The organism is Dietzia sp. Die43, assembly GCF_024519835.1.
Lineage (GTDB): Bacteria > Actinomycetota > Actinomycetes > Mycobacteriales > Mycobacteriaceae > Dietzia > Dietzia kunjamensis.
This window is the reverse complement of sequence record NZ_JALJRF010000013.1, coordinates 1-57,671: the sequence shown is the minus strand read 5'-3', so window position 1 is coordinate 57,671 and position 57,671 is coordinate 1. Positions and strand designations below refer to the sequence as shown.

General features: G+C 71.6%; 44 protein-coding genes, 1 tRNA gene and 1 pseudogene (1 of these 46 running past the window's edge). 21 read left to right on the top strand and 25 right to left on the bottom strand.

Annotated features, from left to right (window positions below):
• On the bottom strand, nucleotides 1–2,889 hold the 5' portion of the coding sequence (locus NR111_RS12250; protein WP_256820918.1) for a DEAD/DEAH box helicase. 543 nt of this gene lie to the left of the window's left edge; the window shows 2,889 of its 3,432 coding nt (coding positions 1–2,889); the start codon lies at nucleotides 2,887–2,889; its stop codon lies off the left edge, out of view.
• Nucleotides 2,890–3,055: 166 nt separating this feature from the next.
• On the opposite strand from NR111_RS12250, the gene NR111_RS12245 reads away from it, so the two are divergent.
• Both NR111_RS12245 and NR111_RS12240 read left to right on the top strand, forming a co-directional pair.
• Nucleotides 3,056–3,418, top strand: coding sequence for a metalloregulator ArsR/SmtB family transcription factor (locus tag NR111_RS12245; RefSeq protein ID WP_256820917.1), 363 nt, complete (start codon nucleotides 3,056–3,058; stop codon nucleotides 3,416–3,418).
• Between the two features lie 39 nt (nucleotides 3,419–3,457).
• Nucleotides 3,458–4,441, top strand: coding sequence for an SRPBCC family protein (locus tag NR111_RS12240; protein WP_256820916.1), 984 nt, complete (start codon nucleotides 3,458–3,460; stop codon nucleotides 4,439–4,441).
• Nucleotides 4,442–4,493: 52 nt separating this feature from the next.
• Here the strand turns inward: NR111_RS12240 and NR111_RS12235 are convergent, their stop codons facing one another.
• Nucleotides 4,494–5,567, bottom strand: coding sequence for a DUF368 domain-containing protein (locus tag NR111_RS12235; protein WP_253002508.1), 1,074 nt, complete (start codon nucleotides 5,565–5,567; stop codon nucleotides 4,494–4,496).
• Between the two features lie 132 nt (nucleotides 5,568–5,699).
• Between NR111_RS12235 and NR111_RS12230 the strand changes: the two genes are divergently transcribed.
• Nucleotides 5,700–6,395, top strand: coding sequence for a hypothetical protein (locus NR111_RS12230; RefSeq protein WP_096906707.1), 696 nt, complete (start codon nucleotides 5,700–5,702; stop codon nucleotides 6,393–6,395).
• A gap of 159 nt (nucleotides 6,396–6,554) precedes the next feature.
• Nucleotides 6,555–7,859 (top strand): FAD-binding oxidoreductase, encoded by a 1,305-nt coding sequence (locus tag NR111_RS12225; RefSeq protein WP_256820915.1) that lies wholly within the window; start codon nucleotides 6,555–6,557, stop codon nucleotides 7,857–7,859.
• A gap of 121 nt (nucleotides 7,860–7,980) precedes the next feature.
• Here the strand turns inward: NR111_RS12225 and NR111_RS12220 are convergent, their stop codons facing one another.
• The 8 genes from NR111_RS12220 to gdhA form a co-directional block, all read right to left on the bottom strand.
• Nucleotides 7,981–9,102, bottom strand: a complete 1,122-nt coding sequence (locus NR111_RS12220) for a hypothetical protein (protein WP_256820914.1) — start codon at nucleotides 9,100–9,102, stop codon at nucleotides 7,981–7,983.
• On the bottom strand, nucleotides 9,099–9,953 hold the full coding sequence (locus NR111_RS12215; protein ID WP_256820913.1) for a nitrilase-related carbon-nitrogen hydrolase: 855 nt from the start codon (nucleotides 9,951–9,953) through the stop codon (nucleotides 9,099–9,101). The genes NR111_RS12220 and NR111_RS12215 overlap by 4 nt, the downstream gene beginning before the upstream one ends.
• A gap of 108 nt (nucleotides 9,954–10,061) precedes the next feature.
• On the bottom strand, nucleotides 10,062–12,710 hold the full coding sequence (locus NR111_RS12210; RefSeq protein ID WP_256820912.1) for an AMP-binding protein: 2,649 nt from the start codon (nucleotides 12,708–12,710) through the stop codon (nucleotides 10,062–10,064).
• 54 nt (nucleotides 12,711–12,764) lie between these two features.
• Nucleotides 12,765–13,202 carry a heat shock protein transcriptional repressor HspR gene (locus NR111_RS12205; RefSeq protein WP_120286434.1) on the bottom strand — a complete coding sequence of 146 codons (438 nt, stop codon included), beginning with the start codon at nucleotides 13,200–13,202 and terminating at the stop codon, nucleotides 12,765–12,767.
• The gene (gene dnaJ / locus NR111_RS12200) at nucleotides 13,199–14,380 is read right to left on the bottom strand and encodes a molecular chaperone DnaJ (protein ID WP_120286435.1); all 1,182 of its coding nucleotides are present in this window, start codon (nucleotides 14,378–14,380) and stop codon (nucleotides 13,199–13,201) included. The genes NR111_RS12205 and dnaJ overlap by 4 nt, the downstream gene beginning before the upstream one ends.
• A 160-nt stretch (nucleotides 14,381–14,540) precedes the next feature.
• Nucleotides 14,541–15,158, bottom strand: coding sequence for a nucleotide exchange factor GrpE (gene grpE, locus NR111_RS12195; RefSeq protein WP_253002514.1), 618 nt, complete (start codon nucleotides 15,156–15,158; stop codon nucleotides 14,541–14,543).
• Nucleotides 15,155–17,008, bottom strand: coding sequence for a molecular chaperone DnaK (dnaK, locus tag NR111_RS12190; RefSeq protein WP_256820911.1), 1,854 nt, complete (start codon nucleotides 17,006–17,008; stop codon nucleotides 15,155–15,157). Before dnaK ends, grpE begins: the two co-directional genes overlap by 4 nt.
• Nucleotides 17,009–17,353: 345 nt before the next feature.
• A complete protein-coding gene (gdhA, locus tag NR111_RS12185) occupies nucleotides 17,354–18,700 on the bottom strand; it encodes an NADP-specific glutamate dehydrogenase (RefSeq protein WP_256820910.1) in 1,347 nt (448 codons plus the stop codon).
• A 239-nt stretch (nucleotides 18,701–18,939) separates the two neighbouring features.
• Here gdhA and NR111_RS12180 point away from each other — a divergent pair, with 239 nt between their 5' ends.
• Both NR111_RS12180 and NR111_RS12175 read left to right on the top strand, forming a co-directional pair.
• Nucleotides 18,940–20,568 (top strand): S1 family peptidase, encoded by a 1,629-nt coding sequence (locus NR111_RS12180; protein ID WP_256820909.1) that lies wholly within the window; start codon nucleotides 18,940–18,942, stop codon nucleotides 20,566–20,568.
• A 174-nt stretch (nucleotides 20,569–20,742) separates the two neighbouring features.
• The gene (locus NR111_RS12175; RefSeq protein ID WP_256820908.1) at nucleotides 20,743–23,982 is read left to right on the top strand and encodes a (Fe-S)-binding protein; all 3,240 of its coding nucleotides are present in this window, start codon (nucleotides 20,743–20,745) and stop codon (nucleotides 23,980–23,982) included.
• Between the two features lie 81 nt (nucleotides 23,983–24,063).
• On the opposite strand, the gene NR111_RS12170 is transcribed toward NR111_RS12175, so the two are convergent.
• Nucleotides 24,064–25,908: an NAD(P)/FAD-dependent oxidoreductase gene (locus NR111_RS12170; protein WP_256820907.1), complete on the bottom strand. Its 1,845-nt coding sequence runs from the start codon at nucleotides 25,906–25,908 to the stop codon at nucleotides 24,064–24,066.
• 68 nt (nucleotides 25,909–25,976) lie between these two features.
• Between NR111_RS12170 and NR111_RS12165 the strand changes: the two genes are divergently transcribed.
• Nucleotides 25,977–27,059 carry a helix-turn-helix domain-containing protein gene (locus NR111_RS12165; protein ID WP_206472962.1) on the top strand — a complete coding sequence of 361 codons (1,083 nt, stop codon included), beginning with the start codon at nucleotides 25,977–25,979 and terminating at the stop codon, nucleotides 27,057–27,059.
• Between the two features lie 66 nt (nucleotides 27,060–27,125).
• Entirely contained in the window at nucleotides 27,126–28,379 is a 1,254-nt protein-coding gene (locus tag NR111_RS12160; RefSeq protein ID WP_163376283.1) for a pyridoxal phosphate-dependent aminotransferase, read from the top strand.
• Between the two features lie 22 nt (nucleotides 28,380–28,401).
• Here the strand turns inward: NR111_RS12160 and NR111_RS12155 are convergent, their stop codons facing one another.
• The 4 genes from NR111_RS12155 to NR111_RS12140 all read right to left on the bottom strand — a co-directional run bounded on the left by NR111_RS12155 (nucleotide 28,402) and on the right by NR111_RS12140 (nucleotide 32,264).
• A complete protein-coding gene (locus NR111_RS12155) occupies nucleotides 28,402–29,817 on the bottom strand; it encodes a UDP-glucose/GDP-mannose dehydrogenase family protein (RefSeq protein ID WP_256820906.1) in 1,416 nt (471 codons plus the stop codon).
• A 95-nt stretch (nucleotides 29,818–29,912) separates the two neighbouring features.
• A complete protein-coding gene (dcd, locus tag NR111_RS12150) occupies nucleotides 29,913–30,476 on the bottom strand; it encodes a dCTP deaminase (RefSeq protein ID WP_067719486.1) in 564 nt (187 codons plus the stop codon).
• Nucleotides 30,457–31,245: a hypothetical protein gene (locus tag NR111_RS12145; RefSeq protein ID WP_154829729.1), complete on the bottom strand. Its 789-nt coding sequence runs from the start codon at nucleotides 31,243–31,245 to the stop codon at nucleotides 30,457–30,459. Before NR111_RS12145 ends, dcd begins: the two co-directional genes overlap by 20 nt.
• 170 nt (nucleotides 31,246–31,415) lie before the next feature.
• Nucleotides 31,416–32,264, bottom strand: coding sequence for a hypothetical protein (locus tag NR111_RS12140; protein WP_256820905.1), 849 nt, complete (start codon nucleotides 32,262–32,264; stop codon nucleotides 31,416–31,418).
• Nucleotides 32,265–32,481: 217 nt separating this feature from the next.
• On the opposite strand from NR111_RS12140, the gene NR111_RS12135 reads away from it, so the two are divergent.
• Nucleotides 32,482–32,736: a hypothetical protein gene (locus NR111_RS12135; RefSeq protein WP_256820904.1), complete on the top strand. Its 255-nt coding sequence runs from the start codon at nucleotides 32,482–32,484 to the stop codon at nucleotides 32,734–32,736.
• 61 nt (nucleotides 32,737–32,797) lie between these two features.
• Nucleotides 32,798–32,868 (top strand) — tRNA-Gly (locus NR111_RS12130).
• Between the two features lie 53 nt (nucleotides 32,869–32,921).
• On the opposite strand, the gene NR111_RS12125 is transcribed toward NR111_RS12130, so the two are convergent.
• Nucleotides 32,922–33,938 (bottom strand): methyl-accepting chemotaxis protein, encoded by a 1,017-nt coding sequence (locus NR111_RS12125; protein WP_256820903.1) that lies wholly within the window; start codon nucleotides 33,936–33,938, stop codon nucleotides 32,922–32,924.
• Between the two features lie 103 nt (nucleotides 33,939–34,041).
• On the opposite strand from NR111_RS12125, the gene ppsA reads away from it, so the two are divergent.
• Both ppsA and NR111_RS12115 read left to right on the top strand, forming a co-directional pair.
• On the top strand, nucleotides 34,042–36,345 hold the full coding sequence (gene ppsA, locus NR111_RS12120) for a phosphoenolpyruvate synthase (protein WP_256820902.1): 2,304 nt from the start codon (nucleotides 34,042–34,044) through the stop codon (nucleotides 36,343–36,345).
• A gap of 188 nt (nucleotides 36,346–36,533) precedes the next feature.
• A complete protein-coding gene (locus NR111_RS12115; protein ID WP_120286447.1) occupies nucleotides 36,534–38,372 on the top strand; it encodes an acyl-CoA dehydrogenase in 1,839 nt (612 codons plus the stop codon).
• 179 nt (nucleotides 38,373–38,551) lie between these two features.
• On the opposite strand, the gene NR111_RS18725 is transcribed toward NR111_RS12115, so the two are convergent.
• Together NR111_RS18725 and NR111_RS12105 are read right to left on the bottom strand one after the other, a co-directional pair.
• Entirely contained in the window at nucleotides 38,552–40,492 is a 1,941-nt protein-coding gene (locus tag NR111_RS18725) for a VanW family protein (protein WP_120286448.1), read from the bottom strand.
• 195 nt (nucleotides 40,493–40,687) lie between these two features.
• Nucleotides 40,688–42,001, bottom strand: a complete 1,314-nt coding sequence (locus tag NR111_RS12105) for an acetyl-CoA C-acetyltransferase (RefSeq protein ID WP_256820901.1) — start codon at nucleotides 41,999–42,001, stop codon at nucleotides 40,688–40,690.
• 123 nt (nucleotides 42,002–42,124) lie between these two features.
• Between NR111_RS12105 and NR111_RS12100 the strand changes: the two genes are divergently transcribed.
• From NR111_RS12100 to NR111_RS12080, 5 genes are all read left to right on the top strand, one after another.
• The gene (locus tag NR111_RS12100; protein WP_069389503.1) at nucleotides 42,125–43,474 is read left to right on the top strand and encodes a 3-oxoacyl-ACP reductase; all 1,350 of its coding nucleotides are present in this window, start codon (nucleotides 42,125–42,127) and stop codon (nucleotides 43,472–43,474) included.
• A 6-nt stretch (nucleotides 43,475–43,480) separates the two neighbouring features.
• The gene (locus NR111_RS12095; protein WP_132062406.1) at nucleotides 43,481–44,386 is read left to right on the top strand and encodes a MaoC/PaaZ C-terminal domain-containing protein; all 906 of its coding nucleotides are present in this window, start codon (nucleotides 43,481–43,483) and stop codon (nucleotides 44,384–44,386) included.
• A 251-nt stretch (nucleotides 44,387–44,637) separates the two neighbouring features.
• Nucleotides 44,638–45,882 carry a PQQ-dependent sugar dehydrogenase gene (locus NR111_RS12090; RefSeq protein ID WP_256820900.1) on the top strand — a complete coding sequence of 415 codons (1,245 nt, stop codon included), beginning with the start codon at nucleotides 44,638–44,640 and terminating at the stop codon, nucleotides 45,880–45,882.
• A 112-nt stretch (nucleotides 45,883–45,994) separates the two neighbouring features.
• Nucleotides 45,995–47,140 (top strand): PQQ-dependent sugar dehydrogenase, encoded by a 1,146-nt coding sequence (locus NR111_RS12085; RefSeq protein WP_256820899.1) that lies wholly within the window; start codon nucleotides 45,995–45,997, stop codon nucleotides 47,138–47,140.
• Complete coding sequence (locus tag NR111_RS12080; protein ID WP_256820898.1) at nucleotides 47,049–47,252, top strand: PQQ-dependent sugar dehydrogenase; 204 nt, start codon at nucleotides 47,049–47,051, stop codon at nucleotides 47,250–47,252. The genes NR111_RS12085 and NR111_RS12080 overlap by 92 nt, the downstream gene beginning before the upstream one ends.
• Nucleotides 47,253–47,257: 5 nt before the next feature.
• On the opposite strand, the gene NR111_RS12075 is transcribed toward NR111_RS12080, so the two are convergent.
• Nucleotides 47,258–48,064: a fructosamine kinase family protein gene (locus NR111_RS12075; RefSeq protein ID WP_253695730.1), complete on the bottom strand. Its 807-nt coding sequence runs from the start codon at nucleotides 48,062–48,064 to the stop codon at nucleotides 47,258–47,260.
• Complete coding sequence (locus NR111_RS12070; RefSeq protein WP_256820897.1) at nucleotides 48,057–49,346, bottom strand: MFS transporter; 1,290 nt, start codon at nucleotides 49,344–49,346, stop codon at nucleotides 48,057–48,059. Before NR111_RS12070 ends, NR111_RS12075 begins: the two co-directional genes overlap by 8 nt.
• A 78-nt stretch (nucleotides 49,347–49,424) precedes the next feature.
• Between NR111_RS12070 and NR111_RS18720 the strand changes: the two genes are divergently transcribed.
• The 4 genes from NR111_RS18720 (at nucleotide 49,425) to NR111_RS12050 (ending at nucleotide 53,828) form a co-directional block, all read left to right on the top strand.
• Nucleotides 49,425–50,366, top strand: coding sequence for an SRPBCC domain-containing protein (locus NR111_RS18720; RefSeq protein WP_256820896.1), 942 nt, complete (start codon nucleotides 49,425–49,427; stop codon nucleotides 50,364–50,366).
• Between the two features lie 160 nt (nucleotides 50,367–50,526).
• Nucleotides 50,527–51,579 carry a beta-ketoacyl-ACP synthase III gene (locus NR111_RS12060; protein ID WP_256820895.1) on the top strand — a complete coding sequence of 351 codons (1,053 nt, stop codon included), beginning with the start codon at nucleotides 50,527–50,529 and terminating at the stop codon, nucleotides 51,577–51,579.
• A 93-nt stretch (nucleotides 51,580–51,672) separates the two neighbouring features.
• Nucleotides 51,673–52,758, top strand: coding sequence for an SGNH/GDSL hydrolase family protein (locus NR111_RS12055; protein WP_256820894.1), 1,086 nt, complete (start codon nucleotides 51,673–51,675; stop codon nucleotides 52,756–52,758).
• An 80-nt stretch (nucleotides 52,759–52,838) separates the two neighbouring features.
• Nucleotides 52,839–53,828, top strand: coding sequence for an SGNH/GDSL hydrolase family protein (locus tag NR111_RS12050; protein ID WP_256820893.1), 990 nt, complete (start codon nucleotides 52,839–52,841; stop codon nucleotides 53,826–53,828).
• 205 nt (nucleotides 53,829–54,033) lie between these two features.
• Here NR111_RS12050 and NR111_RS12045 read toward each other — a convergent pair whose 3' ends face one another.
• The 5 genes and pseudogenes from NR111_RS12045 to NR111_RS12025 form a co-directional block, all read right to left on the bottom strand.
• Nucleotides 54,034–55,320, bottom strand: a complete 1,287-nt coding sequence (locus tag NR111_RS12045) for a Dyp-type peroxidase (protein WP_256820892.1) — start codon at nucleotides 55,318–55,320, stop codon at nucleotides 54,034–54,036.
• Entirely contained in the window at nucleotides 55,313–55,876 is a 564-nt protein-coding gene (locus tag NR111_RS12040) for a copper chaperone PCu(A)C (protein ID WP_256820891.1), read from the bottom strand. The genes NR111_RS12045 and NR111_RS12040 overlap by 8 nt, the downstream gene beginning before the upstream one ends.
• Before the next feature lie 71 nt (nucleotides 55,877–55,947).
• On the bottom strand, nucleotides 55,948–56,583 hold the full coding sequence (locus NR111_RS12035; protein ID WP_256820890.1) for a hypothetical protein: 636 nt from the start codon (nucleotides 56,581–56,583) through the stop codon (nucleotides 55,948–55,950).
• Nucleotides 56,584–56,616: 33 nt separating this feature from the next.
• Nucleotides 56,617–57,111, bottom strand: coding sequence for an NUDIX domain-containing protein (locus NR111_RS12030; RefSeq protein ID WP_256820889.1), 495 nt, complete (start codon nucleotides 57,109–57,111; stop codon nucleotides 56,617–56,619).
• A 120-nt stretch (nucleotides 57,112–57,231) separates the two neighbouring features.
• Nucleotides 57,232–57,671: pseudogene (locus NR111_RS12025) on the bottom strand (hypothetical protein); the annotation flags it as partial.

Below are 57,671 nucleotides of genomic sequence, written 5' to 3'. Positions count from 1 at the left end.
CAGGCAGAGACGCCTGAGCACGGTCAGCCCGGCGAGGATGCTGATCCGGTTGGCCTCGAAGTCGTCGAGCAGCGCCAGCAGGGACGCGCGTTGCCGCGCCAGTTCCCGCTCATAGAGCCGGCGGTGCGTGGCCGAGAGTTCGATCTCCATCACCGCATCGGTACGCGGGGGCAGCTCGCCGGCCACGAGCTCCTTGCGTCGCCGGAGAAGGAAGGGTCGGAGTCGCCGCCGCAGCCGGTCCAGTGCGGCCGTGTCACCGTTCTTCTCGATGGGCGTGCGGTACTGGGCACGGAAGTCCTTGGCGTCGGGCAGGACACCGCGGCACGACAGCGCCGCGACCGCCCACAGTTCGGTGAGGTTGTTCTCCATCGGTGTGCCGGTCACCGCCAGCAGGAAGTCGGCGCGCAGCCCGGCCAGCGCGGCGAAGAGCTTGGAGGTGGGGTTCTTGGCCTGCTGGGCCTCGTCGAGGATCACCCCGGCCCAGTCGACACCCGTGTAGGACTCGGCGTCCAGCCGCAGGACCGTCGCCGAGGTCACCACGATGTCGTGCGCACCGGCGTCCTCGGCGACCGTGGTGGCGGACTTGGCCTCGGTCGCCGACCGCCGCGCCACGCGCAGCGAGGGCACGAACCGGCGGGCCTCGGCCTCCCAGTTGGGGACGACCGACGACGGTGCCACCACCAGGAACGGGCCGGGCGCCCCGGCGCCGGCCCCGGCGCCCGGCGCGTCGCTTTTCGGCCCGGTCTCCCCGGCGCCGGCCGTCTCGTGGGCATGGGCGATGAGCGCGAGCGCCTGCACGGTCTTGCCGAGGCCCATGTCGTCGGCGAGGATGCCGCCGATCCGGTGGCGCCACAGCATGGCCAGCCAGTCCAACCCGTGCTGCTGATAGGGCCGCAGGTCGGCGTCGAGCATGGCTGGGACGGGCACGGGTGCGGGCGTGTCGGAGGCCAGTTCGAGTAGCGCCTTGGCGCGGCCCGAGGGCGGGGCCAGGTCGTCGGCCAACTCGGCGAGGTCGGCGAGGAGACCCGCCTGCCCGAGGCCGATCCGCACGCCCGTGGAGTCCGGCTCCCTGCCCACACGGTCGGCGGAGGCCGCCATCGCCTCGTCGAGCAGCACGCGCAGCTCCCCGAATCGCTCGAGGTCCACGGGGACCAGCAGACCGTCGGCGGTGATGAACTCCTCCTGGCCGGTGACCACAGCCCGGAACACCTCCGCGAACGGGACGGGACGGCCCTCCACCGTCACCGAGACCGTCAGGCCCAGCCAGTCGATGCCGGACCTGTCGTCCTCGGTGGCCACGTGGATCCGCGGCCCCTCGCTCGCACGGCGGATTTGCGGCACGCCCTCGAGGACCGTCACGCGGACGCCGTCGAGGGCGCCGAGCTGCTCGATCCCGTCGGTGAGCAGCAGGCCGGCGTCGCGGCCGGCGATCCGGACCGGGCCGTCCGCGATCGTCCAGGCCCAGCCCGCTTCCGCGACGGCCGCCGCCAGCACCACCGCATCGAGGTCCGACGGGTCACCGCCGCGTGAGGCGACCACATCCGCCGTCAGGGGGCGGCGGCGCTCGGCCTCGGTGCCGTCGGACATGCGCATCACGTCGACGCGGTACCACTGCAGGACCAACTCCAGGCCCTGCCCGGCAGCGGACCCGGCAGCAGACCCGGCACCCGAGCCGCCGCGTGCACCGGCTCCCGCTCCCGCTCCCGCGAGGGGGCGGATCGTCAGTTCGAGCTCGACGCGGTCCCACTCGGGCAGTTCGAGCCGCCCGACGCGGTCGACCACCGGGAACCGGTCGGCGAGGTCGGGCAGGAAGTCGGCGCAGAACTCCGCGACGGCTTCGTCCGGGACGCTGAGCGCCCGCCAGTCGCGCAGTCGCCGGGCCACGCCGGGGTCGAGCCGCCCGACCGGGGAGAGCTCCAGCACCCGGCCCCGGACCAGCGCGACCATGTCCCCGTGCTCCCCCACGAGGGCGCCGGGCAGGGGGCGGTCGACCTCCTCGTCGTCGTCGGATAGAGGCCGGGTGCCGTCCGGTCCCGGTTCCACCTCGGCCGCGGCGACCAGCACCAGCTCCGAACCGTCGGGGCTCCACGCGGTCAATCCCACACGGCGGGGCGGCCCGGGCACGACCTCGCGCAGGCCGTCACCGGGCACGATCTCGATCTCCGCCTCGGCCGCGGTCGCGATGAGCGGCCACAGCGCGGGGACCTCGGCGTCGCACAGGTCCAGCCTCACGCGTGCCTGCCGGTGGCTGCGGGCGAGGGCGTCCACGGCGCGCAGCCACCCGGCCTGCGCGATCGACAGCGCGCCGTCCCAGCCGTAGCGGAGGCGGTCCCACTCGACCCCGGCCGACTTCCACCGTCCGCCGCTGCCGGGGACGACGATCCGGGCCTTGAGGCGGTTGCCCAATCCGGGACGTAGGCCGCCCGGGCCGTCGTCCGGCGCCAGTTCGTCCGGGACCACCGAAAGTTGCAGTCCCACCACCGGGGCCTCGGGTTGCCACCGCGGGGTGTCGAGCGCGCGCAGGGAGTCCTCGGCCTGCCGTCGCCAGGCGGGGATCGACTCGTCCTGGCTCGCCTGCTCGCTGACGAACAGCATGAGGGCGGCGGCGTGTTTGCAGTTCAGCCCGACGGGGCACGAGCACATGCTGCGCAGCGGGCGGCTGGACCCGTCCGCGGCCGGCACGGTGAGGTGAACGGCCGTGGAGTACCAGCGCCCGCTGCCCGCGGCGCCGCTGCCCTTGATGTTCGCGGTGAGCCGGTGGGTGGCGGCGTCGTACGCCACGTCGCGGATCCGCGTCGCGTTGGCGTAGCCGCGGGCGCGCCCCAGCGCCGCCGAGCCCACGAAGGACTCGACGTCGGACTCGGGAACCCGGACGGTCGATGTCAGCACGCCGCCAGGCTAGAGGACGGCGACGACGAGGTACCCGGACACCGGAGTCGGTGAGCCCACCGCTGTGGAGGCGGAACGGGCTGTGGAGAACCGGATGCCGAGAACCGGATGGAGGTTCGAAACCGACTCTTGACCGGCCTCGCCCACCCGCCTATCGTGATACCACATGGTTTCATATCGGGCACTCGAGGTGGACCCCGGCGGTCCGGACTACAGCGACGACGAGGTGGACCGGATCTTCCGGGCCCTGGCCGACGCGACCAGGCGGGACATCCTCCGGCGCACCCTGGCCGGCGAATCCACCGTCTCCGAGCTCGCGGACCGCTACGACATGTCGTTCGCTGCCGTCCGCAAACACGTCAACGTACTGGAGGAGGCAGGACTGATCACCGGCCATCGGATCGGCCGAGAACGCAGGATCCGGGGAGACCTCCGGGCGATCCGGGGAGCCCAGCGGCTCCTCGACGCCTACGCGGACATCTGGCGAGCACGCGTCGGCAGACTCGACGCCCTCCTCGCCGAGGACTGACCCGTCACCGCAGGAGACACACGAGGAAAGAGGCAGGCCATGCCTGTGATATCGGTAGACAGAGACCTCGACCGGCTGACCCTGACCATCACCGCGGAGTTCCCGGTGCCGGTCCGTCGGCTGTGGGACGCGTACGTCGATCCGCGCCAGCTCGAGAAGTTCTGGGGGCCGCCCACGTGGCCGGCCACCTTCACCCGGCACGACGTGTTCCCCGGCGGCCGGTCGGACTACTACATGACCGGCCCGGACGGGAGCCGCGCGTGCGGGTACTGGGAGTACCTGTCGGTGGACGAGTGCCGGTCGTTCGAGGTGCTCGACGGATTCAGCCACGACGACGGCCGGCCTAACACCGACCTGCCCACCATGCGGGCGGTGTTCACGTTCGGCGAGACGGACACCGGCTCCCGCCTCGAGACCACCACCTACTTCACCAGCCTGGCCGAGCTCGAGCAGCTCATCGAGATGGGCATGGAGGAAGGGACCCGCGAGGCGATGGGCCAGATCGAGGCCGTGGTCACCGACGACTCCACCTTCGCCGCCGACACCGGCACGCAGTCGCAACTCCTCGACGAGCGGACCGTGCGCGTCACCCGGATCCTGCACGGCACGCCCCGGCAGGTCTGGGACGCCCACCACGAGCCGGAGCTGCTGAACCGGTGGTTCCACGGACCCGACGGCTGGGCGCTGGTCGACTGCCGGGTCGCCCCGGCGCCCGGCGAGACCACCCGCTTCGAGTGGGCCCCCGACGACGGGGTCGAGGGCGAGGCGTTCGCCCTCACCGGGCAGCTCCTGGAGACCGACCCACCCCACCGGGAGGTCTTCACCGAGACGATGGAGGGCGTCGACGCACCGCCGACGCGCAACGAGCAGACCCTCACGGCCGTCGAGGACGGGAGCCTCATGACGCTCGTCATCACCTACGACAGCGCCGACCTGCGCGAGACGATCCTCGGCACCGGCATGGTCGACGGGATGGAGGCCGGCTACCGCCGGCTGGAGGCGGAGGTGCTGACCAGCCCCTGACCACGGCTGCGCAGATCACGGCCGCGCCGCCCGCCGCCCGACCGGCTATGGCCTACCCGCGGTCCTCGAGTGCGGAGGTCCGCGGGTCGGGGTCGGTGGTGGCGGTCTTGTCCGCGAACACCCGCTCGACGGCCAGCACGATCAGCACCACGACGATGCCGGCGGCCACGGCGGCCAGGACCGTCGGCCAGTTTGCGCCGGGGGCCAGGACCTCGGCCTCCTCGGTCTGCCACGGCCACAGCGCGCGCAGTGACCCCAGCATGAGCCCGGCCATGGCCACCAGGGTGGGCTTGCGGAAGTCCTCGAGCAGGCGGTCGAGGACCTTGACGAAGAGGGAGATCCCGACGAGCGCGCCCAGGGCGAACACGCCGAGGTAGGCGAAGTTCCGGTCGTCGACGGCACCGAGGGTCGGGGCGTAGAGCCCCATCGCCAGCAACAGGTAGGACCCCGAGACGCCGGGCAGGACCAGGGCGCAGATCGCCACCGCCGCCGCGACGAACACCAGCAGGTAGGAGGGGTCACTGATCGAGCCGCTCGGCAGCCCGGACAGGACGAACGCGAACGCGGCACCGAGGACGAAGATCAGGCCCAGCACCCAGTTGCGCCCACCCGGGGTGGACCGCGCCATCCCCAGCGGCACGGCGATGCTGGCGGCGACCATGCCGAGGAACAGCCCGCGGGCGATCTCGGGACTGCCCTCGACGAAGCCCTTGAGCACACCGGCCATGGTGAAGACCATGACGAGCATGCCCAGCGCCAGCGGCAGCAGCAGCCACCAGTCGACGTGCCGGAACGCCGCGCGGGTGCGGGCCCGACGCTCCGGCCCGAGGGCGGCCGAGCGCAGGCCGTCCACGACGTGCGCCCCGGAGTCCAACAGGCGCGGATAGACGCCGGTCACCAGCGCCACCGTTCCGCCGGAGACGCCGGGCACGAGCTCGGCCATCCCGATGAGCGCGCCGCGGACGACGTTGCCGGCCATCCCCAACGGTCCGGGCCGGACCGGCACCGGCGTGCCGGGGTCGAGATCGGCGTCGTCGACCGGGTCGTGGACGGACCGGACCGGATCGTGGACGGACCCGGCCGGGCCGTGGGGGTCGCGGGAGGGCCTCGACGAATCGGCAGTCATCGTTACAGCTTCCCCGAACCACGCCCCTCGATCCAAGCGACGCACCCGGAGCGCGGGGGGATGACTAGGCTCGACAGTCCAGCGGCACGTCATCCGGCGACGTGCCCCCGGGCCGGCGTGGGAGGTCGGGACATGCCGATGCACTACCCCCCGCTGCCCGACGGCACCTACCGGTACGGCGACCCGCCGCAGCCGTTGCCCTCCCCCGTCCCCGGGCCGGATCCGAGCTCTCCTGCCCCTGATCCGGGCTCCGCGTACCCGCCCCCGGCCCCCGATGGCCGCCCCGGCGACGGCCCACCGCCCGCCTGGGCCCCCGCGGAGGGCCGCCCTCCCGGCACCGCGGCGGCCGCGGCGATCATCGGGGTGGCGGCCCTCGTCGTCGTCGTGGTCCTGGGCGTGGTCTTCCTCGGCCCCGGATCCGACCCCGGCCGCGGTACCGACCCGTCGCGCGGCCCCTTCCCGCAGGTCCTCCCCCCGGCCGAGCGGGCACCGGGGTCCGGATCGTTCACGGTCGACGGCACGTTCACCGTCGTCTCGACCCCCGCGGAACCGGTCTCCGGCGACCGCACCGGCTGCGACCTGCCCATCACCCTGTCCGACATCGGCGAGGGCACCACCATCACGCTCATCGACAGCGGCGCCGCGCAGATCGGCACCGCCATGCTCGTCTACTCCGGCGGCGACCTGTCCTCGTGCACCTTCACCTTCGAGTTCCCCGACGTCCCCGCCGGCGGCTCGTTCTACATGGTCGAGCTGCCCGGCCGCGGCCAGCTGACCTACACCGAGGGCGAACTGCGCGCGGGCGTCGACATCACCCTCGGTCGGTGAACAGCCCAGGTCGGTGAGCAGCGAGGTCGGTGAGCAGCGCCGGGCGGGGAGGGCGCCAAGCGCGAAGGCGGGCCGGGGTCGCGCGCACTCCCGGCGGGGGTGCCGGGCGCGCGGATAGGGTGGGGACAGCGACGACGACGAGACGGGAGGCGTGCAACGGTGAGCAACGGCCCCGGACCGGACCATGGTGACGAACCGTTCCGCGCCTCCGAGGTGGAGCGCCTCGTGGAGGGCATCGACCTCGACCCGTTCCTCGGTACGCCTGTCGACCCGTTGGCCGAGCCGCTCGAGCAGCCGGTGCCCGTCGAGGCGCAGACCCCGCCGCTGCTGGTCCTGAGGGACCTGTTGGTCGACGAGCGGTTCCCGGAGCTGTTCGCCCGGGCGCTGCGCGCGGCCGACCCCGACTTCCGTGAACTGTTCCCCCGCGACGCCACGCCGGTACTCCGGGACTTCGCGCGGGCGATGCGGTGGGCGTTCGAGACCACCGAGTACGCGCGCGGCGACCGTGCCAAGGTCGATGAGGTCGTCGAGTTCGCCCGCCACCTGGGCGCCGATCACCGCAAACTCGAACTGACGCCCGGGCATCACCGGCGCTTCGGGGAAGCCCTGGCCCACACCCTGCGGCACCTCGCCGGACGCGCCTGGGACGACCGGCTGGAGACCACCCTGGGCACCGCCTACCGGGTGCTCTCGACCGCGCTGCAACAGGGCGCCGCCGTCGACGAGGGCCCCGCGCGCGTCGGCGCGACCGTGGTGGAGATCCTGCGACCCACCCGGGACGTCGTGGTGGTGCGGCTCATCAGCGACGTGATGGTCGACTACCACCCGGGGCAGTACCTCAGCGTGCTCACGCCCTACGCGCCCGGCGTGTGGCGGCGGCTCAGCCCGTCGATCCCGTCCAACCCGGCCGGGCAGATCGAGTTCCACGTCCGCGACGTGCCCGGCGGCGCGCTCAGCGGCTCACTGGTCCGCAGCGTCGGCGTCGGTGACCGTTGGGTGCTCGCCCGTCCCCTGGGGATGCTCGAGGTCGACCGGTCCGAGCCGACCCGGGACGTGCTCATGATCGCCGGCGGCACCGGGATCGCGCCCCTGCGGTGCCTGCTGCTGGACATGATGCGCCACGCCGACAACCCGCGCGTCCACCTGTTCTACGGGGCCCGCTTCCCCGGCGATCTCTACGACCTGCCGACGTTGGTCGACCTCGCCGCCACCGCCCCGTGGTTGACGATCCAGCCCGTCGCCGAGGAGGACGAGGACCCCTGGTGGGCCGGTCCGCGGCAGGACCTGCCCCGCACGCTGCACCGTCGGCAGACCGGGACCCTGGTCCGGGCGGTCACGCAGTGGGGGTCGTGGGCCGACCGGCAGGTCATCGTCTCGGGCTCACCCGAGATGCTGCGCGCGACGGTGCGCGGGCTGGTCGCGGCGGGCACCCCGCGGGAGAACATCAGCTTCGACCGCCCCTGACAATCCCGCCGCGCGGCGCAGCCACCCACGTCGCCATCCAGAAGACAGTTCCGCACACGACGCCCGAGAGCGGGTGTGCGGAACTGTCTTGTCGATGCGGGAAAGCGCCGCGGCGGCCGGATCAGCGCGCCGCCGCGACGGTGTCGGCGTCCTCGCCGGCGCCGGGCGCGCCCTCGTCGGGGTCGTCGGTCGTGTCACCGCCGTAGCCGGCTGCGGTACCGCCGTCCGCGCCGCCCCCACCCTCGTCGTCGTCGCCGGCCTGGGGCTCACCCGCTGGCGGGACGGGGGTCTCGGTGCTGGTCTGCGGAGTGGAGGTGGTCGCCCCCGTCGTGGTGGTGGGACTGGTCTGCGAGGTGGTGGTGCTGGTGGGCGCCTCGCACGGCTGGAACACGCGGCGGAACCGGTCGGGGACGCCCAGCTGCTCGAGTTGCTCGCGGCACACGTCCGAGGTGGGCTCGGCCAGGAACTCCCAGTCGTCGTCGCGCCACGAGAGCAGCTCGATCTCCCCGTCGTCGCGGGTGACCAGCAGGAACCGCTCGTCGCATTCCCGCACGGTCGTGCCGCTGCCCAGCTCATCGGCCACGAAACCCGGGCTACAGCGTTCGGCCGGACTCGGCGGGCCGGTCGTCGTGGGCTGCGTCGTCGGCGGCGTGGTCCGGGTGGTCTGCGAGGTGGTGGTCTGCGTCGTCGTGGTGGGGATGGCGACCGGGTCCTCGTCGCCGCCGGTCGCGGAGACCAGCCACACCACCAGCGCCGCCACCAATGCGACCGCGAGCAGGATGGCGGCGATCATCCACGGCGTGGACCCGCCGTCACCGCCACCGTCGTCCCAGGCGTCGCCGTCGTCCGGAGGCGGGACGTCCCCAGGAGGCGGCACGTCCCCGGCGGCGTGGCCGGGGTCGGGGACGCCCGCGGCGGTCGGATAGCCGGACGTGCCGGGACCAACCCCGGACACCCCGGCCCCGGCGGCCGCGCCGAACGCCCCGGCGCCGCCGGCCGCGCCGGCAGCCCCACCCGCGGCCGCGGCTCCGCCGTCCTCCGGGTACTGCGACCACGCCGTGCTGCCCTCCCCCGAGCCGACCGGCGGGAGGTGCTCGGTCGGCGGGTCGGTGGGCGGGAGTTGCTGCGTCGGCGGGTCGGCACCCGGCTCGACGGCCGGATTCGGCTCGGTGACAGCGTCGTCGCCCGGGCGCTCGGAATCAGCGGGGCCCTCGCCCCGGTCCGGGCCGTGCGGCCCGGTCACCGCGGGACCTCCCCGCCGGAGCGCTCCGTGACCCGTCCGTTGGCGAGCACCGGGATCACCTTCCGGATACCGGTGACCTCGTCGTCGTCGACATCCACCACCAGTAGCTCCGATCCGGCGCCCGCCTCGGCGCGCACGGTCCCGTCCGGGCCGACGAGCATCGAGTGACCGACGCCGGTGGGGGCGCCGGGCTTGACCTCCATGCCCTCCACCTCGGGATCGGCCTGCCCGACGGCGAACAGGAACGTGGTCGAGTCGAGCGCGCGGGCGCGGGCGAGCAACCGCCACTGGTCGACCTTCCCCTCGCCCGCACCCCACGAGGCGCTGCACAGGGTGATCCGGGCGCCGGCGGTGGCGAGCGCCGTGTACTGGCCCGGGAAGCGGATGTCGTAGCAGACACTCAAACCCACGCCCACGCCGTCGACCGTCACCACGTACGTGGCGTCGCCCGGCTCGACGGTGTCGGACTCGGCGAACCCGAACGCGTCGAACAGGTGGATCTTGTCGTAGCCCAGGTGGAGGTCGCGGTCCGGCCCGCCGCCGGCGTCGCCGGCCGGGCCGGTCACCAGGAGGGTGTTGCGGACGCGACCGCCCTGCCCGGGCGTGAACATGCCTACGACGACGAGAACACCGTGCTCACGAGCCGATTCAGCCACCGAGGTCGCCCACGGGCCGTCGAGGGGTTCGGCGATCTCGTCCAGCCGGCCCGCACCGAACGCCCGCATGGTGGCCTCGGGGAACACCACGATCCGGGCCCCCTGCGCGGCGGCCTCGGCGACCGACTCGCGGACCAGCCGAAGGTTGTCCTGCGGGTCGCGTCCGGTCAGGATCTGGGCGGCGGCGATGCGCACGGGTCGTCCTCCTCGTCGGCAGGGGTCGGCTACGGGGTCTCGGGTACGGGGTTTCGGCCACGGGATGACCGGGCGGCCGACCGATCCTGGTCGTTCGTCTCCCCGACGCTACCCGCGTGCGGGGTCGGCGTCCCCGCCCCGGGCGGGGACCCGTCGCGCGATCCCGACACCGCGCTCCCACAGCCACCACACGCACACCCCCACCGCGAGCGAGGCGACCCACGAGAGCCACGGGTGGCCCGCGTCCCGGATCGGCGGATAGACGAGGAAGTGGGTGAGGTAGATGAAGAGCGAGGCCGCCGCGAGGGGGGTCACCACCCGGACCACCGGCCGGGGCAGCCGGACGACGGGGATCCAGATCAGGGCGAGGATCCCGGCCACGATCACCACCTCCCGCCCGGGGTCGCCGAACCAGCCCGGCACGCACACGAGCGCGACCGCGGAGCAGGCGAGCCGCGCCCACATCGCGGTGAGCGCTGCCCGGTGCCCGCCCGATCCGCCCGGCCCGCCCGGTCCGGACCCCCCGGGTTCGGCCCGCGCCACGGCCCAGCCGAGCGCGAACAGCCACAGCACCGCCGGCGCCGAGTACCACACCAGGGGCCCGCCGCCGAGATCGATGACCGCGTAGCGCACGAGCAGTCCGAGCCCCACCAGCGTGGCGGGCAGCGCGAACGGCCACCGCCTGTCGAGCCTGCTGACCGCGGGAATAGCCATGAGCGCGGCCACGCCGAGAAGCAGGTAGACCGTCGCCTCGACGAACCACATCTGCCACGGGTTCCACCACCGGTCGTCGGACCAGGAGCGGGGACCCAGGAAGTGGGTGGCCAGCAGCGGCGAGTACCAGTGGTAGCGACTGGTCAGGGGGGTAACGAGCAGCAGCCACACCACGGCGGGGACCGCGATCCTCCCGACCGTCGTGAGCACGCCCCGGGCCCGCTCGCGGGCGCTGGCGGAGTGCAGCCGGAAGCGGGCCAGGGAGTAGCCGGTCAGAGCCACCAGGACGTGGGCGCCGCCGTAAACCGCGAACGCCCGGGTGTGCCCGCCCACGATCGTGAGGATGAACAGGGCGCGCAGCACCACCGAGGTGTCGACGCGGGCCCACGCCCGCCAGGGGGTCCAGCGGGAGGCCGCCGGGGGACGCGGTCCGGCAGCGCGGGTGTCGAGCTCCCCCAGTGGGCGCAGGTGCCAGTCGCGGGGTAGGCCGGGCACCCGCTCCTCGAGCCGGGTCGAGAGCACCACGTAGGTCAGGGAGTCCCCGCCGAGGTCGACGAACGTGGCGTCCGGCGGGCAGGAGTCCAGGCCGAGCGCATGGGCCACGAGCGTACTGGGCGCGTCGGCGCCCGCCCCGGCGCCCGTCCGCGCGCGGTCGGCGACGAGTGCACGGAGTGCGGCCTGGTCGACCTTGCCGGCGGGAGTGCGGGGAGGGTCGACGACGACGACCTGCTCGACCGCCGAGGTGGGCAGTCCCGAGGCCGTCGCGGCGGCGGTGGCGAGGGCCTGCGAGCGCTCGCGGGTGACCACGACCAACCGGTCGGGCTCCCCGACGCACCAGGCGTCGAACCCGCCGTCCGCCAGGGTCGATTCCACCCGACCCAGGTCGATCCGGTGTCCGAAGATCTTGGTCTCGCGCCCCATCCGCCCGACGATCTCCACGAGGCCGTCGTCGGCGATGCGGGCGAGGTCCCCGGTCCGCAGCTCGTCCAGTTCGGGCCCGCGGGCGAGGTCGGCCGAGGTGCGGGCGTACCCCATCATCACGTTGGGGCCGCGGTACACCAGTTCACCGGGGGCGTCGGGATCGGTTCCCCGCGGACGGTCGACGCGGAAGGAGCCGCCGGGGATCGCGATCCCGATGGCCCCCGCACGGGTCCGCGCGAGGTGAGGGGGGAGGTACGCCATACGCGCGGTCGCCTCGGTCTGGCCGTACATCACGACCAGTTCTGCCCCGCGTGCTTCCAGGTGCGCGGCCAGGCGACGCACCGCCTCCGGCGCGAGGCGCCCGCCCGCCTGGGTGAGGTAGCGCAGGCGGGTGAGGCGGTCCAGCCGGTCGAGACCGACGCGCTCGAGGAGTTCGACCGTGTGCGGGACGGCGGCGAACGTCGTCACCTGCCCGGCCTCCGCCCGGTCCCAGAACGCCGGTGCGGAGACGGAGTCGGAGTTGAGCACCACGGACGCGCCGGCCAGCAGGTGACTGTGCAGGACGGACAGGCCGTAGCAGTAGTGCGGCGGCAGGGTGGTGATCGCCCGGTCCCCCGGCACGATGCCCAGGTAGTCCACGATCGACCGCGCGTTGGCCAGCACCGCCCGCCGGGACTGCCGGACGAGCTTGGGTGCGCCCGTGGACCCGGAGGTGCTCAGGAGCAGTGCGAGGTCGGGATGCAGGTCGTGCCGCGGCGGCGCCGTGAGCACCCCGGCCGGGAGGGGTCGGCCGTCCCCCGCGACAACGTCGGGGTGCCACGCCGCGAGGAGGTTGTCGGTGGCCGCGCCGTCCGGCGGCAGGAGGAGCGCGACGTGGCCGGCGGAGTGGGCGGCGAGATAGTCCACGAGGAACTCGATGGTGTTCGTTGCCACCAGGCCGATCAGGCGACGACCGGTCGTCACGGGCGGGTATTCGGCGGCGCGCTCGGCGCTCATCCGGGAGAGCGCGGAGTAGGTGTACTCCGCCTCGTCGGTCACCACGGCGACCGCGGTGCCGCGCCCGGCGGACTCGTCGAACAGGCCGGGCGGAGCCTGCCCCTGATGCGTACGTGCGACGGTCACGCGCCGAACTATATTAGGTGAGGCTTCGCTATGAAAGTCGGGCGGATCCGGTCATCAGCCGTCGCGGCGGCCCGTCTCCCGCTGGTGACGGGGCCGCCACACGACCACCGACGTCGAGCGGGGCACGTGGACGAGTTCACCGCCCGCCCGGCCGGAGGACCCAGAACGGCGACGAAGTTCGGCGACCTCCTCGACCAGTTCTGACACGCGGCTGCGCAGGGCGTCGACCTGATTGGTCAGCTCGATTATCCGCTTGATGCCGGCGAGGTTGACGCCCTCCTCCTGGCTGAGGCGCTGGACCTCGCGGAGCAGTGCCACGTCCCGCAGCGAGTAGCGTCGCCCACCGCCGCTGGTGCGCTCGGGGGTGACGATCCCGAGGCGGTCGTAGGTTCGCAGGGTCTGGGCGTGCAGCCCGGACAGTTCGGCGGCCACCGAGATCACCAGGACGCTGTCGTCGGGCCCCAGCTCCCCGACGTCCCGCCGGGGGCTCATGCCGACCCGGCCCAGCCCGACCGCGGATCGAAGCCGGCGGCGCGCAACGCGTCGTCATAGGCGGCGAGCTCGGCTTCGGCCATCCCGGCGGGGGGCGTGGCCACCCGGAGGGTGACCTTGAGGTCACCGGTTCCGGACTTGCGTGCGATACCCCGGCCACGCACCCGAAGGATCTGTCCGTCGCGGGAGCCGGCGGGGATCTTGACGGTCACCCGCCCGGTGAGCGTGGGTACCGACACCTGGGCGCCGCGGACCAACTCCGGGTAGGACACCGGCAGGTCGACGAGCAGGTCGGCCCCGTCGCGGTCGAACACCTGGTCCTTCTGAACGGTGACCGTCACGTACAGGTCGCCCGACGGTGCCCCGCGGAAGCCCGCCTCACCCTGCCCGGAGAGCCGGATGCGCTGGCCGTCGGAGACGCCGGCCGGGACCTTGACGTTGATGGTGCGGGTGCGGTCCGTGACGCCGCTGCCCGCGCACTCGGTGCACGGGTCATCGATCTTGGACCCGGTGCCGCCGCAGTCGGTGCAGGGCTCGGCGAAGCCGAAGGCCCCCTGGGTGCGCTGGGTGACGCCCGCACCATGGCAGGTGCCGCACACCTTGGGGCTGGTCCCCGGCTTCGCGCCACTGCCGTGGCAGATCAGACACGGCGAGGCGGAGGAGAGTTTGATCTGGACCGTCTCGCCGAGGGCGGCCTCACGGAAGGACAGGGTCAGGGCGGTCTCGACGTCCTGGCCGCCCCGCGGGCGCTGTGCCCGGCCGCGGCCGGCCCCGCCGCCACCCGGGCGGGCCTGGTTGAACAGGCCGCCGAACAGGTCCGAGAATCCCCCGGCGCCGCCGGCGGGCCCGCCGCCACCGAAGAGGTCGTTGATGTCGAAGTCACCGCCGGAGGCGGTGTACCGGCCCCCGCCGCCCGGGGCGAAGCCGCTGAACCCGCCGGAGGTGACCTGGTCGCGGAAGGCGTCGTACTCCTTGCGCCGGGCGGGATCGCCGATGACGTCGTTGGCCTCGCTGATCCGCTTGAACTTGTCCTCCGCGGCCGCGTTGCCCGGGTTGGAGTCCGGGTGGTTCTCCCGCGCTAGCTTGCGGTAGGCCTTGCGGATCTCGTCCTGGGTGGCGGACTTGGAGACGCCCAGTTCGGCGTAGTAGTCCTTCTCGACCCATTCGCGCTGACTCACCAGACGCCTCCCTTCTTCTTGTTGCAGTTCTTCTTCTTATTGCAGTGTTCGGGTCTACGAATTCTCTCAGTTCCCCGGCACATCCGGGGTGGGTCGGCGTGCGGGTGCGTCCCGAGATCATCGGGACGCCCCCGCACGCCGGGGTGATGAGCCGGTGGGCTCAGCGGACGCTGACCATCGCCGTCCGCAGGGTCCGCTCACCGTGGCGGTAGCCTTTGCGCAGGACCGTCCCCAGCACGGGCTCGGATCCCTCGGATTCGTCCTGCACGGCCTCGTGGAGGGCCGGGTCGAACGGATCGCCCTCGTTGCCGAAGGACTCGACACCCTGGGATGCCAGTAGCGCGCGGACCTTGTCGGCGAAGACCTTGAGCGGCCCCTCGGCGAGGTCGCCGTGCGCCTCGGCCCGGTCGAGGTCGTCGACGATACCCAGCAGCTCGGTGAGGACCGAGCCCTTGGCGGTGTCGATGATCGATTGGCGGTCACGTTCGACGCGGCGCCGGTAGTTGGCGAACTCCGCCGACACCCGCTGCAGGTCCGCGGTCCGCTCGTCGAGCTGCGCCTGCAGCGCGGCGGCCGGATCGTCCGCGGGAACGTCCCCGGTCGGGGCGCCCCCCGCGTCAGCGGCATCGGCTGCGGTGCCGTCGGCGTCGCTGTCGGTCGACGGCGGGGCGTCGTCGACGATCTCGGCCTCGACCGCCTCGGCGGCCTGCTCGGCCTCGTCGTCAGCGCCGGCCCACGCCGCCTTCTCGGAGGCGTCGGTCTGCTCGGGGCGGGTCACTTGGACTCACCCTTCGACTCGTCCTCGTCAACCACCTCGGCATCGACCACGTCGTCGTCGGCCGAGCCCGCACCCGACGCGTCGCCGGCCTCGGCACCCTCGGCCGCGGAGGCCTCGTAGATGGCCTGGCCGACGGCCTGCGCCTCGGTGTTGACCTTCTCGACCGCGGACTTGATGGCGTCGACGTCCGAGCCCTCGAGGGCGGTCTTGGCGTCGGCGATCGCGGCCTGGAGCGACTCCTTCTTGTCGGCCGGGATCTTGTCCTCGTTCTCCGAGACGAACTTCTCCGTCTGGTAGATCGTGGACTCGGCCTGGTTGCGGGCGTCCGCCTCCTCGCGACGCTTGTGGTCCTCGGCGGCGTGCTCCTCGGCGTCCTTGATCATCTGGTCGATCTCCTCCTTGGACAGGCCGGAGCCGTCCTGGATGATGATCGTGTTCTCCTTGCCGGTGCCCTTGTCCTTGGCGGTCACGTGGACGATGCCGTTGGCGTCGATGTCAAAGGTGACCTCGATCTGCGGCACGCCACGCGGCGCGGGGGCGATACCGGCGAGCTCGAACGAACCGAGCAGCTTGTTCTGCGCCGCCATCTCGCGCTCGCCCTGGAAGACCTGGATCTGCACGGACGGCTGGTTGTCGTCGGCGGTCGTGAAGGTCTCCGAACGCTTGGTCGGGATCGTGGTGTTGCGCTCGATGAGCTTGGTCATCACGCCACCCTTGGTCTCGATGCCCAGCGACAGCGGGGTCACGTCGAGCAGCAGGACGTCCTTGACCTCACCGCGGAGCACGCCGGCCTGCAGCGCGGCACCCACGGCCACGACCTCGTCCGGGTTGACGCCCTTGTTGGGCTCCTTGCCGCCGGTGAGCTCCTTGACCAGGTCGGTCACGGCGGGCATACGGGTCGAACCGCCGACCAGCACGACGTGGTCGATGGAGCCGACCGAGATGCCGGCGTCCTTGATCACGGCCTGGAACGGGTTGCGGCAGCGATCGAGCAGGTCCTGCGTGATCTTCTGGAACTCGGCGCGCGAGAGCGTCTCGTCCAGGAAGAGCGGGTTCTTGTCCGCGTCGACGGTGATGTACGGGAGGTTGATCGAGGTGGACTGCCCGCTGGACAGCTCGATCTTGGCCTTCTCCGCCGCCTCGCGCAGGCGCTGCAGGGCCATCTTGTCCTTGGTCAGGTCGATGCCGTTCTGCGCCTTGAACTTGTCGACGAGCCAGTTGACGATCCGCTGGTCCCAGTCGTCGCCACCGAGGTGGTTGTCACCGGAGGTCGCGCGGACCTCCACGACGCCGTCGCCGATGTCGAGGAGGGAGACGTCGAAGGTGCCGCCACCGAGGTCGAAGACCAGGATGGTCTGCTCCTTGTCGCCCTTGTCGAGGCCGTAGGCCAGGGCGGCCGCGGTGGGCTCGTTGACGATGCGCAGGACGTTGAGGCCCGCGATCTGACCGGCGTCCTTGGTGGCCTGACGCTGGGCGTCGTTGAAGTAGGCCGGAACGGTGATGACGGCGTCGGTGACGTCCTCACCGAGGTAGGACTCGGCGTCGCGCTTGAGCTTCTGCAGCGTGCGGGCGCTGATCTCCTGCGGCGTGTAGGTCTTGTCGTCGATCGAGTCCGACTTCCAGTCCGTGCCGATGTGGCGCTTGACCGAGCGGATGGTGCGGTCGACGTTGGTGACCGCCTGGTTCTTCGCCGGCTGGCCGACGAGGACCTCGCCGTTCTTGGCGAACGCGACGACCGACGGGGTCGTGCGCGCGCCCTCGGCGTTGGCGATGACCGTGGCGTCGCCGCCCTCGAGGACCGCGACGGCCGAGTTGGTGGTGCCGAGGTCGATGCCTACTGCACGTCCCATGATGTTCTCCTTCTACTGACGTGTACGGGTTCTCTCTAAGCGGACCCGGCTCAAGGCTCGGATCGATGGCTCCACCCTGCCTGCCGGTGGTCTGCCGCGTCAACCTGAGTTGAGCCTGTCCCGCTGAGGTTTGTCGCCCCGTATAACCCCCGCCCTGCCGGATCCATTCCGGCGGTGGCGCAACTCACACTATTCATTGAGCCCAGCGGGCTCAACAACGAGAAGAGCGCCCCGGCCACCGCCTCTCGGCGGTGCGGCTCGGAGCGCTCTTCGCATGGGAAGGGGAAGGTGCGGGAAGGAGAAGAAGGTACGACGACGACGAGGTCCGCCGTCACCCGGATCAGATCAGATGACACCCTGCGCGAGCATGGCGTCGGCGACCTTGCGGAACGCGGCGATGTTCGCCCCGGCCACCAGGTCACCCGGGGCGCCGTACTCCTCGGCGGTCGCCGCCGCGGTGGCGTGGATGGAGGTCATGATGCGGTCGAGCTCGGAGTCCACCCGCTCGAAGTCCCACAGCAGCCGACCGGCGTTCTGCCGCATCTCGAGACCGCTGGTGGCCACGCCGCCGGCGTTGGCGGCCTTGGCGGGCCCGAAGAGGATGCCGGCCCGGTGGATGACCTCCACCGCCTGCTCCGTGCACGGCATGTTGGCGCCCTCGGCGATCACGCGGCACCCGTTCTTGGCGAGCGTGCGCGCCTCCTCGGCGTCGAGCTCGTTCTGGGTGGCACAGGGCAGCGCGATGTCGCACTCCACGTCCCACACGGAACCGGTCTCCCGGTAGGTGCAGTTGCCCCGCTCCCGCGCGTAGGCCGACAGCCGTTCGCGGCGGACCTCCTTGACGTCCAGGAGCAGGTCCAGGTCGAGACCGTCCTCGTCGTGGACGTAACCCTGACTGTCCGAGCAGGCCACGACGGTCGCGCCGAGCTGGGCCGCCTTCTTGGCCGCGTAGATCGCGACGTTGCCGGAGCCGGAGACGACCACCCGGGAGCCCTCGAGGCTGTACTCGGTGTCGCGGAGCATCTCGCGGACGAAGTAGACGAGCCCGTAGCCGGTCGCCTCGGTGCGAGCCCACGAGCCGCCGTACCCGACGCCCTTGCCCGTGATGACGCCCGCCTCGTTGCGGCCGGTCACCTTCCGGTACTGGCCGTACAGGTACCCGATCTCGCGCCCGCCCACGCCGATGTCACCGGCCGGGACGTCGAGGTCGGCACCGATGTGGTGCGCGAGCTCGGACATGAAGGACTGGCAGAAGCGCATCACTTCCGCGTCGCTGCGGCCGTGCGGGTCGAAGTCCGAGCCGCCCTTGCCGCCGCCCAGGCCGAGGCCGGTGAGGGCGTTCTTGAAGACCTGCTCGAACCCGAGGAACTTCAACGTGTCCTCGTCCACGGACTTGTGGAAACGCAATCCGCCCTTGTACGGGCCGAGATCGGAGCTGAACTGCACACGGAAGCCCCGGTTGACCTGGACCGCACCGGCGTCGTCGACCCACGGCACCCGGAAGGACACCACGCGCTCGGGCTCGATGATCCGCTTGAGGATCCCGCCCTCGACATATTCCGGGTGCTGCTTGACCACGGGTGCGAGTGACTCCAGCACCTCGTGCACGGCCTGCCGGAAGAGGTGCTGTCCGGGATTGCGTCGCACCACGGTGTCAAGGGCGTCGTGCAGTGCGGCGTCAGCGTCGGACATGGGACCTCCGGGTAATGAGTCTTTGGTGATGACGCGTACGTCGTTGCCGAAGAGGCAGCCTAGCGGCAGGGCCCCCGATTCTCCGACTCAGCTGCGTCACATGAATCGACGACCGAATCCCACTAATCACACGTGTCACACTGGACTCACTAATCACATCTCCGTAATCTGAGCCGCGACACACCGAGCCACTGCCGGTCGACGCGCCGTCGCCCAGCCGTGCATTCCGGAAGGCCATCATGCGTATCACCTCGAAGTTCGCCGCCGTCGCCGCCGCCGCGGCGCTGGTGGTCACCGCGACCCCTGCCGGCGCGGCCCCCTCCCCCACACCCGGGAGCCCGGCTCCGTCCGCCTCCCGCCCCGCCGTCGCCCAGCCCCTGCCGGCGTTGGCCGACGCGCTCGGCCCGGAGCTGACCTCACTCGTCGAGGCACTGCGACGTGATCTCGGACTCACTCCCGAGCAGTTCCTCGCCCAGGCCGGCATCGGAGAACGTCTGGCCGAGGCCCGTCCCCGGTGGGAGCAGCAGTTCCGTCAGTCGTTCGGCGGCGTCTGGCTGGACGAGGAGGGCACCGGCCTGGTCGGCGTGGTGGCCGGCGCCGCCGGAGACGAACTGCGCGACGAGGCCACCCGGTCCGGGTTCACGGTCAAGGACGTGGCGCTGACCACGAGCGAACTCGAGGCTCGCGAGCGCCAGGTCATCAAGATCATCGAGGGCACCCCCGAGGACATGCAGGACCTCGTCACCGACGTCCGCGTCGATCCGACCCGCAACGCGGTCGTCGTCACGACCCGCGGGGGCGAGGCCGCGCAGCTCGGGAACCTCGACGCCCGCCTGCGGGACCTCGCCGAGATCGACATGATCGAGGCCCCCGACCCGGCGTTCGACACGGCCCCGTTCGGCAGCGAGGGGGGAACCGGGTCCGACGGCGGCCCGACCGTCGACGGCATCGAACCGGCCACCACCCGCGCGGACGACCCGGACGGGACCGGCGCGGCGCCCGGGAGCGGCGGCGACTCCGGCTCGCTCGGCAGCCTGGCCCTGCTCAATGACGCCGGCCTCGTCCCCGAGGGCCCCATGCGCACGGTCATCGACCTCCTCGCCGGCCTGACCCCCGGCACCGGGTCGATCATCGACGGGATGATGGCCCAGACCATGGTCGACCCCGGCACCCCCGTGCCCGAGGACCAGCCGCGCGCCATCGAATCGGTCCCCGCTCCGGCGGGGCCCGTCACGGGCGGTACCGCGTACCAGGTGGGCGTCCCGGGAGGAATCCTCGAGTGCTCGACCGGGTTCAACGGTGAACTGGACGGCAAGCCCGTCGTCATCACCGCCGCGCACTGCGCCGGCGCCGACGGCACCCGCGCCGCCCTCGCCGACGGCGAGGAGTTCGGCACCATGACCCGCAGCGAGCGGGAGGGCATCGACACCGCCCTCATCGCGGTCGACGACGACGTGGCGGACCGGTTCCGTTCCAATCTGGTGGGAGACGGGCCGGACAGCACCCAGGAGATCATCGGCACCGCGGACCCGGTCGTCGGACAGAAGGCCTGCAAGACCGGATTCCGGACCGGCTTCTCCTGCGGGACGATCTCGCAGGTCGGCGCCACGATCGACGTGGCGGGCACGCGCACCATCTCGAACGCCTTCACCGTGGACCTGTGCGCCCTGCCCGGCGACAGCGGCGGCGTCGTCTTCTCCGGCGACCGGGCCCTGGGCATCTCGAGCGCGTCCAACGTCGCGGACTCCGTCACCTGCGCCGACGCCGACGCCGTGGCCCGGACGGCCGGGTTCACCCCGCGCCTGTCCGCCGTCCCGATCGCCGACGTCCTCGCCGCACACCCCGGGCTGACGCTCCGGACCAACTGACCCTCCCCTTCCACGCGGGCCCCGCCTGCGAGTGGAGCCTGCTCCGGTAAGGGCAGCCTCAACTCGGCAGACGGGGCCCGCGTGGCTTACCTTTGACCTCGACACAGTCGACGGGCGCCCACAGGGTCCTATGAGTGCTCGTGCGTCGAGAAGTGCGACGAAAGGCCGCGAACCATGTCAGGCGTGACCATCACACTCGGGACGATCGGCGTCCTGCTCAGTCTGTTCTGTTGGGCATCCTTCATAGGCGGCGTCACGCGCATGGTGCGCAGCCTGTTCCTGGGACAGAAGGACGGATTCGACCGGCTGCGGCCGATCCTGCCCCGTTTGAAGAACGTCATCGTCGAGGTGGGCGCCCACACCCGGATGGCCCGCAAACGGTCGGTGGGCTTCTTCCACTGGTTCGTCATGGTGGGCTTTTTGCTCGGCTCGATCGTCTGGTTCGAGGCCTACATCCAGACGTTCAACCCCCGCGGTGGCTGGCCCTGGCTGTCCGACCAGGCCTGGTACCACGCCGTCGACGAGTTCCTGGGCCTGGGCACCGTCATCGGCATCACCGTGCTGATCATCATCCGTCAGATCAACCAGCGTCGCGGCCTCAACCGCTTCGTCGGCTCGGACCGCAAGGCCGCCTACTTCGTCGAGACCGTCGTGCTCCTCGAGGGCCTGGGCATGATCTTCGTCAAGGCCGGCAAGCTCTCGCTGCAGGCCGCCGACGGGTACGACTTCCACTGGTCCACCGACTGGGTCACCGGCCCGCTGTCGACGATCCTGCCGGCCAACGAACTCATGGTCTCGGTCTTCGCGCTGATCAAGCTGCTCACCGGCATGATCTGGCTGTACGTCGTGGGCCGCAACATCACGTGGGGCGTCGCCTGGCACCGCTTCTCCGCGTTCTTCAACATCTACTTCAAGCGCGAGGCCGACGGCCGCACCGCGCTCGGCCCGCTCAAGCCGATGACCATGGACGGCGTCCCGCTGACCATGGAGAAGGTCGAGGAGCTCACCGAGGCCGACGAGGACTTCGAGCCCAAGCTGGGCGCCGGAGCCATCGAGGACTTCTCGTGGAAGGGCTGGCTGGACTTCTCCACCTGCACCGAGTGCGGCCGCTGCCAGGAGCAGTGCCCCGCCTGGAACACCGGCAAGCCGCTGAGCCCCAAGCTCATGATCATGTCCCTGCGCGACCACGGCGCCGCGAAGGCGCCGTACCTGCTCGCCGGGGGGCAGACCACGATGGGCGAGGAGACCGGACTGGTCGACGCCGACGGCAACCCCGACGAGGCCAGGCTCGCCAAGATCCCGGAGGCGGCCCGCCTCGAGGCCCAGCGTCCTCTCGTCGGTCACACCACCGCGGACCTCTCCGACGACCCGATGGCCGCCGGCATCATCGACCCCGAGGCCCTGTGGTCCTGCACCACGTGTGGCGCCTGCGTCGAGCAGTGCCCGGTGGACATCGAGCACGTCGACCACTTCATCGACATGCGCCGCTACCAGGTCCTCATCGAGTCCGAGTTCCCGACCGAGCTCGCGGGCCTGTTCAAGAACCTCGAGAACAAGGGCAACCCCTGGGGCCAGAACAACTCCGGTCGCGACGAGTGGATGAACTCCCTCGACTTCGAGATCCCCGTGATCGGCAAGGACATCGAGGACTTCGCCGACACCGAGTACCTGTTCTGGGTGGGCTGTGCCGGCGCCTTCGAGGACCGTGCCAAGAAGACCACCCAGGCCGTGGCCTCGCTGCTGCACACCGCCGGAGTGAAGTTCGCGGTGCTGGGTCAGGGCGAGACCTGTACCGGCGACTCGGCCCGCCGCGCGGGCAACGAGTTCCTGTTCCAGATGCTCGCCCAGCAGAACATCGAGGTCATGAACGACGCGTTCGACGGCGTGCCCGCCGCGCAGCGCAAGGTCGTCGTGACGTGTGCCCACTGCCTCAATGCGCTGAAGAACGAGTACGGCGACTTCGGCGGCGACTACCAGGTGGTCCACCACACGCAGCTGCTCAACCGTCTGGTGCGCGAGAAGCGCCTCGTGCCGGTGGCCCCGATCGACGGTGGCGTCACCTACCACGACCCGTGCTACCTCGGCCGCCACAACCAGGTCTACGAGGCCCCGCGTGAGCTCATGGACGGCTCGGGCGTGACCCTCACGGAGATGCCCCGTCACGGGCAGCGGTCCATGTGCTGTGGCGCCGGTGGCGCGCGCATGTGGATGGAGGAGACGGTCGGCAAGCGCATCAACATCGACCGTGTCGACGAGGCCCTGTCGACCAAGGCCACGAAGATCGCGACGGGCTGCCCGTTCTGTCGCGTGATGCTCTCGGACGGGGCCACCGCCCAGACCGACGGCACCGAGCAGGAGGGCCAGGTCGAGGTCGTGGACGTCGCCCAGCTGCTCCTGGAGTCCGTCTCCCGTGACGGCGGCCTGCCCGAGCCTCGCGAGGCCGCGTGGCTGGAGCAGCCCACGCGCGAGAAGACCAAGGCGGAGAAGGAGGCCGAGCAGGCCGAGCGCGACGCCGCCGAGGCGGAGTCCGCCACGGCCGCCGCACCCGCCGCCCCGGCCGAGGCCGCGCCGGACAACGCCGTCGTCGACGAGGGCGAGGGCGCGGAGGTCGCCGCCGCCGGAACCGGTGGCGCCGCCAGCGCCGCCGAGGCCGGCCCGTCGGCCGCCGATTCGACGGGCGCTCCCAAGTCGGGTGGCCTCAAGCTCGGTGGCGGCGGAAAGGCCCCCGGCGGCCCCAAGGCCCCGGGTGCGCCGAAGGCCCCCGGCGCTCCGAAGGCCCCCGGCGCCGCCGGGACCGGCGAGTCCGCCACCGAGGCCCAGTCCGCGGTGAAGGACGCCGAGCGCACGGAGGAGACCCGCGAGGCCGCGCAGGGCTCCGCTCCGGCCACCACCGGCGCTCCCAAGCCGAGCGCCGGCGCGCCGAAGTCCGGCGGGCTCACCCTGGGTGGCGGGGCCAAGGCTCCGGGCGGGGCCAAGGCTCCGGGCGGGGCGAAGGCTCCGGGCACGGCCACGGCTGCGGCGTCCGAGCCGTCCGCGGGCGAGTCCGCCGCCGCGCAGACCGAGACCGCCGATGCCGGGTCCGGCACGGACACCGCCCCGGCCGCGCCCGCGAAGCCGGCCGTCGGCCTGGGCCTCAAGGGTGCAGCGAAGGCACCCGGCGCGCCCAAGGCACCCGGCGCTCCGAAGGCACCCGGCGCTCCGAAGGCACCGGCCGCCGCCCCGGCGACCGAGGCCCCGGAGAAGGCCGAACCCGCCGACTCCGCTACCCAGGCTGAGACGGCCGAGGCTGAGTCACCTGCGACCGAGTCAACTGCGGCAGAGTCGACGTCGACCGACTCCCCGGCGAAGCCCGCATCGAACGGGGCGATCCCCCGTTCGAAGAAGTCGGGAGGGTACGGCCTCTCCCTGGGCTGACGCCCACCGGACGCCACCGCGGCCCGTGATCAGGACTCCTGATCACGGGCCGCGGTCGTTTCATCTCCGTACTCGCCACCGTCAACAGGTGTGGTGAGCCTCCTGCAGCTTGTAGACGGGCGTCGGAATACCCTCCATCCGGGCCTTGAGCTGCAGCGCGAGATACCTCGAGTAGTGGCGGGACTGATGCAGGTTGCCCCCGTGGATCCACAGTTGCTCGACGTTGGTCGGCTTCCACATGTTGCGCAGCTCGCCCTCCCACGGTCCCGGGTCGCGCGTCGTGTCCGACCCGTAGCCCCACACCTTCCCCACCCGGTCGGCGACCTCCTGGGACACCAGGTCCACGAGCCACTGGTTCATCGACCCGTACCCGGTGGCGTACACGATGATGTCCGCCGGAAGCACCCGGCTGCCGTCGAGCTCGACGCCGTCGGGCAGGATGCGTGACACTTGGCCACTCTCGAGCGCGACCTCGCCGTCGATCAACAGCTGACTCGCACCGACGTCGATGTAGTAACCCGACCCGCGCCTGAGGTACTTGAGGAACAGACCGGAACCGTCCTCCCCGAAGTCGAGGTCGAATCCCACCTCGCGCAACTGGTGGTAGAACTCCGCGTCCTTCTCCGCCATCTGCTCGTAGACCGGGATCTGCGCCCCCGGGAGCAGTCGGTAGGGCCATGAGGCGAAGAGCATGTCCGCCTTCTCCGTGGTGACACCGGCGTCGAGAGCCTCTTCCGAGTAGAGGGGGCCCAGCGCGAGGGACATCAGGGATTCACTGCGGGAGATGTGCGTGGATGAGCGCTGCACCATCGTGACGTGCGCACCGTGATCCCACAGAGCCGCGCAGATGTCGTGAGCCGAGTTGTTCGACCCGATCACCACGGCCCGTTTGCCCGCGACGTCGCCCTCGCCCGTGAACTCGGACGAGTGCCACTGCCGGCCGGCGAAGTCCTCCGAGCCCTCGAACCGCGGGATGTTCGGGTACCCCGACACCCCGAGCGCGAACACGAGTTGGGTCGGGCGCAGCACGACCTTCTCGCCGCGGCGGTCGACCTCGACACGCCACGTCCCCGAGTCCTCGTCGAAGTCCGCCTTGAGACACTCCGTCCCGGACCAGTAGTCGAGGTCCATGATGGCGGTGTAGTGCTCGAGCCAGTCACCGACTTTGTCCTTCGCGGGGAACACCGGCCAGTCTTCGGGGAAAGGGATGTACGGCAGGTGGTCGTACCAGACCGGGTCGTGGAGATGGAGCGACTTGTAGCGCTTGCGCCATGAGTCACCCGCGCGTTCGTTCTTCTCGATGACGATGGTGGGTACCCCGAGGCGCTTGAGACGAGCGGCGAGCCCGATACCGCCCTGGCCTCCGCCGATGATGACGGCGTAGGGCTGCTCGGTGTACCCGAGGGTCTCCTGGCGCTCGATCTTCTGCTCGAGCCAGGTCTTCCGGCCCCGGGTGATGACGTGGTCGACACCCTGGTCGCGACTGTGGCGCTTCTTCTCCTCGTGGCCCTTGAGTTCCTGCAGGGTCGTCAGAAGAGTCCAAGCCCGCCCGTCCCTCAGTCGGAGGTGGCCCCACCCGCGGCCCGTGGCCGTCTCGAAACGCACCCACGCCTCCACCACCCCGTCGCTGTCGGTGGCGGGTTCGTCGAGGGCCCACCCGGACGGTTCGACGGCTGCGAGCTGGCGGCTCAGCATGTCGCGGATCTGGTCGCGGCCCTCGAGTGTTCTGAGGTTCCAGGTGAAGGCGACGAAGTCGCGCCAGTACCCGTCGGCGTCGAACAGGTCGGCCGCCCGGCCCGGGTCCCCCGATCGCAGGGCCTCGTCGAAGGCAGCCAACCACCGTTCGACCACTTTGTCCGGCTGAACGCGGTCGACCTCCGGACCCCCGGGGCTGCGGTCTGCCGGTGCCTGCTGAGTCTCGGTCATGTCCACTCCTCCACTTCCTGTAGCTTCTGGGATGACGTAGATCACACTTTCTTCCCAAGGGGGTGGCAATGTCGTTGCACGCGACGTTGCGGTTCTCCGACCCGGGGGCGTTCGCGGCGCAGTCGATCAGGGCGCACGAGTCCGCCCTGGCCGGTGGGCTCCCCCCCGATCTGGACTCACGGCTCCTGCGCGCATGGAGGCGCAGCGGGGAGGCCGGCGTCTCCCCCGACCAGGAACTCCCGGCGAGCGTGCTGTCCGGCGACGAACTCGTGACCGCTCGAGCGGACACCCCGCTGCGTCACATCGCGGACGACGTCGTCTCCTCACTGGCGGACACCTCCGCGGCCGGGCGACACGTGGTCGTCATCTCCGATGTCCGTGGTCGGGTGCTCTGGCGATCGGGCAGTGCGCAGGTGCTCCGTCGGGCGGACTCGATCGCGTTCGCCGAGGGGGCCGACTGGTCCGAGCGGGGTATCGGCGCCAACGGGATCTCGATGGCACTGGACGCAGGGACGCTCGCGCACGCCACGGCGGGGGAGCACTTCGTGCGCGCCCACCACGGGTGGACGTGTACGGCGAGTCCCATCAGGGACCCCCACGGACGGGTCCTCGGTGTCCTCGACGTCTCGCATCCCCTCCGGTTCTCGTGCGCCGAGACCGTCTCGCTGGTCCGGTGCGGTGTCCGGCTCGCCGAGACGCTGTTGACCGCCCGGGGCACCGCGACCCCCGCCGTCGCCCCCGGGCCGGATGCCCCCGGCCCGCACGACCCACATCCCGAACCCGACGGGACGCGCTCCCCCGTGACCTCGATCCGTCTTCTCGGGTGGAAGCCGGCGGTGGTCCGTGCCGACGGGACCTCCGTCGCCCTGACCCCGAGGCGGGCAGAACTCCTCGCGCTCCTGGCCTCGCGGGAGGCGTGGTCAGCGCGCGCCCTGTCCGAGGCCCTCTATGACGACGGGTCCGCCACGACCACGGTGAGGGGCGAGGTCCGGAGACTTCGCCAGGCCACCGGTCTGAGCATCGGATCGCAGCCCTACTGTCTGGCGGCGCACGAGCGGCAGTGTGTGGACTACTTGTCCGTCGAGCATCCTGATGACCTCCTGCCGGACTCGGAAATCCCGGCGATCGTCGACCTGCGGTACGGGATCTGACCCCGCACCCCTCCCGGCCGGTCCGTGACACCGGACACGCGGACCGAGGTGGCACAATCGCAAGGTATGACGCCTGAGACCACGGGACGAACGCTCCACCAGCTGCGCACGCTCGACCAGTCCTCCAAGCTCAAGGACGTCCTCTACGAGATCCGCGGGCCGGTACTGGCCAGGGCCAATCAGCTCGAGGCCGAGGGTCACCGCATCCTCAAGCTGAACATCGGCAACCCCGCGCCGTTCGGGTTCGAGGCGCCGGACGTGATCATGCGGGACATGATCGCCGCGCTCCCCCACGCGCAGGGTTACTCCGAGTCCAAGGGAATCTTGTCGGCCCGGCGGGCGATCTTCACCCGCTACGAGCTCGTCCCGGACTTCCCCCGTCTCAGCGTCGACGACATCTACCTGGGCAACGGCGTCTCCGAGCTCATCACCATGACCATGCAGGCGCTGCTCGACGATGGCGACGAGGTCCTCATCCCGGCACCCGACTACCCGCTGTGGACGGCCATGACGTCGCTAGCGGGCGGCAAGCCCGTCCACTACCTCGCGGACGAGGACGACGACTGGAATCCGTCGTTGGAGGACATCGCCTCCAAGATCACGCCGCGCACCAAGGCAATCGTGGTGATCAACCCCAACAACCCGACCGGGGCGGTCTACTCGCGCGAGGTCCTGCAGGGGATCGTCGACCTCGCCCGCGAGCACAGCCTGCTCATCCTGGCGGACGAGATCTACGACCGGATCGTCTACGACGAGGCCGAGCACACCTCCATCGCCACCCTCGCGCACGACCTGCTCGTGCTGACCTTCAACGGGTTGTCCAAGACGTACCGGGTGGCCGGGTACCGGGCCGGCTGGGTGGCCATCACCGGGCCCAAGGCGCATGCGGCCGGGTTCCTCGAGGGGCTCGAACTCCTCGCGTCCACCCGACTGTGCCCGAACGTCCCGGCGCAGCACGCCATCCAGGTGGCTCTCGGCGGCTACCAGTCCATCAACGAGCTCATCGAGCCCGGCGGCCGGCTGCACGAGCAGCGAGGCATCGCGTGGGAGAAGCTCAACACGATCCCGGGCGTGAGCTGCGTCAAGCCCATGGGTGCGCTGTACGCCTTCCCCAAGCTGGACCCGAACGTCCACGAGATCCACGACGATCGGCTGTTCGCCCTCGACCTGCTCGAGCAGGAGCGGATCCTCATCACCCAGGGCACGGGCTTCAACTGGCCGGACCCCGACCACTTCCGGGTGGTCACCCTGCCCGCCTCCCGCGATCTGGGCGTGGCGATCGAGCGGATCGGCAACTTCCTGGCCTCGTACCGGCAGTAGCCCGGGGCCGCGTCGGCCGGTGTCAGGTCGGCCAGTGCCAGGTCGACGGGTGTCCGGAGCGCATCGACGGGACGACGCCCGTGCGGCGGGTGGCGCCCTCCACCGGCACCCCGCGTCCGAGGGCGCGGTAGGTCCAGCCGGCGGCGCGCCAGCGGTCGGCGGGCATGCAGTTGCGACCGTCCAACACGACCCGGCCTCGCGCCACCCCGGTGACCGCGGCCGGGTCCAGCTCGACGAACTCCGGCCACTCGGTGGCCACCAGCACCACGTCGGCGCCCTCACAGGCGGCCAGCGCCGATTCGGCGTACGTCAGCGTGGGAAACAGGGCGCGGGCGTTGTCCAGGGCCTGCGGGTCGTACACCACGGTGCTCGCGCCCTTGAGCGAGAGCATCCCCGCCACGTTCAGCGCCGGCGAGTCCCGTACGTCGTCGGAGTTCGGCTTGAACGCCGCCCCCAGCACCGCGACGGTCTTGCCGATGACCGTGCCCCCGCACGCCTCGACGGCCAGGTCCACCATCCGCTCGCGCCGGCGCATGTTGATCGAGTCGACCTCCCGCAGGAACGTCATCGCCTCGTCCGCCCCCAGCTCGCCCGCACGGGCCATGAAGGCGCGGATGTCCTTGGGCAGACAGCCGCCGCCGAAGCCCAGGCCGGCGTTGAGGAAACGCCGCCCGATCCGCTTGTCCATGCCGATCGCATCGGCGAGCACCGTCACATCGGCGCCGGCGGCCTCACACACCTCCGACACCGCGTTGATGAAGCTGATCTTGGTCGCCAGGAAGGCGTTCGCGCTGACCTTGACCAGCTCGGCCGTCGCCAGGTCCGTCACGATCACCGGACACGGATCGGCCTCCAGGATCGGCGCGTACGCCTGGGACACCAGCTCCCGCGCGAGCCCCAGTGCCGACTCACCGCCGGCCAGGCCGATCACGATCCGATCCGGCGTCAGGGTGTCCTTGACCGCGAACCCCTCGCGCAGGAACTCCGGGTTCCACAGCACCTCGACCCGCACCCCGTCCGGGGCGCGGGAGTCGGCGATCTGTTGCAGCCGCGCGGCCGTGCCCACCGGCACCGTCGACTTGCCCACCAGCGCCGCATCCGCGGACAGCAGGGGCGTCAGTCGCGCCACGACGTCCTCCACGTGCGAGGTGTCGGCGGCGAACTCACCCTTGCGCTGCGGGGTCCCGACCCCGATGAAGTGCAGGTCGGCGAAGGCGGCCGCCTCGGCGTAGTCGGTGGTGAACCGCAACCGCCCCGACTCCACGTGCCGCAGCAGGATCTCCGGCAGCCCCGGCTCGTAGAACGGCACCTCGCCCCGGCGCAGCCGCTCGATCTTGGCCTCGTCGACGTCCACCCCCAGCACCTCGTGGCCCAGCTCGGCCATGCAGGCGGCGTGGGTCGCACCGAGATACCCGGTCCCGAACACGGTCATACGCATGGCGCTGTTCTACCCCGTCGACGCGGCGCGGTGGGAACGGGCTGGTGAACGGAGGGCGAGCAGTGCGCGCCGGATGGCCGCCGCCGTCCGCCGGGTCACCGGAAGTTCAGGTACGCCTTGGAGGCGGTGGGGCCGCGCTGGCCCTGGTACTTCGAGCCCACGGAGGCACTGCCGTACGGGGTCTCGGCGGGACTGGAGAGCCGGAACAGGCACAGCTGGCCGATCTTCATCCCGGGCCACAGCGTGATGGGCAGGTTCGCCACGTTCGACAGCTCGAGGGTGATGTGGCCGTCGAACCCGGGGTCGATGAAGCCGGCGGTGGAGTGCGTGAGCAGCCCGAGTCGACCGAGCGACGACTTGCCCTCGAGCCGGCCGGCCAGGTCGTCGGGCAGGCGGAGTCGCTCGAGGGTGGCCCCCAGGACGAACTCGCCGGGGTGCAGGACGAACGGGTCCCCCTCGGCGGGCTCGACCAGTTCGGTGAGCTCGTCCTGCTGCTGCGCGGGGTCGATGTGGGTGTAGCGCGAGTTGTTGAAGACCCGGAACATCCGGTCGAGCCGGACGTCGATGCTCGACGGCTGGATCAGCGCGGGGTCGAGGGGGTCGATGCCCAGCCGCCCGTCGGCGAGCTCGGTACGGAGGTCACGGTCGGAGAGCAGCACGGTCCTGAGGGTACCGCGCGCCCCCGGCGAGCAACCGGAGCTGGGTCCCCAGCTCGGTGACGTCCGTGCAGGCCTCGGCGAACGGCAGCCGTTCGCGCCGCGCGCGGCCCTCGCGGTCCGTCAGCTCGAGGTCGACGCCGGCGCGGTCGATGCCGATCAGGAGGGGGCGCTCGGCGGGCAGGCACCGGCAGACACGCAGGGCCAGCCGCGGCACCACCTGGCAGCGCGGATCGTTGAGGTGGTCGAGCCAGTGCCCCTCGAGGTCTGTGAAGGGGTCGGGCCCGGAGGTGGCGAGGTCGTCGAGGGCGATGTCGGTGACGCCGGAGTCATCGGTGAGCAGGATCCGCTCCGTCCGGAGCCGGACGAGCGCCGACTCGGATCCGACCCCGAGCAGGGCCGAGTCGGGCAGGTCTCGCGCGATGCGGGTGGCGGCGTGGCGTTGGGCGCGCGTGTCGATCTGTTCGACCAGTCCGTCGACGACGACGAGGCGGCGACACCGGCCCCGGGCTGCCCCGCCGAGGATCTCGTCGAGCACCTCGAGACGGGCGTGCACTCCCCCGGACGGGATCGCCGCGGCGTCGGCCGTCGGGAGGACGAGGCTGAGGTCGGCCGTTCCGGAAGTCCGGTGCGCGAGCGCGACCGCGGGAGTGGCGTTCACGCGGGAGCCGGCGGTGGGAGCGGGGAGACTCAGCGTGGCCCTCGCGCAGCGCCGCAGTGCCGAGCTCGCCCGTTCGGCCGGCTCGGGAACCGGTCCCACCAGTGATCGCATGCCTTCGCCCTCTCGTCATCGCGGTCCCGGCCTTTTCCGTTCCGGCGCCTCAGGGGTAGTGGCGCCGGAACGGAAAACACCGGAGCGGGGACGTGACTACCCGCAGCGATTAACTTAGGTAAGGCTTACCTGTAAAGGCAAGGGCTTTCAGGAAATTCTTGTGGAACAGCTCACCGCGACAGCGCGGCGAGTTGGGCGAGGACGTCGTCGGAATCGGCGCAGACCTGCGCGAACGGGAGCCTGACGAGCTCGCCGAACCCGCCCCCGGTCGATCCGATCACGAGGTCGACCCCATACCGGTCGATCGCCACGATGCGCGGATCCGTGCCCGCGATCTGCCGCCCGGCACGCAACGCGAGACGGGAGGCGAGCCCGGTGTCGGCGGCGAGACGGTGCAGCCAGACCTGCTCGTCGACGCCGATCGGGTCGACCGCCGCGGCGGCGAGGGACGCCCGGGGCACCACGTGGACGCCGTCCGCGGTGAGGTAGGTGATCTCGAGCGGCTGCAGCTCGCTCAGGCGGAGCGACCCGCCCTCCGAGTTCGGGCCCGTCCCGCCCCCGTCGGCGGTGACCAACCTGCGCCGACGCGCCGGGGACGAGGCCGTCACGATCCCGGAGAGGGTGACAACTCCCCGGGCGACCGCGCAGTCGTCGTCGTCGCCCCCGGCAGCGCGCCCCCCACCGCCGACTCCTCCGCGTCCCGCACCACACGACGCGGGGCGGCCGTCGAGAGCGAACGACGGGCGCGGCGCGGAACCCCGGCACCGACCGGTACACACCGTGTCGACGATCTCGACGGTGGCGGTGGCTCCGGCGGCCGCGACCCGGTCGACGTCACCGGCCTCACGCGACATGCCTCCCACGTCGACCACCAGGACGATCACTCCGTCGTCCCGGACGCGCGCCGAGCGCAGCGGCCGCCTGAGGATCCCGGCCTCGATGGTTCCGGCCGCACCGCGGGCGAGCACCGTCCGCACCCGTTCGGCGATCGGCCGCTCCATGGCCTCGTGCACGTCCACCACGCACCTCCTGCAGGGCTGAGCCCGCGGACCGGCCACCCGGTCGCACAAATCGGACTGTCCTCCAGTTCAGCGCATGACACGCCCGTTTCGTTCCCGAACCAGCCCTCGAAACCACGTGAGACCTGCCACATCCCGACGCTCCCGCGGCCCGGCGACCCCCCGAGAGCATTCGGCGGATATGCGCCGCCCCCCGCTGACGTGGTGAAATGGGCCCATGGACGAGATCAGGGACGAGCCCTCGAAGTACTTCTGGCGCTGGACCCAGTGGTCGTGGGTGTGTGTCGGCGTCGCCGTACTCATCGTGCTGATGGGGATCACCGGCGGCGGGTCGGTCACACCGTGGATCATCGGCGCGATCGCGGTGGCGGTGATCGGTGGCGTGGCGTTCGGGTTCGTCCCCCGCGCGTCGCTCAACCAGCCCAAGCGGCCGATGACCACGAGCGCCAAGCGCAAGTCCGCCCGGAAGTGACCCCACCGCGCCTGCGGCCACCGGGGCTCGTGCTAACCTGAAGCCGCCTCCAGCAGGCACTGCCGATGTAGTTCAATGGTAGAACTTCTGCTTCCCAAGCAGACAGCGCGGGTTCGATTCCCGTCATCGGCTCCGCAAGACGAGAGGCCTTCCCAGATCGGGAGGGCCTCTCGTCATTCAGGAGATCACTCGGTCTTGCCGTTGTCCCCGCCGCGGCGGCGCAGGAGTTGGAATCCGGGGATGCCGGCGACCGCCTCGAGGCACTGTTGCGCCACCTCGAGGATCTGGTGGACCTCGGGCGCGACGGTGTCCAGGGAGGCCAGGACCGGCATGACATCGTTCTCGAGGGTGTCTCCCAGCGCCGGCAGATGGTCGATGAACTGGATGACCGCCTTGATCTCGTCCGGGTCGACCGACTCGAGGACGTCGTCGGCGATCGGCTCGAGCAGCCGGATCGTCTTGTCCGCCCACGCCAGGACCTCGGTCATCCGGGTCGCGACGACCCGGGCGGTTTCCGCATCCAGGTCGGCGTCCACGAGCAGTGCCTCGACGACCGGCCTGACCTGAGCGAAGGTGGAGTCCGCGAAGTCGACGAGCGGGACGACCCGTTCGATGAGCCCGCCGGCGTCGAGGACCAGATCGTCGGCGGTGTCCACCGTCGTCCGGACTCGAGCCACCACGCTCTCGGCGGAATCGATGGTGCCGTCCACGCGCCGCACCACGCCCTCGGCGGAATCGACGGTGCCGTCCACGCGCCGCACCACGCCCTCGGCGGAATCGACGGTGCCGCCCACGCGCCGCACCACGCCCTCTGCGGAATCGACGGTGCCGCCCACGCGCCGCACCACGCCCTCGGCCGAGTCGACGGTCGAGCCCACCCGGCCCACGATCCCCTCGGCGGCGGAGACCGTGTCGGCGACCTCGTCGACGACCCTGTTGGCCCTCGCCACCGTGGTGCGGACACCGTCGACCGTGTCGACGGCGGTGGCCACGATCCCGTCGATCTGGCGCACGGTGCGACTGACCTCGTCGAGCAGGTCCTGGATCCGGACGACCACGTCCTCCACGTCCGCGAGCAGCACGAGCACCCGGGCGGGCAGCATGAGCAACTCCCTGGCCATTCGCAGCTCCCACTCCACGACACGGAACGCCGTTCCCACCACGGAGGAGGCAGAGGGAACACGGAGCTGGATGTCGGCCATGCGCTGATTGTGCCTGAACCGCCCAACCCGGGCAGCCGGTCCGCTCACCATGGAGGCAGCAACGGTTCCGACCGGTCGGGCCGCGATCTCGAAGGAGCGAACGATGGACGCACGATGGGTCGCCGATTTCGCCGAGCTGAGGCTGGCGGACGCACCGGAGTACGGCGGGAAGTCCGCCAATCTCGGGGAGATGACGGGCGCGGGGTTCCCCGTGCCGCCGGGATTCTCGGTCGGCCAGTCGGCCTACCTCGCCGCGATGGAGACGGCCGGTGTCCGGTCGCGCCTCTACGACGGCCGGGTCCCTGCCGACGGGATGAGCGAGACGGAGCTGATGTCCCTCGCGGCGGAGTTCAGCGGCACCGTCGCCGGGGTCGAGATGCCGCCGCGACTGCGCGAGGACATCGTGGCGCACTACCGGTCGCTGGGGTCGGACGTCCCCGTGGCGGTGCGTAGTTCCGCGCCCGCGGAGGACGCCGGTGACACCTCCTTCGCGGGGATCCACGAGTCGTACACGGACGTCGTCGGCGAGGAGGCCGTGCTCAAGGCGGTTCAGGACTGCTGGTGCTCGTTGTGGACGCCGCGCGCCATGACCTACCGGGCGGTGTCGGGGTACGACGACGAACCGTCGATCGCGGTGGTGGTGCAGAAGATGGTCCGTTCCGACACGTCGGGCGTGGCCTTCACCGCCGACCCCCGCACCTCCCAGGTCGACCGCGTGGTGATCGAGGCGGCGTTCGGACTCGGCGAGGTGGTGGTGGGCGGCAAGGTCGAACCCGACACGTACGTCGTGTCCAAGGCAGATCTGAACCTCCTCACCGTGCACGTGGGCCGGAAGGTCGCCCGGATCGTCGCGGGCCGCACGGTCGACGGGCTCGTCCCCGTCCCGGAGGCCGAGCAGTTGGACCGGGTGCTCGACGACGACCAGGTGCGCCGGGTCGCCCGCCTGGCCGTGATGTCCGAGCAGCACTACGGCGTGCCACAGGACACCGAGTTCGCCTTCGAGGACGGTGAGCTGTACATCGTGCAGACCCGCCCGATCACCACGCTGGACGCCGAGGCGGGGCGTGCGGGCGATCCCGTCGGCGCGGGGGGCGAGGTGGAACCGATCGTCTCCGGACTCGGCGCCGGGCCCGGCACGGCGATCGGGACAGCGCGCGTCCTCACCGAACTGGCGGACGGGGTGAACCTGGCCGCCGGCGAGATCCTGGTGGCCACGATGACCGACCCCGACTGGCTGCCGATCCTCCAGCGCGCCGCCGCGATCGTCACCGACGAGGGGGGCGTGACCTGTCACGCCGCCATCGTGGGGCGCGAACTGGGGCGTCCCGTGATCGTGGGCACGCGGTCGGCGACCGCCGACATCGCCGACGGGCAGACCATCACCGTCGACGGCACCGCCGGCGTCGTCTACCCGGGAGAGGTCCGCGCGGCCACGGCACCGCAGGCTCCCGCCGATGCCGGTGCGGCTCCCGAGGTGCGCACACGCGAGGTCACCGCCACAGCCGTCTACGTCAACCTCGCGACGCCCGACGCAGCGGCGCGAGTCGCGGCCATGGATGTCGACGGCGTCGGCCTGCTGCGGGCGGAGTTCCTCATCACCAGCGCTCTGCAGGGGTTGCACCCGCGCCGGCTCATCGCGGAGGGCAGGACGGAAGAGTACGTGGAGCGGATGGCCTCGGGGATCAGCACCATCGCCGCCGCCTTCGATCCGAGGCCCGTGGTGTACCGCGCCACCGACCTGCGGTCCAACGAGTTCCGGGGGCTGCTCGGAGGGGAGGTGGAGGCCGAGGAGCGCAATCCGATGATCGGCTACCGGGGCTGCTTCCGCTACACCCGGGAACCTGACCTGTTCCGGTTGGAACTGGACGCGCTCGAGCGGGTGCGGCGGCGGCACCGGAACCTGCACCTGATGATCCCGTTCGTCCGGACCGGGTGGGAACTGCGTGCCTGTCTGGACATCATCGACGCCCATCCGATCGGTCGGGACACGGGGCTCAAGCGCTGGATAATGGCCGAGGTGCCCTCGGTGGTGCACTGGATCCCCGAGTACGCCGCCATGGGCATCGACGGCGTATCGATCGGTTCCAACGATCTCACCCAGTTGACGTTGGGGGTCGACCGCGACTCGGAGGTGTGTGCGGACCTGTTCGACTCGATGGACCCGGCGGTGCTCGCGTTCATCGACCAGATCATCGACCGCTGCCACGAGTCCGGCCTCACCGTGTCCCTGTGCGGACAGGCGGCGTCGACCGATCCCCGGATGGCCGAGCACCTCGTCCGGAAGGGGGTCACGTCGGTCTCCGTCACGCCGGACTACGCAGAGGTGACCCGGCGGACCGTCGCCCGGGCCGAGCGGACGATCCTGCTTGACGCCGCCCGGGCCGCCGCCCGTCCCGGGCGTGACTGACCGCGCGGCGCGCCCTCGCAGGTCCGCGCCGAAATCAGAGTCTTCCCTCACCTTGGACTGTTTGCTGACAACGCACTAGCATCAGTTTTGTTACCGGCGAGTAGGTTCCGGCGTACCAGTGGTTACGTGCACCGACTCCTCGGGCGCGACACAGTCATGACACCGCACTCCGAACGGAGAAGACCGTAATGGGTCACTACAAGAGCAACGTCCGCGACCTCGAGTTCAACATGTTCGAGGTCCTGCGTATGAACGAGGCACTCGACGCCGGCGAGTTCGGCGACATGGACACCGAGACCGCCAAGGGCATCCTCTCCGAGGTCGCGACCCTGACCGAGGGCCCTGTCGCGGAGTCCTTCGCCTCCGCCGACCGCAACCCGCCGGTGTTCGACCCCGAGACCCACTCGGTCTCCATCCCGGAGGACTTCAAGAAGTCCTTCAAGGCCTGGTACGACGCCGGCTACTGGTCGATGGGACTGCCGGAGGAGCTCGGCGGGATGCCGGCCCCCCGCGCGATGGTGTGGGCCACCGGCGAGATGATGCTCGGGGCCAACCCGGCGGCGTTCATGTACGGCGCCGGCCCCGCCTTCGCCGCCGTCCTCTACGAGAACGGCACCGAGGAGCAGAAGCAGTGGGCCGCCACCTGCGTCGAGCGCGGCTGGGGAGCGACCATGGTCCTCACCGAGCCCGACGCCGGCTCCGATGTCGGTTCCGGCCGCACGAAGGCGATCAAGCAGGACGACGGCTCCTGGCACATCGAGGGCGTCAAGCGCTTCATCACCTCGGCCGACTCCGACGACATGTTCGAGAACATCTTCCACCTGGTCCTGGCGCGCCCCGAGGGCGCCGGCCCCGGCACCAAGGGCCTGTCGCTGTTCTTCGTGCCGAAGTTCCACTTCGACTTCGAGAAGAACGAGATGGGCGAGCGCAACGGGGTGTTCGTCACCGGCGTCGAGCACAAGATGGGCCTCAAGGTCTCCACGACCTGCGAACTGACCTTCGGCGGTCACGGCGTGCCCGCCAAGGGCTGGATGGTCGGAGGCGACGAGCTCAACCAGGGCATCCGTCAGATGTTCGATGTCATCGAGCACGCGCGCATGATGGTCGGCACCAAGGCCATCTCCACCCTGTCGACCGGCTACCTCAACGCGCTCGAATTCGCCAAGGAGCGTGTCCAGGGCGGCGACATGACCGAGATGGCCGACAAGACCGCCCCGCGCGTCACCATCACCCACCACCCGGACGTGCGGCGTGCGCTGATCCGCCAGAAGGCGTTCGCCGAGGGTCTGCGCGCGGTGTACATGTACACGGCGGCCCACCAGGACGTCGAGACCGCCGCGCGCGTCTCCGGCGCCGACGGCGAGCTGGCCCATCGGGTCAACGATCTGCTGCTGCCGATCGTCAAGGGCGTCGGTTCCGAGCGCGCCTACGAGCTGCTCACCGAGTCGCTTCAGACGTTCGGCGGGTCGGGCTTCCTGCAGGACTACCCGATCGAGCAGTACATCCGCGACGCCAAGATCGACTCCCTCTACGAGGGCACCACCGCGATCCAGGCACAGGACTTCTTCTTCCGCAAGATCGCCCGTGACCGCGGCACCGCCGTGGGCCACGTGTCGGCGCAGATCAAGCAGTTCCTGGACAGCGACGCGTGCGGCGGCCGACTGGCGGCCGAGCGGGAGCTGCTCGCGACCGCTCTCGCGGACGTCGAGGCCATGATCGGCACGTGCTTCGATCACCTCATGGGTTCGCAGGACGACCCCAAGCGCCTGTACACGGTCGGGTTCGCCTCGGTGCGCGTCCTCATGGCGTTCGGTGACCTCATGATGGGCTGGCGTCTCCTGGTCGGCGCAGAGGTCGCCCTCGGCGCGCTGGACGGGGCGTCCGACGACGACAAGGACTTCTACAACGGCAAGATCGCCGCCGCCCGGTGGTTCGCCAAGAACGAGCTGCCCCTGATCAGCGCCACCCGCGCGATCGTCGCAGACCTCGACAACGAGCTGATGGAGCTGGACGAGTCCGCGTTCTGATCCGCACCTCACGGGCCTGACGAGGCCCGCCCGTCGATCCGCCGCCCCTGCCCGGGCGGCGGATCGACTCGTTTCGCCGGACGCGGGCGGCCCACCCCCACGAATCGGCTACCCGGATTCCGGATCCGCTATGCCTATGGGAGTAGCGGATCCGGAATCCGGGTAGCGGATTCGGCGCTCTAGTTGCCGGGTACGCCGGGAATGCGGAACTCCGGTAGGCCCGGGATCCGGATCGGGTCACCGGGTCCGGGGAGCGGGGGCGGCGGTGGTGGCGGCGACGAGGTGGGATCGTCGTCCTCCGGAGTCTCGGCCCGGCACACGATCCGGTCTCGCGGCGCGTAGCTCGACGAGACGGTGTCGGTGCTCACGGTGTCGCCGCCGCGCAGGACGACCCGGGTCACGCGGGCGGTGTACCCGTCCGCGCCCGGACTCGGGGTACACCCGGCCGTGCTGACGACCCGGGTCTGGGCCCGCCGGATGTCGGTCCGGGGGGCCGTCGAGACCCTCACCGTGTACTCGGGCGTCCCCCACAGCCGGACCGTCACCGAGTTGCCGCTACCCGAGGCATCGATCACCAGGCCGGTGTCCTGGGCGTTTCGGAATCCGACGTCGGCCGAGGCGGTGGCATCGCGGCCCGCCGGGAACGCGTCGCCGTCGACACCGCGGGAGCTGCGGACGAGGTCCTGTGCGCCGGATTCGAACGCCGCGTTGAACAGGGCGGTGGCGACGGCGTCGGCGGACACGTCTCCGGAGACCGTGCCGGCGACCTCCGCCATGGAGAAGCTCCCGCCCGCCGGGATGAAGTGCCCGGCCAGCGAGGCGATCATCGACTGGGCCTGTCCGCTCGCGCCGACGGCCACGGTGAACTGGCCGACGGGCTCGCGGATGCCGGCCTGCTCGGCCTCCGCGGTGGTCAGCTCGGGGTCGCGGCCCACGTAGCCGACGGGGAGCACACGCGGGCCGTCGACGTCGGTGAGTTGCCCGGGCAGCCGACCGAGCAGCGGGCCCCATTCGACGGTGCGTCCCTGGACCGCGGGCACGATGGTGGCGCTCGACCCGCTGAACTCGAAACTCGCGTCCCTGCCCACCTGCTCGGTCTCCTCCAGGAGCGGGTCCAGGATCCCCTTGGCGGCGTCGGCGTCGAAGCGGGGCTCGAGCACGTCGCCCTCGCGGACGAAGCTGAGGTACTCCCCGATCCGGTCGCGGGGGAACAGCACCGGCACCGCGCCCGGGTCGTCCGGGTCGACCATCTCGATCTCCCGCTCGGGGGGCTCGGGCCGCTCGCGCCCGGGGCCCGGTGGCGGGGCGGGGAGCCTGGTGGTGACGGTGGTGGTCGCCGGCTCGGTGCCGTCGTCGCGCATCCGCGAGGCCAGCAGCGTCAGGTCCCGAGAGGCGGCGGGCTCGGCCACGTCCCGGATCAGCGCCCGCACCTGTTCGGCGTCGGTCTCGGTGGGCGTGTAGTCGACGGGCAGGTCCACTCCGTCGTCGTCGAGCCAGTGCTCGAGCACCGCGTCGCGGGAGTTCTCGATCTGTAGGCGCTGCCCGTCGAGCGGGATGGCCGAGCGGACCTGATCCCGGTCGAACCAGATGGCGCCCTCGCGGGGTTCGAAGTCCGCCTGGAGGGCGAGGCGCTCGAGGAAATCGGTCAGCCGGGCGTCCGGGATGACGCTGGCGATCCCGACCTCGGTCGACCACACCACGCTGATCAGCCGCTTCAGCGGGTTGAGGGGCTGTTCACCGCCCCGGTCGAGCGTGCCCTGCCAGTCCACCGACAGGCCGACCGAGTCGGGGTCCAGCGTGGTCGACACGGCCCCGGCGCGCAGATCCACCTCGTCGTCGACCCGCGGTCCGAGCTCGGCGATCAGTCGCTGTTCGGCGTCGGCGGTCCGCATCCCGCCCACCTGGATGCCGGCGACCTCCGTCCCGCGCGGGACCCGGCCGATGCTGTGCACGAGATCGAAGCCGTAGAGGACCGCGAGTGCCATGAACAGGCCCACACCGGTGTAGATCCACCGCGACCGCACCCGGTACCGATGTCGGTCGGACGCAGCCGGGTGCGGGCCCGCGCCCTCGATCGCGACGGGGCGTGCCGGGGTGTCGTCATCGTGGGACTCGACCACGCGCTATCCACCTCCTCCCGAGCGGGGGACGGCGGAACCCCGCGGGCCGCCGGCCGGGGACGTCCCCGCCCGAACCACTGTGAACACCACTATGACGGACCGATACCGATGAGTGCAGCCCCCGCGCCGGACGCGGGGGCTGCGCTCATCGGACTCACGGGAGGAGCCCGCGGCGAGGTGGACGAGGTGCGGGGGTCAGCGCTCCACGATCGCGGTGACGCCCTGGCCGCCCGCGGCGCAGACGGAGATGAGCGCCCGGCCGGAGCCCTTCTGCTCGAGCAGCTTGGCCGCGGCGGCCAGGATGCGGCCGCCGGTGGCGGCGAACGGGTGACCGGCCGCCAGCGACGAGCCGTTGACGTTGAGCTTGGAGCGGTCGATCGACCCCAGGGCCTTGTCCAGGCCCAGGCGCTCGGTGCAGTACTCCTCGGACTCCCACGCGGCCAGGGTGGCCAGCACCTGCGAGGCGAACGCCTCGTGGATCTCGTAGTAGTCGAAGTCCTGCAGGGTCAGGCCGTTGCGGGCCAGCAGCCGCGGCACCGCGTAGGTGGGGGCCATGAGCAGCCCGTCGGGCGTGCGACCGTCGTGGCCGTGGACGAAGTCCACCGAGGCGGTCTCCGAGTCCACCAGGTAGGCGCGGACCGGCAGCTTGTTCTCCTTCGCCCACTCCTCGCTGGCCAGCAGCACGGTGGACGCGCCGTCGGTCAGCGGGGTGGAGTTGCCGGCCGTCATGGTGGCCTCGGTGCCGTGGGCCTCGGCGTCGCGCTTGCCGAAGACCGGCTTGAGCTTGCCCAGCTTCTCCTCGGAGGAGTCGGGCCGCATGTTGTCGTCGCGGGCCACGCCGAGGTACGGCGTCACCAGGTCGTTCTGGAACCCGGAGTCGTAGGAGGCGGCGAGGTTGTGGTGGCTGGCGACGGCCAGCGCGTCCTGGTCGGCGCGCGTCACCCCCATCTCGCGGGCGGTGATGGCGGCGTGCTCACCCATCGACAGCCCGGTACGCGGCTCGGCGTTCTGCGGCTGCTCGGGCACAAGGCCCTGCGGGCGGATCTCACCGAGGAGCTTCAGGCGGTCGACGGTGGACTTGGCGGAGCTGACCTTAATGAGGGTCTTGCGCAGGTCGTCGTTCACCGAGAGCGGCGCATCCGAGGTGGTGTCGGTGCCTCCGGCGATGCCGGACTCGATACGCCCGAGGGCGATCGCGTCGGCCACCTGGATCGCGGCGGCCAGGCCGGTGCCGCAGGCCTGCTGGACGTCGTAGGCCGGGCTGGCCGAGTCGAGCACCGAGCCGATCACCGACTCGCGGGTGAGATTGAAGTCGCGGGAGTGCTTGAGCACGGCGCCGGCGACGACCGACCCGACGCGCTTGCCCTGGAGGTTGTAGCGGCTGGCCAGTCCGTCGATCGCGGCGGTGAGCATGTCCTGGTTGGAGGCGTCCGCGTACTTGCCGTTCGAGCGGGCGAAGGGAATTCGGTTGCCGCCGACGATGGCGACCTTGCGGGGGCTGGTGGTCACGTGTGTCACTCCCGTTGTGTTCTCGGTGTCCGGTGGCCCGAAACGCGGCCCTGCACGTATTGTTACTCAGCAGTAAGTTATTTGTCGACCCGTAGTACCGCACCTCTCCAGGAGATGATCGCCATGGCACAGGGCAACCTCGACCTCTACTCGCAGTTCGTGACCTCGGCCCCGGGGTCGTTCATCGCCGGCAAGGTCGGCCTCCCGCAGCCGGAGCAGCTGCGCCGGTACGAGGCCGGGCAGCCCGCCCTGCACGGTCCCGTCCTCATCGGCGGCGAGGGCCGCCTGGCCGAGCCCGTCCGGGAGATGCTGGCCGGCGACTACGAGCTGGCCGCCGCGGGCGCCGAGGGCAAGTTCGCCGGTCTCGTCTTCGACGCCACCTCGCTGCGTCGCCCGGAGGACCTCAAGGCCCTGTTCGAGTTCTTCAACCCGGTCGTCCGCAACGTCGCCGCCAGCGGCCGCATCGTCGTACTGGGCACCACCCCGGAGGAGACGGGCTCGGTCGAGGAGCGCATCGCCCAGCGCGCGCTCGAGGGCTTCACCCGCTCGCTCGGCAAGGAGATGAAGCGCGGCTCCACCGTCCAGCTCGTGTACGTCTCCCCCGACGCCGACGCGGGAGCCTCCGGACTCGAGTCCACCCTGCGGTTCATCCTGTCCGGCAAGTCGGCGTACGTCGACGCGCAGGTGTTCCGCGTGGGGGCCGGCTCGGCCACCGCCCCGGCATCGTGGGACCGCCCGCTCGAGGGCAAGCTCGCCGTCGTCACCGGCGCCGCCCGCGGTATCGGCGCCGAGATCGCGGCCGTGCTCTCCCGCGACGGCGCGCACGTGATCTGCTGCGATATCCCGGCTGCGGGCGAGTCGCTGTCCGCCACCGCTAACAAGGTCGGCGGCACCTCGCTGCCGCTGGACGTCACCGCCGCCGACGCCGCCGAGGTCCTGGCCAAGCACGTGACAGAGCGTCACGACGGCCGCGTCGACGTGCTCGTCCACAACGCCGGCATCACCCGTGACAAGACGCTGGCCGGCATGGACAGCGCCCGCTGGGACTCCGTCATGGCCGTCAACCTCATCGCCCCCGAGCGCATCACCGCCGAGCTCGCCGAGAAGGGCGTGCTGGGCGAGGGCTCGCGCGTCGTGGGTGTGTCCTCGATGGCCGGCATCGCCGGTAACCGCGGCCAGACCAACTACGCGGCCTCGAAGGCCGGTGTCATCGGGTTCGTCAACGGCGCCTCGGCCGAGCTGGCCTCGAAGAACGTCACCGTCAACGCCGTGGCGCCGGGCTTCATCGAGACGCAGATGACGGCCGCCATCCCGTTCGCCACCCGCGAGGCCGGCCGTCGCATGAACTCCATGCAGCAGGGCGGTCTGCCGGTCGACGTGGCCGAGACGATCGCCTACTTCGCCAACCCCGCCTCGTCCACGGTCACCAACAACGTGATCCGCGTGTGCGGCCAGTCGCTGCTGGGTGCGTGATCTGACGTGGAGTACACCCGCCTTCCCGCCATCCCCAACCTGCTCGCCCAGTACGGCAAGGCCGCGGTGGGCGCCCTTCCCGTCGTGGGCGGCTCCCGCGACGGTAAGTCCATGCCGTCGAAGGGCGTCGAGGTCGCCGGCGTGCGCGTGGACGTGGCCAACCTGGCCGCCTACGCCCGCGTCTGTGGCCTGCGGCTGACCGACGAACTGCCGCTGACCTACCCGTTCACCCTCGCGTTCCCGCTGAGCATGCAGCTCATGCTGGATCCGGACTACCCGGTGCCGGCGATGGGGTCGGTGCACCTGACCAACGAGATCGAATCACGCCGCCCACTGCGGGTCGGGGACGAGCTCAACATCCGGGCGCACGCCGAGAACCTGCGTGAGCACCCCGCCGGGTTGCTGCTGGACGTGGTCACCGAGATCCGAACCGGTGACGACGACGAGCCCGCCTGGGTGCAACGGTCGGGCCTGCTCTCGAAGCGGCGGACCTCGCTGACCCCGGCCAAGGACGCCCCGCGCCCGCCGAAGCCCGAGCCGCCGACCGCAGCCGAGATCGGCGACCCCACCGTCGTGAAGTCGGTGTCCGAGGCGCAGATCGCGGAGTACGCGGCCGTGTCCGGGGACCGCAACCCCATCCACGTGTCCAAGGTGGGTGCCAAAGCGTTCGGCTTCCCGAACGTCATCGCCCACGGCATGTGGACGGCCGCGACGCTGCTCGGCACGGTCGAGGGCGGCATCCCGGAGCGGGCCCGCTACTCGGTGGAGTTCGGCAAGCCCGTGATCCTGCCGGCCAAGCTGGGCATCTACGCCCGTCGCGGCGGCGCGGGTGATCCCGCCTGGTCGTTGACCGTGCGCAATCCCAAGAAGCTGGGCACCGTGCACGCGACCGCGAGCATCGAGGAGCTCTAGGCCCCACCCGACGCGCGGCCCGACCGGGCCCCGGCGTCGAGAAGAGCGTCCCGCACACGTCGCCCGAGAGGCAGGTGTGCGGGACGCTCTTCTCGTTGGCTGGCCGGAGCCTCCGGGCCGGAGCCTCCGGGCCGGAGCCTCCGGGCCGGTACCGCCGGGACGAGATCCGGTGTCGCGCGGGCCGCGCGTCGAATAGGTTCGGCCGCACGGGGAGCCCTACCGCATCCCCTGATCCCGGCCCAGGAGTAGCCGTGCACCGCACCGAGTTCCCCCGTCCCCTCTCCCGGCTGGCCGCCCTCGTGGCAGTGGCCGTGGTCGTCACCCTCACCGGCTGCTCGACGACCGGCGACCCGGACGGCGGCGGTTCCGGTGGCGTGGGCTCCGGTGGCGTCGGCTCCGGTGGCGCCCCGGGCGCCGACCGACCCGGGTCGCAGCCGCCCGGGCGAGCGCTCCCGGCAGGCCCTGCCGTCGAGGTGGAGACGGTCGCCGACGGGCTGACGATCCCCTGGGACGTCGTCCGCGACCCCGAGGGCGTCATCGTCACCGGCGAGCGGGGTTCGGGCACCCTGTACGCGATCCGCGGGAGCGGGGAGCGGACCGTTGTCGACGCGGACCTCGGCGAACTGTACGACCGGGGCGAGAGCGGCCTGATGGGGATGGCACTGGCAAGGGACTTCGCCACCAGCCGCGAGGTGTACACCTGCCATTCCTCGGCCGATGCGGACGACAACCGCGTCACCTCCTGGACCGCCGCCGAGGACTGGTCCGCCCTCGAGTCGCCCCGGGTTCTCGTGGACGGCATCCTGCTGGCCGACCGGGGCCTGCACTCGGGCTGCCGCATCCTCGTCCACCCGGACGGCACTCTGTACATCGGAACGGGGGATGCATTCACCGGCCCGGCGCCCCAGAACCTCGATGCGCTCTCGGGCAAGATCCTGCACATCACCCGCGACGGCGAGCCGGCCGACGACACCATCGGCGACTCCCCCGTCCTGACGTACGGCCACCGCAACGTGCAGGGGCTGGCCCTGCGGCCGGACTCGGACCAGATCGTCGCCGCCGAGCACGGGCCGGACGTCGACGACGAGGTGAACCTCGTGATCCCCGGGTCCAATTACGGGTGGGACCCGAACGCCGGCGGCCGATACGACCAGGACGTGCCGATGACCGACACCCGCGACTTCCCCGACGCGGTGGAGGCGTCGTGGCGATCCGGGGACCCGACCCTCGCGCCGGGCGGGATCGCGTTCCTCGACGACCCCGCGTGGGGCGAGTGGGACGGAGCCCTGGCGGTCGCAATGCTCAAGACCAGCCAGATCGTCCTCATGACGCTGTCCGAGGAGGGCACCTCCGTCACCGCGACCGCAGCGATCCTGCGAGGAGAACACGGCCGCCTGCGATCGATCACCCCGGAGCCCGGCGGGTCGCTGCTCGTCACCACCTCCAACGGTGGCGGCACGGACAAGGTCCTGCGCGTCCGGCCCGCAGCGGGCTGAGTCACCCGGCCCCGGCCGCGGCCCCGGACCGGTACCGCTGCCCGCTCGTGACCCCTAGCCTGTGGCTCGCATCACTTCTCACACCACAGCAGGGAGCTCTTGGGAGCTCTCCGTGCACGACCGCGCTATATCCCGTTCGTCCCGCACCCGCACCCGCTCCCTCGCAGGGGCCGCCGCCGCTGCCGCCGTCGTCGTCGTCATGCCCGCCGTGGCGTTCGCTCAGAGCAGTCTGCCCGGTGGCTCCTCGGGGTCGCTCGACACCAGTCTGATCCCGCCGGGCATCCTGTTCCCGCCCGAGGTGGGTAATGGTGCGGGGGACGGCGTCGAGGTGGTGGAGGGCCCGGCGGTCCGCGCCACCACCGTCATGGAGGGGCTCAACATCCCCTGGGACGTGGTCCGCACACCGGACGGGACCGTCCTCACCGGCGAGCGGGGTGGCCGGATGGTGGTGCAGGAGCCCGGCGACGAGCAGCGCACGGTGCAGATCGACCTGCCCGGCCTCGTCCGCCAGTCCGAGAGTGGCCTCATGGGCATGGCCGTGGACCGCGACTTCGCCGAGAACCGCGAGATCCACGTGTGCTGGTCGCGATCGGCGGACGGTGAACGCGACAACCGGATCACCACTTTCGAGGCCGCCGACGACTGGTCCGAGTTGACCAAGGTCCGCGACACCCTCACCGGCATCCCGCTGGGCGAGGAGGGCATCCACAGCGGGTGCCGGCTGCTCACCGCCCCGGACGGCACCCTCTACGTCGGCACCGGTGACACGTACACGGCCACGGCCCCGCAGTCGCCCGACTCGCTGGCCGGGAAGACCCTGCACATCAAACCGGACGGTTCACCCGCGTCGGGCGATTCGGTGGTCCACACGATCGGTCACCGCAATGTCCAGGGGCTGGCCATCGACCCTGACAGCCACCGCGTCTACTCCGCGGAGCACGGGCCGGACGCCCACGACGAGGTCAACCTCCTCCAGCCGGGCGCGAACTACGGCTGGAACCCGAACGTCGACGGACGCTACAACCAGAACGTCCCCATGACCGACACCGAGGAGTTCCCGGACGCGGTCGAGGCCGTCTGGTCGTCCGGGGAGCAGACCCTGGCCCCGTCGGACATCGAGTTCCTGCGGGGATCCGAGTGGGGGCGAGTGGGAGGGGGCGCTCGCGATGGCCAACCTCAGGAGCCAGAAGCTCGTCCTCCTCCGACTCAGCGAGGACGGGCGGTCTGTCGTCGACTCCGCCGTGCTCCTCGAGGGTGAGTTCGGTCGCCTGCGGTCCCTGGCGCCCGAGCCCGACGGCTCGCTGCTGGTGACGACCTCCGACGCCGACAATCGCGACTCCGTGTTCCGCGTCAGCCCGGCGGCGGGCTGACCGGCCTAGAGACGTAGGACCTGCCGGGCGGCGTCGGCCAGCGCGATCGCGTAGCCGGCGCCGTGCCCGGCGGAGTGGGTGGCCAGCGGGTGCAGTTGATGCAGCGGGACCCTGTCGCGCCATCCCTCACGAAGCGGGTGCGCCTCGTCGTACCCGCGGAGGATCTCGTCCGGGTGCGGGGCGCCGAAGAGGGCCAACATGGCCAGATCGGTCTCGCGGTGGCCGCCGTGCGCGGCGGGGTCGATGAGCACGGCCCCGACGTCGTTCTCTCCGCCGCCCTCCCCTCCGGCCCGCGCCGGGGTCCACAGCACGTTGCCGGTCCACAGGTCGCCGTGGAGGCGGGCGGGGACGTCGTCGGGGTCGTCGAGTCCGCCGGACGCGACGCGGTCGCAGGCCCGCTCGACCACGGCGAGGTCGGCGCCGCCGAGGACACCGAGGTCCACCGCTATCCGGACGAACGGGCGGACCCGCTGCTCGGCGTAGAACTCGCCCCACGACGCGGTGGGCGCACACTCCTGGGGCCGGTTGCCGATGAAGCACCGGCCCGCCCAGCCGTCCGCGGGTGCGCCCCAGGCGGCCGCGCCCGCATCGTGCATCGCCGCCAGCGACCGACCGAACCGCAGAGCCGCCCGCGTCGTCGCGCGACCCGCGGGAATTCTCTCGAGGGTGATCTCGTCGTCGTCGACCTCCTCCACCCGGACCACCCTCGGCCCGCCGGGGGCCGCGGCGAGCCAGGCCAGACCCGCGGCCTCGTGGCGGAAGAAGTCGGGGCCGTGGCGGGAGCCCCTCTTGACGAACACCCGGTCATCCACGTCGATCTCCCCTCGTGTGGCGGCCGAGCAGCGGCCCCGCGAGCGCGGCGATGAGCACGCCGCCCACCAGCATCGGCACGACCGTCCAGCGCATCCCGACATGCTCCGCGATGAGACCGACGAGCGGCGGGGAGGCCAGGAAGCCCAGTCGCAGGACCCAGTTGAGCACCGCCAGGCCCGCGCCGGGAGCCAGGCCGGGCACGGAGTCGGCGGCGACCATCGCACCCGGGATCACGGTGGCGATGCCCCACCCGGCCAGCGCGAATCCCGCCAGCAGGACCATCAGCAGGGCGGGGCCGTCGAGCAGCGACGACGCGACCAGCGCAGCACCCGAGCCCAGCACCACGCACGCTCCGCCCATCCGGCCGACGTGCGCCGCGCCGAACCCCTCGACCAGGCGGTCACCGGTGACGCGACCGACGAGCTGCGTGCCCTGCACCGCGACGAACCCGAGACCCGCCAGGCCGGCGCCCGCTGCCGCGACCTCGCGCAGGTAGAGCGCGGACCAGGTCTGGGCGAAGTCCTCGACGAGGGTGGCGCATCCGGCGAGCACCCCCAGCGCGAGCAGGAGCAGCAGCGCGCGACCGACCGGCACGCGGCGGGAGACGCGCCGCTCGGCGGGAGACGACGCGGCGGACGGGGGCATGGTGTCGAGGTCGCGCCCGGAGTCGTCCTCGGCGACCGGCGGACCCAGCCGGAGGGGAAGTGCGGCCAGCGCGGCGAGCGCACAGACGACTCCCGCCACGATCATCTGCCCCACCACCGGCGTGCCGGTGCCCGCGGCCACCGATCCCCCGGCCGCCCCGAGCGCCGCGCCGAGCGACCACACCGCGTGGAACCGGTTGATCAGCGACCTGCCGTGACGCGACTGCACGCGGATCCCGTGGGCGTTCATCGCCACGTCGGTGATCGCGTCAGTCAGCCCGAACAGCAGCAGCAATCCCGCGAACACGGCCACGACGGGCGAGAAGCCGACGAGTGCCGCGATACCCGACGCCACGACCATCGCCGCGACCGCGACCGCCCCGTCCGAATGCCGCCGCATCAACGCGGGGGTGAGCAGGCCGCCGACCAGCGCGCCGGCCGGATAGCAGGCCATGGCCAGGCCGAATCCGGCCGGGCCCAGGTCGAGCGCGTTCTTCAGGTCGGGCAGGCGGGGCACGATGGCGCCGAAGATCGCACCGTTGGCGGCGAAGAGCAGGGCGGTCGCTGCGATCGGTCCGCGGGTGGTACCGGTCCGGGCACTACCGCCACCCACTCGCCTCCCGGTCGTCGCACTCACGACCGCCACACTACGTCCGGCCGGCGCGCCGGTAGCGTTACGCGGCAAGAGCAGCGGACCGGTGAGGGGAGTACGCCCGTGTACGACGTGACGGCGGGGATCGAGACCGAGGACGGCGGTCGGCGCGTGGCGTGCCGGGTGCCGCTCCCCGTGGCGCCCGCGGTGGTGTGGGACGCGGTCGCCACCGGCGAGGGCATCTCCTCCTGGTTCGTGCCGTGCGCGATGGAACCCCAGGTCGGGGGCCGGATCGTGCAGTTCGCCGACCCCGGCGCCCCCGATCCCACGACCGGCCCGGAGGCCGCGGCCGAGGCGATGCTCACCGCGACGGTCGGCGAGATCACCGTCTACACGCCGCCCGCCGGGAGTGTGCCCGGACTGTTCTCCTACGCCGAGCGGGACTGGATGGGCGAGGGCGTCCCGGTGCCGCCGTGGGAGACGTCGTGTGAGGTGGTCGACGACGGCGAGGGCGGCAGCGTGCTCACCCTGCGGTCGGGGTTCGGCTCCGGCGGGCAACTGGCGGAGGAGTCTGTGGATGGCAGTCTCGACGGGTGGGTGCAGGCGCTGACGGTGCTGGCCCACCGGCTGACCCATCGCCCGGCCGACGGAGTGGTGACCGTCGACGCGGCCACCGATCCGGTCGAGGCCACGGTGCCGGAGCTGTGGGCCCGCGTCACGGCGGCGCTCATCGCCCCGGCGTCCGGTGTGGGCGGGAACCCGGGCGACGGTGGCGTGGTCGCCAGGTCCGGTGAGGTGGGCGGCATCGTGGCGACCGGGTCCGAGGCCTCGCGGACGCTCATCCTCTCGGCGCCGGCCGACGGCATGCTCGAGCTGTTCGCCTTCCCCGCCGGCGAGACCCACGAGGACGCCGTCGGCCGGGCCGCGCTGGCGGTGCGGGTGTTCGAGTACGTCGACGCCCCCGGTGGCGACGGCCGACCGCTCGGGGCCGCCGCGGTGGACGTCACTCCCACCTGGGACGCGCCGCGCTGGCGGGAGTGGCTCGAGGGGCTCGCCCGCGGGTGAGCCGCGCACCGGAGGGGGTGGCCGCTGTCGGGGGCGAAACGTCACGGTCGTATGTGCCGATGTTCTCACCGACCGCAGTACTGTTGCGGAGAAGTATCGTGACGGGCCGCGCCAGCGGGACCCGATCCCGAACCGCACACCGACGAGGAGCTACATCCGTATGGCGGATTCCAACGAGACCGTGACCATCGCGACCGGCGCGGGCGCGCCCGGCTCCACCCTGCTGGGTATCGGCGCGTACCGCCCTGAGCGCGTCGTCAGCAACGAGGAGATCTGCGAGACGATCGACTCGACCAGCGAGTGGATCTACGAGCGGTCCGGGATCCTCAACCGTCGTTTCGCGAGCGCAGACGAGTCGATCGTCATGATGTCGACCGAGGCGGCCCGGAAGGCCGTGGCCTCCGCAGGGATCGACCCCGAGCTCGTCGACGCGGTCATCCTGTGCACGTCGACCAACTGGACCCAGGTGCCCCACGCCGCGCCCCAGGTGGCCACGAACCTCGGACGCAACGGCATCGCCGCGTTCGACCTCACCGCCGGCTGTGCCGGGTTCGGGTACGGCCTCGCGGTCGCGACGAACATGATCCGTGGCGGTGCCTCCCGGTACGTCGTGGTGATCGGTGTGGAGAAGATGAGCGACGGCATCGACTTCACCGACCGCAACACCTCGTTCATCTTCGGCGACGGCGCCGGCGCGGTCGTGGTGGGCCCGGCAGAGACCAACGACATCAGCCCGGTGGTCTGGGGCTCCGACGGCGAGCAGGGCAGCGCCATCAGCCAGACCAAGGACTTCAAGGCGTACGTCGACGAGGTCGACTCCGGCGCCGAGGACGTCCGTCAGCCCTTCCTCACCATGAACGGGTCCAAGGTGTTCCGCTGGGCCGCCGTGCAGGTGTCGAAGGTGTGCGCCGAGACGCTGGAGACGGCCGGGGTGACCGCGGAGCAGATTCAGGCATTCGTCCCGCACCAGGCCAACGGCCGTATCAACTCGGCGATGGCCAAGCACCTCGGTCTGCCCGACACCGTGGCGATCGCGAACGACATCGAGCAGACCGGCAACACCTCGGCCGCCTCGATCCCGCTGGCCATGGAGACCATGCTGCGCGAGGGCCAGTCCAAGCAGGGCGACGTCGCACTGTGCATCGGGTTCGGCGCCGGCCTCTCCTACGCCGGCCAGGTCGTCCGACTCCCCGCGGCCCCGCCCGTCGACTGACGGCCCGGGCGTCCCTCCCGGGGCCTCCCCGCGTGCCCCGGAAGGCCTCGGGAGGGACGCCAACTAGACATGTGTTCATGAGACAGTGATCCCATGCACACGTCTCCTTCCCGCCGCGCCGCTAGCCGCCTGGTCTCCGGTGCCGTCGCGGCCACCGCCGCCCTGCTGTCCCCGCTGCTGGCGGCCCCCGCCGGGGCCGCGCCCGCCATCCCCGGACCCGTCGCGCCGCAGGCCTCCCCACTCGAGCTCGTCAGCGGATCCGCGCAGACGCTGGGCGGCACCATCGCCGGACAGGTCACCGGCACCGGGATGGGCCCGACCGTCCTGTCGGGGGCGGGCACCGGCCCGTCCAAGTACGTGGCGCTGGGCGACTCCTACGCCGCCGTCGGCAGGATCGCGCCCGGCGCGTGGGGGGCCGGTCCCGTCGCGTGCGTGCGCACCGACGACGCCTACCCCACCGTGGTGGCCCGCGAGCTGGGGGTGGGCACGTTCGTCAACGCGAGTTGCGGCGGCGCGGTGGCCGACGACTTCCTCGCGGTCGGCAGGACCGGGGCCCCGCCGCAGTTCGACGCCCTCGACGCCGATACCGACCTGGTGACCATGACGATCGGCGGTAATGACGTGGGCTTCGCCGCCGTGATCGTGGCGTGCGCCCTGCGGCCCAACACCGCACCCGAGCTGTTGCCGCTCGTCGACGGCGCGACGGCGAGCCTGTCGAAGGGCTTCGATCCCACCGCCGGGTGCTCGGACGTCATCGACAGGCAGGCCGCCCGCGCGCTCGAGACGCTCGACCAGCGCATGGACGCGGTGTACGCCGGGATCGCCGAGCGCGCACCGCAGGCCCGCGTGGTGACGGTCGGGTACCTGGCCGCGGTGCCCGCGGACGACCGGATCATCGAGCAGTCCCCGGCCTGCGCTCCGTTCATGGCGATCAGCCGGGAGGAGCGGGCCAAGGTCCGCGGCTTCCAGGACAGCATCAACCGCGTCGTCCGCGACGCCGCCGAGCGCAACGGCGCCACCGTCGTGATCCCCGATGAACCGGGCCACTCGATGTGCACCCCGCCCGAGAACCGCTGGGTCGACTTCACGGGCCTCGAGACCGGCGCGGTGCCGGTCCATCCGACCACCGCCGGCCATGCGCACGTCGCGGATCGGGTGGTGGCCGCGCTTGACGGCTGACACCGGACACTTCATCTGACAGTTGTCCAAATCCGCCCGAATTCCTCCCGAAGCGGCGACGATGAGAGAACACTGAGCCCATGCTCACCTCTCCTCGGCACCGCTTCGCCGGTTCCCGCACCCTCACCACGTCCCTCGCCCTGGCCGCCTCGGTCACACTGGCCGCAGCCCCCGTCGCCGCCGCCCAGTCCACCACCCAGGCCGACGGCGCAATCGCCGTCAGCTCGCTCGGTTCGACCACCGACGCTCCCGGCAGCGTCTCGGGTTCCCTAGGATCGCTCGCCTCCCCGGCCTACGCGGAGTACGTGGCGCTGGGAGATTCGTACGCCGCGCTCGGTGACAACACCGAACCCGCCGGCGGCCCCGCGGGCTGCGGCCGGAGCCTGGCGAACTACCCGAACCAGCTCGATGCCAACCCAGCTGTGGGCGAACTCACCGACGCCACCTGCGGCGGTGCCCAGACCGAGGACATCCTCATCGAGACCCAGTACCCGGGTGCGCCGCCGCAGATCGAAGCCCTCGATTCGGACACCGATCTGGTGACCCTGTCCATCGGCGGCAACGACGTGGGTTTCGGCACGATTGTCGGGTGCATCACCGCGCATCTGCAGCCTGACGGGCCCGATCAGCCGATCGACTGCCGCGAGGAGATCGGCGAGGTCGTCGCGCAGGACATCGCTGACATCTTCGGAGAGGACGGAGCGGTCGACGAGGTCTACGCCGCCATCGACGAGGCGTCGCCCGACGCGACCGTTGTCGCTGCCCAGTACCTGCCACTCATGCCGGCGTCGGATGAGGATGGTTGCTTCTTCACCACTGCGATCGGAGAGGCGAACCTCGAGTGGTCCCGCGAGGTCACCGCAGCCATCAACGACGCGGTCGATGAGGCCGCACTGCGCAACGGACACATCTCGGTCCTGCCCACCTCGGACACCGACCGAAGCGGATGCGCCCCCGTGGACGAGCGGTGGGTCGTGTTCGCTGATGGTTCGGCGAACAACACCGCCGCCTTCCACCCCACGGCCCTAGGGCAGCAGGCCATGGCCGACGCGATCGCCGCGGCTATCTGACCCGACCGACACAGCCGCCCCCGGGCGTGGCGTCACGCGCGCACCGAAGCGCACGCCGGACGCCACGCCCGGGGGCGGATGCGTTCCGGCCGAGCAACCGCTGGAGCGGATGCGGGGCACGGCCGCGCCCGACCAGGCCCGACCAGGCCCGACCAGGCCAGGCCAGGCCAGGCCCGACCATGCCAGGCCAGTTCGGCTGAGCCCCTCACCCCTCGAACAGCCCCTGGCCCACGTACCCGCCCTCGGCCGCGCCGGGCGGGAGCGCGAACACCGCCGACCCAATGGGGACGGTCCACGTGTTGAGCGCGTCCTGCTCGGCGAGCCGCTGCTGGACCGGCACGTATGTCCGCACCGGATCGGCCTGGTAGGCGGTGAACAGCAGCCCGGAGTTGCTGATCTCGCCGCCCTCCGGCGGGTCGTCGTAGTTGTACGGCCGCCGGAGCATCGCCTCGCTCCGCCTGAGCTGCCGCGCCCGGGCGATGTGGGATTCCGGCGGGATCACCGGAAGGCCCACCTCGTCGATCGCCTCGAAGTCGGCCGGGTCGTGCTCGTGCACCCCGGTGAGCGGGGCCCCGGTGTCGAGCCGTCGGCCCACGCTCAGCTCCCGCGAGGTGCGGTCGATCTCCTCCCAGGTGTCCATCGTCATACGGATGCGGCGCAACACGAGCGAGGACCCGCCCCGCATCCACCGCTGGACCTGCCCGTCCGCGGAGGTGCCATCGGAGAACAGGATCTGGTCGAAGTCCACGTCCTCCTCGGTGGGGTTGACGGTGCCGTCGATCTGCCCGAACAGATTGCGCTGGGTCCGCCCGGTCGGGTCGGTGCCGACGGCCTTGCGGAAGCCCCGCTGCGCCCACTTCTGCCGCGCCACGCCCCGCACGCCAGAGGCCAACACCCGCGCGGCGTGGGAGACGATCACCGGGTCGTCGGCGCAGATCTGCAGCAGCAGGTCCCCTTCGGACCACCGGTCCTCGAGCTGGTCGATCTGTGGAAACGCCGGCAGCTGCGCCAGCCACGAGGGCCGTCGGTCCGGCATCCCGATCGCGTCGAACAGCCCGGGGCCGAACCCGATGGTCACCGTGAGGCGCGCGGGGTCCTCGGCGAGCTCCGGCTCGAGGTCGGCGAGTCCGCCTCGCCCCCGGGTGAGCCGGGCGGCGTCCTGGGACCACGCCCGCAGGACTCCCTGGATCTCCGTGCGGGTCGCCCCCGGGACGATGTCGAACGCCACGAACGCGGCGTGCGATTGCGGTGGCGTGGTGATGCCGGCCTGCCGCGGGCCGTGGAACGGTTCGGTGGTCGCCCCGACGACTCGTGAGTCGGCGACGGTCTTCCAGTCCCCGATCACCTCGTCGTCGTCGACGACACCTCTCCCCACGTATCCCGCAGCGCCGCCCACCACCGCGCCACCGACGACGCCCGCACCCACCGCCGCCGCGACGCCGCCGCTGAGCACCGACCGCCGGGACAGACCGCGACGGGCCTGCTCAGCCATCGTGGCTCGTGCCCCCGCTCATCTCGCCGTGACCGCCGCCGACGTACTCCTCTTCCCCGCCCTGGAAGTCGCGGGCGGAGACGGTGACGTCCTGCTCGGCGCCGTCGAACTCGAGGGTGAGGGTGATCTGCTGGCCGGTGGTGATGGGGCGCCCCAGCTCCATGAGCATGATGTGGTTGCCGCCGGGCTGCAGGACCAGCTCGCCGCCGGCGGGGATGACGAAGCCGTCCTCGCGTTCCTGCATCATCATCCCGCTGCCGCCGGGGACGGTCTCGTGCAGTTCGGCGCTGCCGCCGAGGTCGCTCTCGACACCGATCAGGTGCAGGTCGGTGTCGCCCGGGTTGGTGATGGTGCCGAATACGCCGGTCATCTCCGTGCCGGTGGCCTTGGCCCAGCCGTCGTCGAAGGTCACGGTCGTGGAGGCTGCGGTATCGGCCGCGGCGGCGGGAGTGGCGGCGGTCGTGGTGTCGGTGTCGTCGGTCGCGCAGGCCGTGACGGTGAGGGCGAGCGCGAGTGCGGAGGCCGCGGCGAAGGCGGCACGGGTGTGGGTACGCATGGTGTGGGAGTCCTCGGTGTGGTGTGTGTGATCGCCCGGCAGCGCGGGGCGCGTACCGGTGCAGGTGGTGGTCACACGGCCACGGGCGGCGCGCGGGTTCCCCCGCGGGCCAGGAGGAACCGTCCGCGGGGGGTGTCGGCGTCGTAGGAGGCCAGGAGTCGGGCGACGACGACGAGGTGGGCCGTCTCCACCATGGGCGGTATCCGAGCCGCCAACCAGGACAGTGTCCCGGAGAGGATCGCGACGAGCGCGAGCGTCGTGGCGATCGCTGCAACGTGGGCACCCAGCATTCCCGGGGTGAGTAGTGCGGCCGCGGAGGATGCGGGGGCGGGGCCGATGCCGTCCATCGCGGCCCGGAGCGCTGCCGGGTCCGTGGCGTGGTGGCCGAGCACACCGGTCGTGCCGGTGGCGCCGTGGGTGTGGCCGGAGGCCAGTACGAGGTGGACGAGTCCCTGTCCCGCGATCAGGCCGGCCGCGGCGGCGAGGACGGGGGTCCGGCGGCGGGCGACGGATGCGGCGACTGCACCGATTCCCGCGCTCGTGGCCGCGACGGCGAGGATCTGGCCCGACGTGGGCGGGCCCGCGAGCGCGCCGGCGGCCAGTCCGTGGGCGCTGATGCCGAACACGCCGCTGACCAGCGCCACCACGATGCCCACGCCCGCGGTCACCGCGGGCGGGACCTCGGCGCGGAGGCGGTCGGCGGACATGACTCGATTCTATGCCCCGGGGGGTGTAGCAGGCTATCCGGTGTCACCCTCGGTGGTGGTGACGATGCGGGCGCGCTCCTCGTCGGCCAGCCCGGCGTCGATCCGGGCGAGCATGTGGGGTCGCATCTCGGGCAGGTCGTCGACGTCGAACCAGCGGACGTCGGTGTTCTCCCCGTCGGCCGGGTGCGGGTCGCCGTCCAGGTAGGTGCAGGCGAAGGTGTGGTCGATGTACTGGGCTTGGTCGCCGTTGTCGTAGGTGACCATGCGGGAGACGCCGATGGAGGCGACGCGGTCGACGCGGATGGCCACCGCGGCTTCTTCGTGGGCTTCGCGGACGGCGGCGTCGGCGGGGTGTTCGCCGGGGTCGACGATGCCGGTGACGGGCGTCCACCAACCGTTGTCGCTGCGCCGGACCAGGAGCACGCGGGCTGCATTGGGATCCCGGATGACCGCGGTCGCCCCGGCCAGCCACAGCGGGGCGGTGCCCACGTGCTTGCGGAGTTCGAGGACGAAGTCGGGGGTGGCCATGTCCGAGAGCGTATCCGGGGGGGCCGAAATGGCGGATCCCCCGCCGACCGTGTGGTCGACGGGGGATCGCCGGAGAGCTATCCGGTTGCTGACTCAGTCAGCGGCGGAGGGGGCAGAACCTCAGTTCTGCTCCTCCTCGGGCTCGCACTCGTCCTGCTCCATGGAGCCGTTGCTCTTGAGGAAGTCGATGGCCTCCGGCGGGAGGTTGCAGACGAGGCCCACGTTGATCTCGGGGAGCGGCGGGAGGTTCACGCCGCCGGAGACGACGAGTCCAAGGCCGATCCCGGCTCCGGCCAGCGAACCGAGGGCCAGGAGGGTGCCGGCGTCCGAACCCGCGCCCGAGCCGGGGACGTTAATGTCGCCCGAACCGAAGTCGGAACCGGTGCCCCCCGTCAGCGAGCCCAGGTCCAGGTTGCCGTCAGCGTCCGTCGAACCCGCACTCAGCGAATCAAAGGGGTCGGTGATGCTCCCGAGCGAGCCCAGGTCGAGGTTGCCGTCAGCATCGGTCGAACCCTCAGTGATCGAACCGAAGTCAGGAGCATCCTCACCCGTCGAACCCT

Bases quoted from the DNA above. Each gene is read 5' to 3' on its own strand.
- NR111_RS12135 (WP_256820904.1), top strand. From the start codon at position 32,482: ATGGACGAGATCAGGGACGAGCCCTCGAAGTACTTCTGGCGCTGGACC.
- NR111_RS12030 (WP_256820889.1), bottom strand. From the start codon at position 57,111: ATGGCCACCCCCGACTTCGTCCTCGAACTCCGCAAGCACGTGGGCACC.
- NR111_RS12045 (WP_256820892.1), bottom strand. From the start codon at position 55,320: ATGGCTGAGCAGGCCCGTCGCGGTCTGTCCCGGCGGTCGGTGCTCAGC.
- NR111_RS12060 (WP_256820895.1), top strand. From the start codon at position 50,527: ATGGCGGATTCCAACGAGACCGTGACCATCGCGACCGGCGCGGGCGCG.
- NR111_RS12100 (WP_069389503.1), top strand. From the start codon at position 42,125: ATGGCACAGGGCAACCTCGACCTCTACTCGCAGTTCGTGACCTCGGCC.
- NR111_RS12175 (WP_256820908.1), top strand. From the start codon at position 20,743: ATGTCAGGCGTGACCATCACACTCGGGACGATCGGCGTCCTGCTCAGT.
- NR111_RS12205 (WP_120286434.1), bottom strand. From the start codon at position 13,202: ATGAGCCCCCGGCGGGACGTCGGGGAGCTGGGGCCCGACGACAGCGTC.
- NR111_RS12165 (WP_206472962.1), top strand. From the start codon at position 25,977: ATGTCGTTGCACGCGACGTTGCGGTTCTCCGACCCGGGGGCGTTCGCG.
- NR111_RS12180 (WP_256820909.1), top strand. From the start codon at position 18,940: ATGCGTATCACCTCGAAGTTCGCCGCCGTCGCCGCCGCCGCGGCGCTG.
- NR111_RS12080 (WP_256820898.1), top strand. From the start codon at position 47,049: ATGGCCAACCTCAGGAGCCAGAAGCTCGTCCTCCTCCGACTCAGCGAG.
- NR111_RS12230 (WP_096906707.1), top strand. From the start codon at position 5,700: ATGCCGATGCACTACCCCCCGCTGCCCGACGGCACCTACCGGTACGGC.
- NR111_RS12115 (WP_120286447.1), top strand. From the start codon at position 36,534: ATGGGTCACTACAAGAGCAACGTCCGCGACCTCGAGTTCAACATGTTC.
- NR111_RS12240 (WP_256820916.1), top strand. From the start codon at position 3,458: ATGCCTGTGATATCGGTAGACAGAGACCTCGACCGGCTGACCCTGACC.
- NR111_RS12235 (WP_253002508.1), bottom strand. From the start codon at position 5,567: ATGACTGCCGATTCGTCGAGGCCCTCCCGCGACCCCCACGGCCCGGCC.
- NR111_RS12040 (WP_256820891.1), bottom strand. From the start codon at position 55,876: ATGCGTACCCACACCCGTGCCGCCTTCGCCGCGGCCTCCGCACTCGCG.
- NR111_RS12125 (WP_256820903.1), bottom strand. From the start codon at position 33,938: ATGGCCGACATCCAGCTCCGTGTTCCCTCTGCCTCCTCCGTGGTGGGA.
- NR111_RS12050 (WP_256820893.1), top strand. From the start codon at position 52,839: ATGCTCACCTCTCCTCGGCACCGCTTCGCCGGTTCCCGCACCCTCACC.
- NR111_RS12055 (WP_256820894.1), top strand. From the start codon at position 51,673: ATGCACACGTCTCCTTCCCGCCGCGCCGCTAGCCGCCTGGTCTCCGGT.
- gdhA (WP_256820910.1), bottom strand. From the start codon at position 18,700: ATGTCCGACGCTGACGCCGCACTGCACGACGCCCTTGACACCGTGGTG.
- dnaK (WP_256820911.1), bottom strand. From the start codon at position 17,008: ATGGGACGTGCAGTAGGCATCGACCTCGGCACCACCAACTCGGCCGTC.
- ppsA (WP_256820902.1), top strand. From the start codon at position 34,042: ATGGACGCACGATGGGTCGCCGATTTCGCCGAGCTGAGGCTGGCGGAC.
- NR111_RS12245 (WP_256820917.1), top strand. From the start codon at position 3,056: ATGGTTTCATATCGGGCACTCGAGGTGGACCCCGGCGGTCCGGACTAC.
- NR111_RS12155 (WP_256820906.1), bottom strand. From the start codon at position 29,817: ATGCGTATGACCGTGTTCGGGACCGGGTATCTCGGTGCGACCCACGCC.
- NR111_RS12160 (WP_163376283.1), top strand. From the start codon at position 27,126: ATGACGCCTGAGACCACGGGACGAACGCTCCACCAGCTGCGCACGCTC.
- NR111_RS12035 (WP_256820890.1), bottom strand. From the start codon at position 56,583: ATGTCCGCCGACCGCCTCCGCGCCGAGGTCCCGCCCGCGGTGACCGCG.
- NR111_RS12170 (WP_256820907.1), bottom strand. From the start codon at position 25,908: ATGACCGAGACTCAGCAGGCACCGGCAGACCGCAGCCCCGGGGGTCCG.
- NR111_RS12145 (WP_154829729.1), bottom strand. From the start codon at position 31,245: ATGCGATCACTGGTGGGACCGGTTCCCGAGCCGGCCGAACGGGCGAGC.